Origin of the sequence: Sinomonas mesophila, assembly GCF_001999765.1 — a bacterium.
Taxonomy (GTDB): domain Bacteria; phylum Actinomycetota; class Actinomycetes; order Actinomycetales; family Micrococcaceae; genus Sinomonas; species Sinomonas mesophila.
In genome coordinates, this window is record NZ_KV908326.1 from 55575 (window position 1) to 112451 (window position 56877).

The 56877-nt window shown below is 71.3% G+C and carries 49 protein-coding genes and 1 tRNA gene (2 of these 50 running past the window's edge); 22 read left to right on the plus strand and 28 right to left on the minus strand.

The window, feature by feature from the left end; genetic code table 11:
• On the minus strand, positions 1-1231 hold the 5' portion of the coding sequence (gene purF / locus BV907_RS06685) for an amidophosphoribosyltransferase (protein ID WP_077488956.1). The gene continues 377 nt to the left of window position 1, outside the view; only the first 1231 of its 1608 coding nucleotides appear in the window; the start codon lies at positions 1229-1231; its stop codon lies off the left edge, out of view.
• A 52-nt stretch (positions 1232-1283) separates the two neighbouring features.
• On the minus strand, positions 1284-2297 hold the full coding sequence (locus tag BV907_RS06690; RefSeq protein ID WP_077489097.1) for a LacI family DNA-binding transcriptional regulator: 1014 nt from the start codon (positions 2295-2297) through the stop codon (positions 1284-1286).
• Positions 2298-2457: 160 nt separating this feature from the next.
• On the opposite strand from BV907_RS06690, the gene BV907_RS06695 reads away from it, so the two are divergent.
• Entirely contained in the window at positions 2458-3393 is a 936-nt protein-coding gene (locus tag BV907_RS06695) for a dihydrodipicolinate synthase family protein (protein ID WP_077488957.1), read from the plus strand.
• 116 nt (positions 3394-3509) lie between these two features.
• Complete coding sequence (locus BV907_RS06700; protein ID WP_077488958.1) at positions 3510-4799, plus strand: Nramp family divalent metal transporter; 1290 nt, start codon at positions 3510-3512, stop codon at positions 4797-4799.
• A gap of 27 nt (positions 4800-4826) precedes the next feature.
• On the opposite strand, the gene BV907_RS06705 is transcribed toward BV907_RS06700, so the two are convergent.
• The 5 genes from BV907_RS06705 to uraD all read right to left on the minus strand — a co-directional run bounded on the left by BV907_RS06705 (position 4827) and on the right by uraD (position 8758).
• A complete protein-coding gene (locus BV907_RS06705; protein ID WP_175637398.1) occupies positions 4827-5228 on the minus strand; it encodes a hypothetical protein in 402 nt (133 codons plus the stop codon).
• Positions 5229-5333: 105 nt separating this feature from the next.
• Positions 5334-6836 (minus strand): nucleobase:cation symporter-2 family protein, encoded by a 1503-nt coding sequence (locus BV907_RS06710; protein ID WP_077488959.1) that lies wholly within the window; start codon positions 6834-6836, stop codon positions 5334-5336.
• 134 nt (positions 6837-6970) lie between these two features.
• Positions 6971-7900: a factor-independent urate hydroxylase gene (pucL, locus tag BV907_RS06715; protein ID WP_077488960.1), complete on the minus strand. Its 930-nt coding sequence runs from the start codon at positions 7898-7900 to the stop codon at positions 6971-6973.
• A 7-nt stretch (positions 7901-7907) separates the two neighbouring features.
• The gene (uraH, locus tag BV907_RS06720) at positions 7908-8249 is read right to left on the minus strand and encodes a hydroxyisourate hydrolase (protein ID WP_077488961.1); all 342 of its coding nucleotides are present in this window, start codon (positions 8247-8249) and stop codon (positions 7908-7910) included.
• Positions 8246-8758 (minus strand): 2-oxo-4-hydroxy-4-carboxy-5-ureidoimidazoline decarboxylase, encoded by a 513-nt coding sequence (gene uraD, locus BV907_RS06725; RefSeq protein WP_077488962.1) that lies wholly within the window; start codon positions 8756-8758, stop codon positions 8246-8248. The genes uraH and uraD overlap by 4 nt, the downstream gene beginning before the upstream one ends.
• Before the next feature lie 186 nt (positions 8759-8944).
• Between uraD and BV907_RS06730 the strand changes: the two genes are divergently transcribed.
• On the plus strand, positions 8945-9118 hold the full coding sequence (locus BV907_RS06730) for a hypothetical protein (RefSeq protein ID WP_175637393.1): 174 nt from the start codon (positions 8945-8947) through the stop codon (positions 9116-9118).
• Between the two features lie 405 nt (positions 9119-9523).
• On the opposite strand, the gene bcp is transcribed toward BV907_RS06730, so the two are convergent.
• The 6 genes from bcp to BV907_RS06760 are packed head-to-tail and all read right to left on the minus strand — an operon-like array spanning position 9524 to position 16112.
• Positions 9524-9997, minus strand: a complete 474-nt coding sequence (gene bcp / locus BV907_RS06735) for a thioredoxin-dependent thiol peroxidase (protein WP_245827830.1) — start codon at positions 9995-9997, stop codon at positions 9524-9526.
• 14 nt (positions 9998-10011) lie between these two features.
• Positions 10012-11367, minus strand: a complete 1356-nt coding sequence (gene allB / locus BV907_RS06740) for an allantoinase AllB (RefSeq protein ID WP_077488965.1) — start codon at positions 11365-11367, stop codon at positions 10012-10014.
• Positions 11364-12515, minus strand: coding sequence for a glycerate kinase (locus BV907_RS06745; protein WP_077488966.1), 1152 nt, complete (start codon positions 12513-12515; stop codon positions 11364-11366). The genes allB and BV907_RS06745 overlap by 4 nt, the downstream gene beginning before the upstream one ends.
• 22 nt (positions 12516-12537) lie before the next feature.
• A complete protein-coding gene (gene gcl, locus BV907_RS06750) occupies positions 12538-14328 on the minus strand; it encodes a glyoxylate carboligase (RefSeq protein ID WP_077488967.1) in 1791 nt (596 codons plus the stop codon).
• A gap of 44 nt (positions 14329-14372) precedes the next feature.
• Positions 14373-15314 (minus strand): 2-hydroxy-3-oxopropionate reductase, encoded by a 942-nt coding sequence (locus BV907_RS06755; RefSeq protein WP_281250851.1) that lies wholly within the window; start codon positions 15312-15314, stop codon positions 14373-14375.
• A gap of 3 nt (positions 15315-15317) precedes the next feature.
• Positions 15318-16112 carry a hydroxypyruvate isomerase family protein gene (locus BV907_RS06760; RefSeq protein WP_077488969.1) on the minus strand — a complete coding sequence of 265 codons (795 nt, stop codon included), beginning with the start codon at positions 16110-16112 and terminating at the stop codon, positions 15318-15320.
• 250 nt (positions 16113-16362) lie between these two features.
• Between BV907_RS06760 and BV907_RS06765 the strand changes: the two genes are divergently transcribed.
• From BV907_RS06765 to BV907_RS06785, 5 genes are all read left to right on the plus strand, one after another.
• Entirely contained in the window at positions 16363-16677 is a 315-nt protein-coding gene (locus BV907_RS06765) for a hypothetical protein (protein ID WP_077488970.1), read from the plus strand.
• A 247-nt stretch (positions 16678-16924) separates the two neighbouring features.
• On the plus strand, positions 16925-19939 hold the full coding sequence (locus BV907_RS06770; protein ID WP_245827831.1) for a hybrid sensor histidine kinase/response regulator: 3015 nt from the start codon (positions 16925-16927) through the stop codon (positions 19937-19939).
• The gene (locus BV907_RS06775; RefSeq protein WP_077488971.1) at positions 19936-20844 is read left to right on the plus strand and encodes a GGDEF domain-containing response regulator; all 909 of its coding nucleotides are present in this window, start codon (positions 19936-19938) and stop codon (positions 20842-20844) included. Before BV907_RS06770 ends, BV907_RS06775 begins: the two co-directional genes overlap by 4 nt.
• Positions 20845-20876: 32 nt before the next feature.
• Positions 20877-21455, plus strand: a complete 579-nt coding sequence (locus BV907_RS06780; RefSeq protein ID WP_077488972.1) for a dihydrofolate reductase family protein — start codon at positions 20877-20879, stop codon at positions 21453-21455.
• A 26-nt stretch (positions 21456-21481) separates the two neighbouring features.
• On the plus strand, positions 21482-21790 hold the full coding sequence (locus BV907_RS06785) for an MmcQ/YjbR family DNA-binding protein (protein WP_077488973.1): 309 nt from the start codon (positions 21482-21484) through the stop codon (positions 21788-21790).
• 139 nt (positions 21791-21929) lie between these two features.
• Here the strand turns inward: BV907_RS06785 and BV907_RS06790 are convergent, their stop codons facing one another.
• The 4 genes from BV907_RS06790 to BV907_RS06805 all read right to left on the minus strand — a co-directional run bounded on the left by BV907_RS06790 (position 21930) and on the right by BV907_RS06805 (position 27162).
• Complete coding sequence (locus tag BV907_RS06790) at positions 21930-22739, minus strand: bifunctional allantoicase/(S)-ureidoglycine aminohydrolase (protein WP_077488974.1); 810 nt, start codon at positions 22737-22739, stop codon at positions 21930-21932.
• A gap of 11 nt (positions 22740-22750) precedes the next feature.
• Positions 22751-24112 carry a DUF6986 family protein gene (locus BV907_RS06795; RefSeq protein ID WP_077488975.1) on the minus strand — a complete coding sequence of 454 codons (1362 nt, stop codon included), beginning with the start codon at positions 24110-24112 and terminating at the stop codon, positions 22751-22753.
• Entirely contained in the window at positions 24112-25710 is a 1599-nt protein-coding gene (aceB, locus tag BV907_RS06800; protein ID WP_077488976.1) for a malate synthase A, read from the minus strand. Before aceB ends, BV907_RS06795 begins: the two co-directional genes overlap by 1 nt.
• A gap of 69 nt (positions 25711-25779) precedes the next feature.
• A complete protein-coding gene (locus BV907_RS06805; protein WP_077488977.1) occupies positions 25780-27162 on the minus strand; it encodes an NAD-dependent malic enzyme in 1383 nt (460 codons plus the stop codon).
• 206 nt (positions 27163-27368) lie between these two features.
• Here BV907_RS06805 and BV907_RS06810 point away from each other — a divergent pair, with 206 nt between their 5' ends.
• The 8 genes from BV907_RS06810 (at position 27369) to BV907_RS06840 (ending at position 36433) form a co-directional block, all read left to right on the plus strand.
• Positions 27369-28124 carry an IclR family transcriptional regulator gene (locus BV907_RS06810; RefSeq protein ID WP_077488978.1) on the plus strand — a complete coding sequence of 252 codons (756 nt, stop codon included), beginning with the start codon at positions 27369-27371 and terminating at the stop codon, positions 28122-28124.
• Positions 28125-28151: 27 nt separating this feature from the next.
• Positions 28152-28292 (plus strand): hypothetical protein, encoded by a 141-nt coding sequence (locus tag BV907_RS18780; protein WP_175637399.1) that lies wholly within the window; start codon positions 28152-28154, stop codon positions 28290-28292.
• A 397-nt stretch (positions 28293-28689) separates the two neighbouring features.
• Positions 28690-29217, plus strand: a complete 528-nt coding sequence (locus tag BV907_RS06815) for a nucleoside deaminase (RefSeq protein WP_077488979.1) — start codon at positions 28690-28692, stop codon at positions 29215-29217.
• 11 nt (positions 29218-29228) lie between these two features.
• The gene (locus BV907_RS06820; protein WP_077488980.1) at positions 29229-30833 is read left to right on the plus strand and encodes an NCS2 family permease; all 1605 of its coding nucleotides are present in this window, start codon (positions 29229-29231) and stop codon (positions 30831-30833) included.
• Positions 30834-30986: 153 nt separating this feature from the next.
• A complete protein-coding gene (locus BV907_RS06825) occupies positions 30987-32345 on the plus strand; it encodes an XdhC family protein (protein ID WP_077488981.1) in 1359 nt (452 codons plus the stop codon).
• Positions 32336-33193: an FAD binding domain-containing protein gene (locus tag BV907_RS06830; protein WP_077488982.1), complete on the plus strand. Its 858-nt coding sequence runs from the start codon at positions 32336-32338 to the stop codon at positions 33191-33193. The genes BV907_RS06825 and BV907_RS06830 overlap by 10 nt, the downstream gene beginning before the upstream one ends.
• A 3-nt stretch (positions 33194-33196) precedes the next feature.
• On the plus strand, positions 33197-36010 hold the full coding sequence (locus BV907_RS06835) for a molybdopterin-dependent oxidoreductase (protein ID WP_077488983.1): 2814 nt from the start codon (positions 33197-33199) through the stop codon (positions 36008-36010).
• Positions 36011-36241: 231 nt separating this feature from the next.
• Positions 36242-36433 (plus strand): hypothetical protein, encoded by a 192-nt coding sequence (locus tag BV907_RS06840; protein WP_077488984.1) that lies wholly within the window; start codon positions 36242-36244, stop codon positions 36431-36433.
• Between the two features lie 60 nt (positions 36434-36493).
• Here BV907_RS06840 and BV907_RS06845 read toward each other — a convergent pair whose 3' ends face one another.
• Both BV907_RS06845 and aceE read right to left on the minus strand, forming a co-directional pair.
• On the minus strand, positions 36494-37156 hold the full coding sequence (locus BV907_RS06845; protein ID WP_077488985.1) for a DUF6766 family protein: 663 nt from the start codon (positions 37154-37156) through the stop codon (positions 36494-36496).
• A gap of 201 nt (positions 37157-37357) precedes the next feature.
• On the minus strand, positions 37358-40132 hold the full coding sequence (gene aceE / locus BV907_RS06850; RefSeq protein ID WP_425441612.1) for a pyruvate dehydrogenase (acetyl-transferring), homodimeric type: 2775 nt from the start codon (positions 40130-40132) through the stop codon (positions 37358-37360).
• Positions 40133-40334: 202 nt separating this feature from the next.
• Between aceE and BV907_RS06855 the strand changes: the two genes are divergently transcribed.
• Entirely contained in the window at positions 40335-41150 is an 816-nt protein-coding gene (locus tag BV907_RS06855) for an SDR family oxidoreductase (RefSeq protein WP_077488987.1), read from the plus strand.
• A gap of 344 nt (positions 41151-41494) precedes the next feature.
• Positions 41495-43012, plus strand: coding sequence for a cation:dicarboxylate symporter family transporter (locus tag BV907_RS06860; protein WP_077488988.1), 1518 nt, complete (start codon positions 41495-41497; stop codon positions 43010-43012).
• Between the two features lie 61 nt (positions 43013-43073).
• Here the strand turns inward: BV907_RS06860 and BV907_RS06865 are convergent, their stop codons facing one another.
• Positions 43074-43577: a winged helix-turn-helix transcriptional regulator gene (locus tag BV907_RS06865; RefSeq protein WP_077488989.1), complete on the minus strand. Its 504-nt coding sequence runs from the start codon at positions 43575-43577 to the stop codon at positions 43074-43076.
• Between the two features lie 60 nt (positions 43578-43637).
• Here BV907_RS06865 and BV907_RS06870 point away from each other — a divergent pair, with 60 nt between their 5' ends.
• Complete coding sequence (locus BV907_RS06870; protein ID WP_077488990.1) at positions 43638-44408, plus strand: alpha/beta fold hydrolase; 771 nt, start codon at positions 43638-43640, stop codon at positions 44406-44408.
• Positions 44409-44416: 8 nt separating this feature from the next.
• Here the strand turns inward: BV907_RS06870 and BV907_RS06875 are convergent, their stop codons facing one another.
• Positions 44417-44806 carry a sterol carrier family protein gene (locus BV907_RS06875; protein WP_077488991.1) on the minus strand — a complete coding sequence of 130 codons (390 nt, stop codon included), beginning with the start codon at positions 44804-44806 and terminating at the stop codon, positions 44417-44419.
• Between the two features lie 30 nt (positions 44807-44836).
• Complete coding sequence (locus BV907_RS06880; protein WP_077488992.1) at positions 44837-45847, minus strand: asparaginase; 1011 nt, start codon at positions 45845-45847, stop codon at positions 44837-44839.
• A gap of 82 nt (positions 45848-45929) precedes the next feature.
• Here BV907_RS06880 and purD point away from each other — a divergent pair, with 82 nt between their 5' ends.
• Together purD and BV907_RS06890 are read left to right on the plus strand one after the other, a co-directional pair.
• Positions 45930-47246 (plus strand): phosphoribosylamine--glycine ligase, encoded by a 1317-nt coding sequence (purD, locus tag BV907_RS06885; RefSeq protein ID WP_077489099.1) that lies wholly within the window; start codon positions 45930-45932, stop codon positions 47244-47246.
• On the plus strand, positions 47246-48181 hold the full coding sequence (locus BV907_RS06890; RefSeq protein ID WP_077488993.1) for a phosphoribosylaminoimidazolesuccinocarboxamide synthase: 936 nt from the start codon (positions 47246-47248) through the stop codon (positions 48179-48181). The genes purD and BV907_RS06890 overlap by 1 nt, the downstream gene beginning before the upstream one ends.
• Before the next feature lie 58 nt (positions 48182-48239).
• Here BV907_RS06890 and BV907_RS06895 read toward each other — a convergent pair whose 3' ends face one another.
• Entirely contained in the window at positions 48240-49511 is a 1272-nt protein-coding gene (locus tag BV907_RS06895) for a helix-turn-helix domain-containing protein (RefSeq protein ID WP_077488994.1), read from the minus strand.
• A 130-nt stretch (positions 49512-49641) separates the two neighbouring features.
• Between BV907_RS06895 and BV907_RS06900 the strand changes: the two genes are divergently transcribed.
• Positions 49642-49917, plus strand: coding sequence for a hypothetical protein (locus BV907_RS06900; RefSeq protein ID WP_245827832.1), 276 nt, complete (start codon positions 49642-49644; stop codon positions 49915-49917).
• Positions 49918-50118: 201 nt separating this feature from the next.
• Here BV907_RS06900 and BV907_RS06905 read toward each other — a convergent pair.
• The 5 genes from BV907_RS06905 to BV907_RS06925 all read right to left on the minus strand — a co-directional run.
• A tRNA-Pro gene (locus tag BV907_RS06905) sits at positions 50119-50195 on the minus strand.
• Positions 50196-50479: 284 nt separating this feature from the next.
• Entirely contained in the window at positions 50480-52327 is a 1848-nt protein-coding gene (locus BV907_RS06910; RefSeq protein WP_077488996.1) for an ABC transporter ATP-binding protein, read from the minus strand.
• The gene (locus tag BV907_RS06915; protein ID WP_077488997.1) at positions 52324-54213 is read right to left on the minus strand and encodes an ABC transporter ATP-binding protein; all 1890 of its coding nucleotides are present in this window, start codon (positions 54211-54213) and stop codon (positions 52324-52326) included. The genes BV907_RS06910 and BV907_RS06915 overlap by 4 nt, the downstream gene beginning before the upstream one ends.
• Before the next feature lie 148 nt (positions 54214-54361).
• On the minus strand, positions 54362-55252 hold the full coding sequence (locus tag BV907_RS06920) for a metallophosphoesterase (RefSeq protein WP_245827839.1): 891 nt from the start codon (positions 55250-55252) through the stop codon (positions 54362-54364).
• Positions 55253-55334: 82 nt separating this feature from the next.
• Positions 55335-56877, minus strand: the 3' portion of a protein-coding gene (locus BV907_RS06925) for a transglycosylase domain-containing protein (protein WP_077488998.1). 731 nt of this gene lie beyond the right edge of the window; only the last 1543 of its 2274 coding nucleotides appear in the window; its start codon lies beyond the right edge, outside the window; the stop codon is at positions 55335-55337.

Consider the following 56877-nt stretch of genomic DNA (forward strand, 5'->3'; position numbering starts at 1 on the left):
AGCACGGCCACTTCACGGGCGGCGAGGAGATCTTGACGTGGACCTCGCTCGCCCCGGCCTCGCGCAGCATCCGCACAATGGCGCGCTGCGTGTTGCCGCGCACGATCGAGTCGTCGACGACGACGACGCGCTTGCCGCGGATCACGGACTCGAGCGCGTTGAGCTTGAGCCGGATGCCGAGCTGGCGGAGGGTCTGCGAGGGCTGGATGAAGGTCCGGCCGACGTAGGAGTTCTTGACGAACCCGTGCGCGAACGGGATGCCGGACTCCTCGGCGTAGCCGACGGCGGCCGGGGTGCCGGACTCGGGCACGGGGATGACGATGTCCGCCTCGTGGGTGTTCTCGCGCGCGAGCTGGCGGCCCATCTCGACGCGGGACTCGTAGACCGAACGGCCCGCGATGGCGGCGTCGGGGCGAGCGAGGTAGACGTACTCGAACACACAGCCGGCCGGCGTCGGCTTGCCGAAGTTCTGCGTGCGGACGCCGTTCTCGTCGATCGCGATGAACTCGCCGGGCTCGATCTCGCGGATGAAGCTCGCGCCGACGGTCGCGAGGGCGGACTGCTCGGAGGCGACGACCCAGCCGCGCTCGAGCCGGCCGAGGCACAGCGGCCGGATGCCGAAGGTGTCGCGGGCGGCGTACAGGGTGCCCTCGTCCATGAAGACGAAGCAGAACCCGCCCCGGATCTTCGGCAGGAGCGCCATCGCGGTCTCCTCGAGGGTCATGCCCTTCTCGCCGGCCAGGAGCGCGGTCACGAGGGCCGTGTCCGAGGTGTTGCCCTGCTTCATCTCGCCCGTGAGGTGACCCCCGGTGAGGTCCTCGATCATCGTGCGCAGTTCGGCGGTGTTCGTGAGGTTGCCGTTGTGGGCCAGGGCGACCGTGCCGTTCGCCGTGCCCCCGAGGGTGGGCTGGGCGTTGGCCCAGTGGCTCGCCCCGGTGGTCGAGTACCGGCAGTGGCCGACGGCGATGTGCCCGGTGAGCGTGTTGAGCGTGGACTCGTCGAAGACCTGGGAGACGAGGCCCATGTCCTTGTAGACGTTGATGCGAGTGCCGTCGCTCGTCGCGATGCCCGCGGACTCCTGCCCGCGGTGCTGCAGGGCGTAGAGGCCGTAGTAGGTGAGCTTGGCGACTTCTTCGCCGGGAGCCCAGACGCCGAAGACGCCGCAGGCGTCCTTGGGGCCTTTGTCGATGGGATCTAGATCAAGGGAGAGGAGTCCGTCGCCGCGTACCACTGGTCAATTGTCTCATGGCGCAGGGGCCGTTCTGCCCGCGTGTCGGCGCCCGTCACCGCCCGAGTCCCTCCCGCCGCGGCCCGCTCGAGGCCCGGGGCATGAGCGTGGGCATGGCCTTGCGGATTTCGGGGGAGCGCCCGGGCTCGGTGATGAGGTCGATCGCGGTGCGCGCGATCTGCTCGAGGGGGACATGGACGGAGGTCAGGGGCGTCGCGAGGCGGGCGGCGAGCGGGATGTCGTTGTAGCCCACGACGGCGAGGTCCCGGCCGATGGCGAGGCCCCTCCGCCCCGCGGCCGTCACGACGCCGAGGGCGAGGTTGTCGTTCGCGGCGAAGACCGCCGTCGGGCGCGTCCCGCCCGCGAGGAGCTCCTCGCCCGCGGCCATGCCGTAGTCCATCCCGTAGCTTCCCGCCCGGACCCATTCCGCGGGCAGGTCGACGCCGGCCTCGGCGAGCGCGCGCCGCGCTCCGGCGAGCCGCGCGACCGCGGTCGAGGTGAACGAGGGCCCGGTGACGACGGCGATCTCGCGGTGGCCGAGGTCGAGAAGATGGCGGGCGGCGAGGTAGCCTCCGACCTCGTCGTCGCCGAGGGAGGATGGGCTCACCCCGTCGGTGCGCAGGACGAGGACGTGGGGGACGCCCCGCTCGCGCAGGTGCTTCGGGAGACTGTCGTCGAGCCGGGCCGTCGCGAGGATCAGCCCGTCGACGTTCCGGCCCAGGAGGGTCTCCGCGGCCCGGCGTTCGTCCTCGGGGTCGTCCCCGCTCGTCGCGACCATCGCGAAGTATTCCCGCCCGGCCGCTGCGCGCTCAAGCTCCTCGAAGGTCAGGGCCATGACGGTGTCGCTCAGCCGCGGCACGAGGACCCCCAGCGTGCGGGTCTCACCGCGGCGCAGGCTCGCGGCAAAGGTGTTGCGGCGGTAGCCGAGCTCCTCGGCGACCTTGCGCACGTGCTGGGCCGTCGCTGAGCGGGCGCGGGGATTCCGGTCGTCCAGGGCGCGGCTCGCCGTCGAGAGGCTCACGCCGCTGGCAGCGGCGACGTCGCGCAGGGTCACGGGTGCCTGCTGCATCTCGCCCACGCCTCCTCCTCTCCGGCCGTTCCTGACCACCACTCTAGGTTCTCCCGTCAGCGGCGGGGGCCTTGACAGTGAGCTGCGCCACGCCCCATCCTTGAAAACGTTCCCGCAAACGTTCCCATTCCGGAACCGACTCAACGAAGAGGAAGCTGACATGACCATCGATCTCCGTGGACTCGTCCCCGCGCCCGTGACGCCCTTCACCCGAGACGGGGAGGTCGACGTCGACGCGATCCGCCGCCTCGGCGCGTGGCTCACCAGCGTCGAGGGCGTCAAGGGCCTCGTGGTGCTCGGCCACGCCGGCGAGGGCACGTTCCTGACCCAGGCCGAGCAGGCCCTCGTCATCGAGTCCTTCCGCGACGCGGTCGAGGACCGCCTGCCGATCATCGCCGGCATCACGGGCGAGGGCAACAAGGTCGCCGCCGAGGAGGCCCAGCGGGCCGTCGCCGCCGGCGCCTCCGCGGGCCTCGTCTACCCGTCCCACGGCTGGCTCCGCTTCGGCTACCAGACGGGGGCCCCGCAGATTCGCTACCGGGAGATCTTCGAGGCGAGCGGACTGCCGCTCATCCTCTTCCAGTACCCGGACGCCACGAAGGCTACCTACGACCTCGAGACCCAGCTCGACATCGCGGGCCAGGAGGGGGTCTTCGCGACCAAGAACGGCGTGCGCAACATGAAGCGCTGGGACACCGAGATCCCCGTGCTGCGCGCGGCCTTCCCCGAGCTGCAGATCCTCACGTGCCACGACGAGTACCTGCTCCACACGATGTTCGACGTCGACGGCGCCCTCGTCGGCTACGGCGGCCTCGCCCCCGAGCCGCTCGTCGAGCTCATCGCCGCGGGCAAGGCCAAGGACTATGCGGCGGCCCGTGCGATCCACGACCGCCTGCTCCCCGTGACGAAGAACGTCTACCACCGCGGCTCGCACATGGAGGGCACGGTCGCCCTCAAGGAGGGCCTCGTCACGCGCGGCATCCTCGAGCACGCCACGGTACGCACCCCGCTCCTGCCACTCGCCCCCGGCGCCCACGAGGAGATCGCCCTCGCGCTCGCCTCGGCGAACCTGGGCAGCGTCACCGTTCCCGCCTGATCACCCACGCGCACGACGGCGGGTGCCCGCCCGCCGTCGTGCGCCTCCTCGCACCCCACTCTCCCCACTGGTCAACGACGACCCACAGCGACGACGCTGTAGAAGGAGGTCTCGCCATGAGCGAGAAGACCGTCATCCCGTCCCCGCCCGCCACCCAGGAGGCGACCGTGCAGCCGTCCTCTGGCAGCACCGCAGGAACCCGGCGCAGGGGGGTGCTGGGCTATCTGGCCCTCATGGGCCCCGCCTTCGTGGTCGGGGCCTGGCAGTTCGGCCCCGGCAACCTCACGACGGCGGTCCAGGCCGGGAGCAGGTACGACTACACGCTCCTGTGGGTCATCGCCGTCTCGACCCTGCTCATGATCGTGTTCACCGACATGAGCGTGCGGCTCGGCATCACCGCCCCGGTCTCGCTCATCACGTCGGTCAAGGAGCATTTGGGCCGGTGGGTGGGGGCCGTCGCCGGCGTGGGCGTCTTCGGGATCACGCTCATGTTCTCGGTGGGCAACGCCGTCGGCTCGGGGCTCGGCCTCTCGATGGTCTTCGGCGGGTCCCCGGTGCTCTGGAGCGTCGTGTGCACGGCCGGCGTGGCTTTCGTCCTGGCCTTCCGCAACGTCTACGGCATCGTCGAGCGGGCACTGCTCGTGATCGTGGCCATCATGGCCGTTGCGTTCGTCGCCAGCGCCGTCGTCGCCCAGCCCGACTGGTACCGCGCCCTCGACGGCGCCATCCCGCGACTTCCCGCGGGCAGTGAAATCCTCGTCGTCGCGCTCGTCGGGACGAACTTCTCCATCAATGCCGCGTTCTACACGGCCTACGGCGTCAAGGAGAACCAGCGCACGCGCGCCGACTACCGCGACGTGACGTTGGTCGACACCATTCCCGGCATCGTCGCGCCGGGCATCATGACGGGCCTCGTCATCGCGGTCGCGGCCGCTGTCCTCGGACGCACGGGGGGAGAGGCAGGGACCATCACCGCCCTGGCCTCGGTGTTCGCCCCGCTGGCCGGGCCCGTGGGCTCGACCCTGTTCGCGCTCGGCCTCTCGGGGGCCGCGTTCTCCTCGATGATCGCCAACGCGACGGCCGGCGGGACGATGCTCTCGGACGCGTTCGGCCATGGGGCGAGGGCCGGCTCGCCCGCCGCGCGCATCGTCAGCGGGATCATCCTCGCCTTCGGGCTCGGGATCACCCTGATGTTCCAGTCCTCGCCCGTGGGCCTCATCGTCATCGCGCAGTCGCTCACGGTGCTCATCGCCCCGCTGCTCGGCGTCCTGCTGTTCGTCATGGCGAACCGCGCCTCGCTCATGGGCGAGCTGCGGAACCGCTGGTGGCACAACGTCCTCGCGGTCGTCGGGCTCGTCTCGATCGTCGCCACGAGCGTCCGTCTCGTGACGGTGCTGCTCGGCTGACCCCCGACAGCGGCGAGGGCGCGAGCGTCAGGAGGCGGCGCCGTCGTCCTCGCGGCGAGGGCGCTCGACGTCGCCCGCCTCGCCGCCCGCCTCGCCGGAATCCGGCGCGGCGGGACCGGCGGCCCCGCGGCCGGGGGCGGCGGGCTCGTCGGCGGGCTCGTCTTCTTCGACCTCCTCGACCGTGGCGCGCTGGGCACGGCGAAGGCTGATGCGGTCCAGGACGAGCGCGGTGATCGCCCCGAGCAGCACGCCCGCGGCGGCGAACATCACCATGAAGTAGCCGAAGACGGACTCCTGCGTGTAGTCCTTCGGCGCAGGGGCCGCGAAGGAGACGATGGCCGCCGCGATGATGCCGAGCACGCCTCCGGCCACGATGAACGGCACGTACCGCGGGGCGCGGCGAACGGAGATCTGGCGCTGGGGAGTCATGGAACAAGCCTACAGAGTGCGCAGGACGGCGGATGCCGGGCACCAGAGGGTGCCCGGCATCCGCCGTCGTTCGACGAGGAGGCCAAGAGACCTCAGCTCGGAGCGTCAGTGGCCGTCCGCGCCGCCCTGCGCCTCGACCTTCACCTCGTTGCCGTCCCGGTCCACGATCCTGCCGTCCTCGCAGCGGTCGCCGTCGCGGAGGCAGTCGACGACGGACTGCGGGATGACGCGGTCCGAGGCGGCGGCGAAGACCGAGGGATCGTGCTCGGGCGTTCCGCGCGTGAAGACGTTGAACACGAGGTTCAGCAGGACCGCCATGATCGCCGCGGAGCTGATGCCCGAGTCGAAGATGACCTGGAACCACGTCGGGAACTGGTGGTAGAACTCCTTGTTGATCACGGGGATCATGCCGAACGCGATCGATGCCGCGACGATGATCAGGTTCATGGTGTCCTTGTACTCGACCCTCGCGAGCGTCCGGATGCCCGAGGCCGCGACCGTGCCGAAGAGCACGATGCCGGCGCCGCCCAGGACCGGCGCGGGCACCGCCGCGACGACCCGGCCGAGCACGGGCAGGAGGCCCAGGACGAGCAGGACGACGCCGCCGGCGGCCACGGCGAAGCGGCTCTTGATCCCGGTCACGGCCACGAGGCCGACGTTCTGGGCAAACGCGCTCTGGGTGAAGGAGTTGAACACCGGCGCGACGGCCGAGGAGAGCATGTCCGCGCGCAGGCCGTTCGCGATGCGCTTCGCATCGACCTTCGTGCCGGCGATCTCGCCCACGGCGAGGATGTCCGCCGTCGTCTCCGTGAGGATCACGAGGACGACGATGAGCATCGAGATGACGGCGGCGGGCTCGAAGATGGGCAGGCCGAACGCGAACGGCTGCGGGAACGCGGCGATCGGCCCTGTGCCGACCTTCGAGAAGTCCGCCATGCCGAGCACGGTCGCGACGCCGGTCGCGATGGCCATGGCCAGGAGGATCGACAGGCGCGAGACGACGGCGTTGCCGAGCTTGCTCAGCAGCATGACGATCGCGAGCGTGAGCGCCGCGAGGCCGATGTTCTCGACGCTTCCATGGTTCGGCGCCGCGGCGTTGCCGCCGAGGGCCCAGTTCGCGGCGACCGGGGTGAGCGAGAGCCCGATCGAGGTGATGACGACGCCGGTGACGACCGGCGGAAAGAACCGGATGATCTTTGCGAAGAACGGCGCGATGGCGAGGCCGAGGAGCGAGGCCGCCATGACCGCGCCGAACACGGCCTGCAGGCCCCCGCCGCCGCTCACGATCGCGAGCATCGTCGCGACCGACGCGAACGACGTGCCCTGGACGAGCGGCAGCTGCGAGCCGAACCACCTGACGCCCACGGTCTGCAGGACGGTCGCGAGGCCGCCGATGAACAGGCAGGACGTGATGAGCAGGGCGATCTCCTGCCCGCCCAGCCCGGCGGCCGAGCCGACGATGAGCGGCGGCGCGATGATCCCGCCGTACATCGTCAGGACGTGCTGGAAGCCGTAGGCGAACGCCGTGCCGAGTGGCAGCTTCTCGTCTTCGGGGCGTGCCGCCTCGCTGCCAGTCTCGGCCGGCGCGGGCGCAGGGTGTCGGGACATAGCGGACCTCCTTGTCAGCTGTGGGATTCCGAGAGTGCGCAACGTGGTTCTGGGTGTGCGTCAGCGGCGCACGACGGCGGCGGGTCGCCACCGCCGTCGTGCGCTCGTGGCGCAGGAGTGCGGACCTGGCCGGTTCAGCAGAAGCCGGCGATGCCCTCCCACGCGTTCCCGGCGTCGGAGATCGACTCGCGCTGGAACGCGGCCTCGATGAGGCCGTACGGGCGGTCGGCCGCGTAGAAGACCTCGTTCGGGTTGTCGAGGCCGAACGGCGTGAGGTCGACGACGAAGTGGTGGTTGTTCGGCGCCGAGAAGCGGATCTCGTCGATCTCGGGGCGCGCGTCCAGGACCTTCTGCGCCATCTGGAAGAGCGTCTGCTGCAGGGCGTACGAGTAGCCCTCGGTGAAGCCCTCGAGCAGGAGCGCTTTGACGTCGTCGTACGCCTTGTTGAAGTCCACGGTGCCCGCCGCGATCGCGTCAGTGCTGTAGCGCCAGCGCGCCGTGACGTCGGTGGCCAGGATGCGGTCCGTCGTCTCGGCGAGGGTCGTGAAGCGGTCCTTCGGGTAGCCGACGAAGCCGGACTGGGTGGACTTGAGGACCGTGAGGTCGTTCAGGCCCGAGATGACCTGGATCGTGTCGCTGTCCTTGGTGACGACGGCGTTGCGCACCTCCTGGCCCTTGCGGACGAAGGCGTGGTCGTGCCCCTGGCCCCCGTCGCCACGGGTGGCGATCCGCTCCCACGCGTACTGCTCGGCCTCCCAGCGCCCGCCCGTGACCCACTCGAACTCGCCCGTGAAGTGGTTCGCGAGGCGGATGAGGAACTCCTCGGGGGAGCCGATGCCGTCGCGGGCGAACCCGTAGACGGTGTTCTTCTGCGTGTCGGTGGCCACGACGTGGGCGTTGTCGCCGTCGAAGTGCGCCGCGGCGAAGTCGCCGCGCAGCTGGGACGTGACGTTGAGGTCCGCGATCTCGTGGCGGTCGGTGTCGCGGGTGATCTTGACGACGCGGACCTCGGCCTTGCCGTACTGGTTCGGGCCCAGGACGATCTTGGTGTTCTTCTCAGACATCGTGAAACTAGCTCCCTCGGTACGTGGAATAGGCGAATGGACTGAGCAGGAGGGGCACGTGGTAGTGCTCCTCGCCCTCGTCGACCGTGAAGGTCAGCGATACCTCCGGGAAGAAGGTGTCCGTCCCGATGCCGGCGAAGTAGGCCGCCGTGTCGAACTGGAGGCGGTACACGCCGCTCGCCAGCCGCTCGGGGCCGAGGTCTTTCACCCGCCCGTCAGCATCGGTGGTGCCCGTGCCAATCTGGGACCATGCCTCGCCGTCGCGGGCGTAGAGTTCGACGGCGACACCTGCGGCGGGCTTCCCGGCCGCGGTATCCAGAATGTGGGTGGTCACATGGGAGACGCTCATGCGCTCAGGCTCCTCTCCAGGAGGCTCTGCTCCAAGCGCAGAACCGCGATCTCGCGCAGCTGCTCGGCGACGATCGGCTCCTCCTGCTCGGGCGTGTGCGCGAGGCGCTCGCGGAGCGCGGCGAGCATCTCGCCCGCGCTGCGGCCGGCGGCCCGGATCAGGAAGACATGTCCGAACTTCGTCTCATAGTCGCGGTTGCCCTCGGCCAGTGCCGTGATGGTCTCCTGGTCCTGCTGGTCGACGCCGGCCTGCTCGCTGCGGGACATGCCCGCCTCGGTCGTCGTGCCGGCGGCGCGTTCGCCGATGCGCGGATGGTGCGCGAGGGCGCCCTCGATCTCCTGGTGGGAGAAGGGCTCTGCGGCGGTCCGGGCATGCTTGAGGACGTCCTCGAGCGAGGCGAAGGGGCGCGCTTGGGCGATCTCGTCGACCCAGCGGTCGACGTCCAGACAGGGGCGGAGGAACTTCTTGGCGTCCTCGGCCGGGGCATTGTTGAACTGTTCAAGCGACATGGCTTGACTATTCCTCAATACTCAAATGCTGGCATCCACGGTGACGGCTATGCGGAACGTCGGTTTCTATTGGTTTCGCATCGTGGAACTGTTATTTCAGCATGTGCAAGTATTCTGGCCCACGTCGGGTGTGAGTGTCAACACGTGCGCGCGTTCTGGGATACACGATATTCGCCGAGAGGTGGGGTGTGGAACGCAGAGGTGGGGGTGTGGGACGCCGAGGTGGGGGTGTGGGACGCCGAGGTGGGGGAGTGGGACGCCGAGGTGGGGGAGTGGGACGCCGAGGTGGGGGAGTGGGACGCCGAGGTGGGGGTGTGGGTCGCCGAGGTGGGGGTGTCGGTCGCCGAGGTGGGGGCGTGAGACGCCGAGGTGGGGCATCGTGCCGTTGAGTCGTGGTGAAGCGCGACGGCGGGTGCGGTCGTCCGCGCGCGGCACCACTCGCCGTCGTCCGCCAGCCCTACGTCTGGTGAGCCTCCAGCATGTGCTGCCCGGGACCGCTTCTGCTGAGGGAATTCACTCAGCAGAAGCGGCTCAAGGCAGCAGTAACCACCGATTCAGACGTGAAAGTGGAGCGGTGGCTGTCAGGCGATGCCGCGGCCAGGGAACTCGATGTTGGGTGAGACGACCCCCATTTCGGCGCCCCGAGCCCCCATTTCGGCGGTCTATCCTCCCATCTCGGCGTCCCAAGCCCCCATCTCGGCGTTCTCAGACGCAGGGTGGGCCCCGGACTCTTGTCCGGGGCCCACGCGGGGTTTCAGGTCAGGGTCAGAGGCCCAGCCGCGTGCGGAGTGCGGCGACGTGGCCCTGGGCCTGGACGCCGTACTCGATCGACTCGATCTCGCCCTCCGGGGAGACGATCGCGGTCGAGCGCAGGATGCCCTCGACGACCTCGCCGCCCACGATCTTCTCGCCCCACGCGCCCCACTCCTTGGCGACGGCTGCGCCCTCGTCCGCGAGGAGCGGGAAGGTGAGCGCGAACTCGTCGGCGAACGCGGCGATCGCCTCGGCGCCGTCGGGGGAGATGCCCACGACGCTCACGCTGGCCGCGTTGAGCGCGTCGAGGCTGTCGCGGAAGTCGCACGCCTCGGTCGTGCACCCAGGGGTCGAGGCCTTCGGGTAGAAGTACACGACCACGCGGCGGCCCCGGTAGTCCTCGAGGGACACCTCGCGGCCGGCGGCGTCTGGGAGGGTGAAGCCGGGGGCCTGCTGGCCCGCGGTGAGCTTCGTCGTGACGGTCAAGGTTCCTCCTGGGATCAGGCGGTCCCGCGGCGGATCAGCTGGCCCTGGGGCTCCTCGAAGTCCACCTCGGTGCCGCGCACGAACGTGCGGCGAACCACGCCGGAGAGCGCCTTGCCCTGGTACGGCGTGATGTGGTTCTTGTGGTGCAGTCTGTCAGCATCGACGATGAAAGTCTCATCCGCGGCGAAGACGGCGAAGTCGGCGTCATACCCGGGCGCGAGGGTGCCCTTGCGCTGCAGGCGGGCGAGCTCGGCCGGCTTGCGGCCCATCCACTCGACGACCCGCTCGAGGCTGATCCCGCGGCGGCGGGCCTCGGTCCAGATGATCGACAGGCCCAGCTGGAGCGACGCGACGCCGCCCCAGGCCACGCCGAAGTCGCCGTTCTCGAGGTCCTTGAGGTCCACGGTGCTGGGGGAGTGGTCTGAGACGATGCAGTCGATGATGCCGTCCTCGAGCCCCTTCCACAGCAGCTCGCGGTTGGACGCCTCGCGGATGGGCGGGCAGCACTTGAACGCGGTGGCGCCGTTGGGGATCTCCTCGGCGAGCAGCGTGAGGTAGTGCGGGCACGTCTCGACGGTGAGCCTGACGCCGTCGCGCCTCGCCGAGGCGATCATCGGCAGGGCGTCCGACGACGAGAGGTGCAGGATGTGCGCCCGGGCGCCCGTCCAGCGCGCCCGCTCGATGACCTCGGCGATCGCGACGTTCTCCGCGCCGCGCGGGCGGGAGTGCAGGAAGCTCTCGTAGACATCGCCCTCGGGGTTCGGCGCGCGGTCGATCGCCCGCGAGTCCTCGGCGTGGACGATCATGAGCCCGTCGAACGAGGCGATCTCGGTGAGGTCCTTCTCGAGCTCCTCGACGTCGAGGTGCGGGAACTCGTCCACGCCCGAGTGCAGGAGGAAGCACTTGAAGCCGAACACGCCCTCGTCGTGCAGCGGGCGCAGGTCGCCCGTGTTCCCGGGGATCGCGCCGCCCCAGAAGCCGACGTCGACGAAGGACTGCGTCCGGGCCGCCGCCCGCTTCTGCTCGAGCGCGTCGACGTTGACGGTCGGCGGGATGCTGTTGAGCGGCATGTCGATGATGGTCGTGACGCCGCCGGCCGCCGCGGCCTTCGTGGCGGACGCGAAGCCCTCCCACTCGGTGCGGCCCGGCTCGTTCACGTGCACGTGCGAGTCGACGAGGCCGGGGAGGAGGGTCTCGTCCTCGGCCAGCTCGATGACCTCGCGGCCGGCCAGGCCGTTGCCCAGCGGCTCGAGCGCGACGATGCGCCCGTCCGTGATGCCCACCTCGCGGGGCGCGATGCCCGCCGTGGTCAGGACCCGCTGTCCGCGGATCACCAGGTCGAATTCGCGTGAAGCCTCGCCAGTGCTCATGTCGCCGGCTCCTTCCTTGTCTCACTGTCAACGATAGTTCCGGCCAGATCCGTTCCGATCCGGCGCAGGAGGGTGCGGGCCTCGCGGATGCACGTCGCGACATCGGGCTCGATGTCGGTCAGGGCGTGCACCGAGCGGAAGCCCACCGCGGCGCGGGCCGCGGGGTCCAGCTGGCTGCGGCCGCACACGGCCACGACGGGGACGCCGAGCGCTGCGGCCTCGGCGGCGACGCCCACGGGCGCCTTCCCGGAGAGCGACTGCGCGTCGAGGCTCCCCTCGCCCGTGACGACGAGCGCCGCACCGTCGATCGCCTCGCGCAGGCCGGTGAACTCGACGACGACGTCGATCCCGCGCCGCCGCGCGGCGCCGAGCGCGAGGGCCGCGTAGCCGACGCCGCCGGCCGCGCCGGCCCCGGGGGCGTCCTTCGCCCGGACCGCGGCGGCGCCCATCGCCGCGCCCAGCACCTCGGCGAAGCGGGAGAGGGCCGCGTCGAGCTCGGCGACATCAGACGGCGTCGCCCCCTTCTGCGGGCCGAACACCGCGGCGGCGCCGCGCTCGCCCAGGAGAGGGTTGTCGACGTCGGCCGCCAGCGTCAGGGTGGCCGAGTCGAGCCGCTCGTCGAGGTCGGACAGGTCCGCCTCGGCGATCCGCGCGAGGGCCGCGCCGCCGAGCGGGAGCTCCGTGCCGGCGTCGTCCGTGAAGCGCGCGCCGAGACCCGCGAGCATGCCCGCGCCGCCGTCCGTGCACGCGCTCCCGCCGACGCCGAGGACGATGTCGCGGCAGCCGGCGTCGAGCGCGGCGCGGATGAGCTGGCCCGTGCCGAGGCTCGTGGCGCCCTTCGCGTCGGGGACGCCGCCGGGGAGGACGTCGAGGCCCGAGGCGGCGGCCATCTCGATCACGGCCCGGGTGCCCCTGACGGCGAACTCGGCGGTGAGCGTCCGGCCGGTGGGGCCGGCGACGGCGGCCCGGCGCGGGGAGAACCCCGCGCCGAGCGCCGCGCTCACGGTGCCCTCGCCGCCGTCGGCCACGGGGACCAGGACGAGCTCGGCCTCGGGGAGGACCGCGCGGATGCCGTCCGCGAGCGCCTCGGCGACCTCGGCGGCCGTGAGGGAGCCCTTGAACTTGTCCGGGGCGAGGACGATCTTCATCGGTTCCGCGTCCTTCGGCCGACTAGTCGAGCAGGGCGACGATCGCGGTCGGGGCGTCCTCGCGGCGCGCCGCGAGCTCCTCGAACTCGGTCACGTTGTCCAGCTCGGTGCCCATCGAGATGTTCGTGACGCGCTCGAGGATCGCCTCGACCACGACCGGCACCTTGTACTCCGCCATGAGGGCGCGGGCCTTCTCGAAGGCCGGGCCCAGGTCGTCCGGGTGCTCGACGCGGATCGCCTTGCAGCCCAGGCCCTCGGCCACCTTGACGTGGTCCACGCCGTAGCCGGCGGCGGTGCCGGTACCCGGCTCCGAGTTGATGTTCTCGAACGCGAGCGAGACGTGGTAGTCCATCTCGAAGCCGCGCTGCGACTGGCGGATGAGGCCCAGGTACGAGTTGTTCACGACGACGTGGATGTACGGCAGCTGGAACTGCGCGCCGACGGCCAGCTCTTCGATCATGAACTGGAAGTCGTAGTCCCCCGAGAGCGCCACGACCGTCTCGCCGGGCTTGCCGCGCACGACGCCGAGGGCCGCCGGGCCCGTCCAGCCGAGCGGGCCGGCCTGGCCGGCGTTGATCCATTTGCGCGGGCCGAAGACGTGCAGGAGCTGCGCGCCGGCGATCTGCGACAGGCCGATCGTCGTGACGTAGGTCGTCTCCGGGCCGAAGGCCTTGTTCATCTCCTCGTAGACGCGGAACGGCTTCATGGGCACGTTGTCGTAGTGCGTCTTGCGCTGGAGCCGGCCGCGCTTGTCCTGGGCGGACTCGGCCCAGGCCGTGTAGTCCGGCAGCGAGCCGGCGGCCCGGCGCTCGCGGGCGACCTCGAGGATCGCGTCCAGGAACGCGCCCGCGTCCGAGACGATGCCGAAGTCGGGGGAGAATACGCGGCCGATCTGGGTTGGCTCGATGTCCACGTGCACGAAGGTGCGGCCCTCGGTGTACTTGTCGACCGAGCCCGTGTGGCGGTTGGCCCAGCGGTTGCCGATGCCGATCACGAAGTCGGACTCGAGGAACGTCGCGTTGCCGTACTTGTGCGAGGTCTGCAGGCCGACCATGCCGGCCATGAGGCGGTGGTCGTCCGGGATCGCGCCCCAGCCCATGAGGGTGGGGACCACGGGCACGTTGAGCGTCTCGGCCAGCTCCACGAGCTGGTCCGCGGCGTCGGCGTTGATGATGCCGCCGCCGGCCACGATGAGCGGGCGCTCCGCGGCGGTGAGCATGTCGAGGGCCTTCTCGGCCTGCCTGCGCGTGGCGCGGGGCTTCTCGACCGGGAGCGGCTCGTAGGCGTCGATGTCGAACTCGATCTGGGCCATCTGCACGTCGAACGGCAGGTCCAGGAGCACGGGGCCGGGGCGGCCGGAGCGCATGAGCTGGAAGGCCTTCTGCACGGCGCCCGGGACCTGGCCCGGCTCGAGGATGGTCATGGCCATCTTGGTCAGCGGCTTGGCGATGGACTCGATGTCCACGGCCTGGAAGTCCTCCTTGTGCAGCTTCGCGACGGGCGCCTGGCCCGTGAAGCACAGCATGGGGATGGAGTCCGCCTGGGCCGCGTAGAGGCCCGTGATCATGTCCGTGCCCGCCGGGCCCGAGGTGCCGAGGCACACGCCGATGTTGCCGGCCTTCGCGCGGGAGTAGCCGTCCGCCATGTGCGAGGCGCCCTCCACGTGGCGGGCGAGCGTGTGGCGGATACCGCCGTGGGCCCTCATGGCCGAGTAGAGGGGGTTGATCGCGGCGCCGGGCAGGCCGAAGGCCTCGGTGGCGCCCTCCTTCTCGAGGATCGCCACGATCGCGTCGACAGTGCGCATCTTTGCCATTGCCGGTGCTCCTTTTAAGTGTGGGGTGGGTGGGGCGCTAGGCCCTAGTTCTTGCCGGACAGCCGGTCTTTGCCGGAAAGCTCGGCGGTGAGCTTGAAGAGGCCCGAGTGGTCGAGGCCGCCGTCGCCGCGGGCGACGAGGGCGGCGACGAGCTGGGCGACGGCGGAGCCGAGCGGGACGACGACGCCGGCCTCGCGGGCGGCGGAGGTCACGATGCCGAGGTCCTTGTTGTGCAGGGCCAGCCGGAAGCCGGGATCGAAGTTGCGGTCCAGCATCTTCTGGCCCTTCTGGTCCAGGACCTTCGAGCCGGCGAGGCCGCCGCCGAGGACCTTGAGCGCGGCGTCCGTGTCGACGCCGTAGGCCTCGAGGAACACGATGGCCTCGGACAGGGCCTGGATGTTGACGGCAACGATGAGCTGGTTCGCGGCCTTGACCGTCTGGCCGGAGCCGGAGGGGCCGACATGGACGATGGTCCTGCCGACGGCCTCCAGGACCGGCAGGGCGGCGTCGAAGTCGGCCTTCTCGCCGCCGACCATGATGGACAGGACGCCGTCGATCGCGCCCTGCTCGCCGCCGGAGACGGGGGCATCGAGGGGGCGGAGGCCGGCCTCGCGGGCCTGGGCGGCGAGGCGCGCAGCGACGTCGGGACGGATCGAGGAGGCGTCGATCCACAGGGCGCCCTGGGGGGCGTGGGCGAAGACGCCCGCCTCGCCGGTCACGACGCTCTCGACGTCCGGCGAGTCCGGGACCATCGTGATGACGACCTCGGCGTCCTTGACGGCCTCGGCGATGCTCGCGGCGCCCTTGCCGCCCTCGGCGACGAGCTTGGTGATCTTGTCCTCGCTGCGGTTGTAGCCCGTGACCGTGTGGCCGGCCTTGACGAGGTTGATGGCCATGGGAAGGCCCATGATGCCGAGACCGATGACTGCAACGTTGCTCATGGTGTTCTCCTGCGAAGTCTGTGGAAAGGGGCTGCTGGTGTCCAGGGCTCAGCCGGCGACCGGGCGGATGGCCCAGGCGAACGCCTCGGCCTGCGGGGCCTTGTACTCGAGGCCGATGTAGCCGGAGTAGCCGAGCTCCCGGGAACGGGAGATCCACTCGCCGAGGGGGAGCTGGCCGGAGCCGGGGGCGCCGCGGCCCGGGTTGTCGGCGATCTGGATGTGTCCGAAGTCCTTGGCGTGCTCCTCGATGACGGCCGCGACGTCGTCGCCGTTGACGGCGAGGTGATAGAAGTCGGCGAGCAGCCGGATGTTCTCGGCCCCGGCCTCGCGCACCCGGCCGATGACGTCGATCGCGTCGGCCGCGGTCTTGAGCGGATAGGCAGCGGTGCCGGAGACGGGCTCGAGGAGCACCGTGCCGCCGACCTTCGCCACGCCCCGAGCGGCCGCGACCAGGTTCCTCAGGCCGAGCTCGTCCTGCGCCTCGGGCGTGGAGCCCTCGAGCCGGTTGCCGTAGAGCGCGTTGAAGGCCTTCGTGCCGGTTCGCTCGGCGATGCCCACGACGACGTCGATGTTGTCGGCGAACTCCGCCTCGCGGCCGGTCCAGGACACGAGCCCGCGGTCGCCGCCCGGCATGTCCCCGGCGAAGAAGTTCAGGCCGCTCAGCTGCACGCCCGCCGCCTGGATGGCGACGACGAACGCGTCCACGTCCTTGTCCGCGGGGACGGCCTCGGCGAACGGCCACCAGAACTCGACGGCGTCGAAGCCCGCGGCCTTGGCAGCGGCCGGGCGCTCGAGCAGGGGCAGCTCGGTGAGGAGGATGGAACAGTTCACCGTGTACGTCATCGTCGGTCCCTCTCGTCGATTTCCTGATTCCAAATCGTGGAAGAAAACTTTCTCTTGATGAAAGTGTAGGGGAGTGGTCCGAAGGGGTCAACCCACGCGGGATACCAGAAGCCGGGAATGGCCGGGCCCTGCCCGGCGAGGTCGACGGCGTCGAACGGCTCGGGACGCTCGTTCGCTCGCCGCACCGCCCGGCTCCGGCCCGGGCCCGCCAAGACTGGTTGATCGCCCCGGAACGGGGCAGGATGGGGACATGGCGAGGTACACAGCGATGGAGCATGCATCCAGCCGGGACCCGCACGACTGGGGGCGGGCCATGGCGGTTGCCCTGAACCGGCTGCTCGACGCGGCGCGGGAGGACAGGAACTACGTGGGCCACGAGCACCTGCTCGGCGAGGACCTCACGATGCGGATCGAGGCCGAGGACGACGGCGCGACCGTCCACCTCGCGTGGGAGCCCGTCGTGGCGGACGACGGCGGCGGCGCACCCGGCGCGGGGGAGGTCGCCGATGCCGACGTCGACGTCTCGGTCGAGGAGGCGATCGAGGGCTCAGGCCGAGGCGGCTGAGCCGGCGCGAGCCCGCCGGGCTGTCGTGCCTTGGCGGATCTTGCGGATGCCTTGTCACTTTCTGGGGGCGCCCTTGAAACTGTCGTGACAGAGTGGAGCCCGGACGGGACAGCGGGGAGGCCGGCCCGGTGGCGGCACTGTTGGGGGGAATGACGTGGTTTCAGATACACGCTCGGCGAGCGACGTTCCCGGACCGCGGCTGCGGCCGCGTCAGCCCCGGACCGCTCCCTCGACCCGCCTGCTGTGGGTGCTCCTCGCAGTCGTCATCGCGTTCCCCGCCGCGGTCGCCGTCGGCCTGACGACGGATCCTGGGAGCGACCTCTCGATGGACATCGGCGACTCGGCGGAGCTCGTCGCCGTCCTGGCCGCCCTCGCGGCGTGCATCTACGCCGCCCGACGGCGGCGCGCCGAGAACCGGCGTGCGTGGATCCTCATGTCAGTGACCATGCTCATCTCATCCTCGGCGCTCTCCCTGTGGATGTACTACGGCCAGACGCTCGACCACCAGTACCCCTTTCCGTCGCTCGCCGACATCGGCTTCATCGGCTACTCGATTCCCGCGGCCGCGGCCCTGCTCTCCTTCCGCCGGCCCTCCGCGTCCCCGGTGGCCTTCGCGCGGTCGATGCTCGACGCAGCCGTCATCGCCGTCTCGGTGCTCTTCGTCAGCTGGACCACCGTGCTGGGCAGCGTCTACCGGGACCAGAGCGCTGACACCCTCACGTATCTCACCGGGCTCGGCTTCCCGATCGCCGACGCCGTGATGGTCTCGCTCGTCCTCGTGCTCACGATGCGGTCGGCCCCAGGAGAGCGGCTTCCGTGGTTCTGCCTTTCTGGCGGCCTCTTCGTCCTTGCGATCACGGACAGCATCTACGTCAAGCTGACCCTTGAAGGGGTCACCGGCATCAACGGCTCGCCCCTCGCCGCCGGATGGGTCCTGGCCTACCTTCTCATCGCCTTCGCCGCCGTGGTCCCCGAGACGATCTCGTGGACCCGCGACAGCCGCGCCTTCCGGCTGGCCCTCGAGATGCTCCCGTACGCGCCCGTCGCCGGCGCCATCGTCCTGGCGGGCAGCGGCGCGACCGCCGGGGACCCAGTCCTGCTGATCATCGGGGCCCTGCTGCTCGTCCTCGTCGTGGGCCGCCAGCTGCTCATCGTGCTTGAGAACGTGACCCTGACCAGGGGGCTCGAGGACAAGGTGGAGGAGCGCACCGTCGAGCTGCTCGCCACGCGGGAGGAGGCGCTTGAGTCCACGCGGCTCAAGTCCGAGTTCCTGGCCACGATGAGCCACGAGATCCGCACGCCCATGAACGGCGTCGTCGGGCTCACCGCCCTCCTGCTCGACACGCCCCTCGACGAGCGCCAGCGCAGGTACGCCGAGGGCGTGGGCCGGGCAGGGGAGTCCCTGCTCTCCCTGATCAACGACATCCTCGACTTCTCGAAGCTCGAGGCGGGCAAGGTAGTGCTCGATCTCGCGCCCTTCGATCCGCGCGCCCTGGTCGAGGGGGTGGCCGCCCTCGTCGCGGAGAGCGCGCAAGCCAAGCGGCTCGAGCTCATCGCCTACTGCCACCCCGACGTGCCCGCGCGGCTCGTGGGCGACGCAGGCCGCATCCGGCAGATCCTTCTCAACCTGGCCTCGAACGCCGTCAAGTTCACCCCCCGCGGTGAGGTGGTCCTGCGCATCACGGTGCCCCGGCACTACGGGGAGTCGGCGCAGGTGCGGTTCGAGGTCCGGGACACTGGGATCGGCATCCCGCGGTCGGACCAGGCCAGGATCTTCGACTCCTTCGCCCAGGGCGACGCCTCGACGACCCGCCGCTACGGCGGGACTGGTCTCGGCCTGGCCATCTCGCGCAAGCTCGCGGAGGCGATGGGAGGCGAGATCGGCGTCAGCAGTGAGTCTGGGCAGGGCAGCGAGTTCTGGTTCTCCCTCCCTCTGCCCGTCGCCGAGGCCGCGGAGGAGGCCGCTCCTCCACGCCCAGACCTTCTGGTCGGGCTCAGGGCCCTCGTCGTGGACGACAACGCCACGAACCGCATGCTCCTCGAGACGTACCTCGGGTCATGGGGACTGGCCGTCGAGTCCGTCCCGGATGCCCCGCAGGCCCTCGAGCTAGCGCACGCTGCGGCCGAGGCCGGCCGACCCTTCGACCTCGGGCTCTTGGACCTGTGCATGCCAGGCATGAACGGGCTCGAGCTCGCGAGGGAGATGAGCACCGACAGCCTGCTCGAGGGGACGCGCCTCATCCTCCTGAGCTCCGACAGCGAGGTGGACAGGGCCGAGCTCGGCCACGCGGGGGTGCGCGAGTGGCTCCTCAAGCCGATCCGCGGCTCCCAGCTCTACGACAGCCTCATGCACGTCGTCTCGCCCCCGGCCGCCGCGGCCGCCCCGCAGCCAGCCAGGACGAGCCCCCGGTCCGATCCCGGCGTGCGGCGCAGGGGCCGCGTGCTCGTCGTCGAGGACAACGAGGTCAATCAGCTCGTGGCACGGGACATGGCGACCAAGCTCGGCTACGACGTCGACGTCGTCGCCGACGGCGTGCAGGCCCTCGAAGCCACCGAGCGGACCGCATATTCGGTCGTGCTCATGGATTGCCATATGCCCGTCATGGACGGCTTCGCGGCCACCCGGGCCATCCGGGAGCGCGGCGGGCGGCACGCGTCCCTGCCCATCATCGCCATGACGGCCGGCGCGATGGCCGAGGACCGGGAACGGTGCCTCGCCGTCGGGATGGACGACTTCCTCCCCAAGCCCGTCGACTTCGACAACCTCGAGCACGTGCTCGCCGTCTGGACGGACCGGGCGGCGCGGCACAACCACGAACCTCATGAGGCCCACGAGCCTCATGAGGCCGCCGTGCCGGCGCTGGCCCTGACGGGGGCGGCCGTCGCGGCGGTCCTCGATCCGGACCGGATCGCAGTGCTCCGCAGCCTCGGCCCCGACGATGGGCGCGGCCTGCTCCCCGCCGCCGCCGAGGCGTTCCGCCGCGAGGCCGAGGCGGGACTGCAGGAGCTGCGGGCAGCGGCGGACGACGGCGGGGGCGAGCGCCTTCAGCGCGCCGCGCACCGGCTCAAGGGCTCCGCCGCCAACATCGGCGCGACACAGGCCGCGGCCCTGTGCGCCGAACTCGAGGGAATCGGCCGGTCGGGGGGAGCCCCGGACGGCGCCCTGCTCGACAGGCTCGACGCCGAGCTTGCGGCCGTCGACGCGGCGTTGGAAGACGCGGTGCGGGACAAGGACCACGGGGACCAGGAGGCAGGACCGTGAAGGTGCTCGTCGCCGACGACGACCCCGGCTCGCTGCTCGTGGCCCGGGCCGCCGTCGAGCGCCCCGGCCACGAATGCCTCGTGGCCTCCGACGGGGACTCGGCGTGGGAGATGTTCCAGCGGCACGCGCCCCAGGCGGTCGTGACAGACCTCATGATGCCCGGCATGGACGGTCTCGAGCTGTGCCGCGCCATCCGCGCCCACGGCCGGGACGCCTACACCTACGTCATCGTGCTGACCTCGCTCGACGCCGAGGAAGACGTGCTCGCCGGCCTCCGGGCCGGCGCCGACGACTACGTGGCCAAGCCCCTCGACCCCTTCGTCCTGCACTCGCGCCTCCTCGTCGCCCAGCGCGTCACGAGCCTGCACGCCCAGCTCGCCCGCTACCGCGCGGTCCTCTCCGAGCAGGCCCGGACCGACCCCCTCACGGGCCTGCCGAACCGGCTCAAGCTCACCGAGGACCTCGAAGCGCTGCACGAACGCGCCGAACGCTACGGCCAGACCTACGCCCTGGCGATGTGCGACGTCGACAACTTCAAGGGCTACAACGACACCTACGGGCACCCGGCCGGCGACCGCGTGCTGCAGGAGGTCGCGGCCGCCCTCGCCGGCAGCAGCCGCAGGGCCGACGGCGTGTACCGCTTCGGCGGGGAGGAGTTCCTCCTCGTCCTGCCGAACCAGACGTGGGTGGGGGCCGAGGCCGCGGCCCAGCGCGCCCGCACCGCGGTCGAGGACCTTGCAATCGAGCACTCCGGCGGCCCGGCCGGCGTCGTCACTGTGAGCGCGGGCGTCGCGGCCTTCACCGACGGCCACCGCCCCGACCTCGATACGATGCTCGCGGCGGCGGACAAGGCCCTGTACGCCGCGAAGGCCGGGGGCCGGAACCGCGTGGTCCTGAGCTCTTGAAGGCCCGCCGGTGCGGTGGGACGGTGGAGCGCATGGGACGGCTCATCATCCAGGACTTCGTGACCGTGGACGGCTTCGCCGCCGACACGGGCGGGAACTTTACCTTCTACGAGAAGCTCGAGACCAGGATGGACGAATTCGCGGCCAACCAGCTCGCGTGGGTCGAGGGGCTCGAGGCGATGGTGATTGGCCGCAACACGTACCTGATGTTCGCCGAGTACTGGCCTGGGGCCACGGCGGAGCAGGACGTCCTCGCGCCTGCCCTCAACGCCTTGGACCGGCACGTGTTCTCCTCGACCCTTGAGGCCGCACCCTGGGGCGAGGACGAGCCCGCGGTCCTCGAGCGCGGCGACGCCGTCGAGGCCATCCGGCGGATCAAGGCCGAGGCGGAGCGCGACATCGTGCTCTGGGGGAGCCTGCGCCTCGGGAAGTCGCTCCTGAGGGCCGGGGAGGTCGATGAGGTGCGCCTCGTGGTGCTGCCGGTCGCACTCGGGGAAGGGATCGGCGTCTTCCCGCCGGCCGGGGACGGGGCGCTCCTGCGGCTGGGCTCGGCCCGGACGTACGACGACGGGCTCGTCGAGCTGGTCTATGACGTGCGGCCGGCGGGCTGAGTCGGCTGGCGTTGCGGGACCGGGGAATGGCGACCGAGGAGGACGTCCGCGAGCTGTGCCTCGCGCTGCCCGGAGTCACGGAGGGGCCGAGCTGGGGCCAGCCCGCCTGGTTCGGCAGGACGCTGTTCGCGCGGATCTGGGAGCCGGGGGTCGTGACGCTCAAGACCGAGGAGCGCGAGGCGCTTGCCGGCACCGACCCCGAGACGTTCTGGTGGACGCCGCACCACGAGCGCTCGCCGCTCCTCGTGCTCGTCCGGCTCGAGCGGATCGCCCGCGACGAGCTCGCGGAGATGGTCGGGGAGTCGTACCGGATTGCGGGCGGGCCGGAGCGCTGAGGGCTCGGGGTTAAAGTCCCCCGCCCCCGGCGTTGCGCGACCTCGGGTGGGAGGGCGGGTTTCGACAGGCAGGTGGGTACGACGGCGCCGGGCGGCTCAGTGCCAGGCCGCCCAGCGCCGTCGTGCTGGTGGGCGCCTCTCAGGTGAGGCGGATCTGGCGGTTGACATCCTTGTAGAGGAGGTACCGGAAGGGCCCGGGGCCGCCCGCGTAGCAGGCCTGCGGGCAGAAGGCGCGCAGCCACATGAAGTCGCCCGCCTCGACCTCGACCCAGTCGTCGTTGAGGCGGTAGACGGCCTTACCCTCGAGCACGAAGAGCCCGTGCTCCATGACGTGCGTCTCGGCGAACGGGATCACGCCGCCGGGCTGGAACGTCACGATGTTCACGTGCATGTCGTGCGCGAGATCGTTGGGGTCCACGAAGCGGGTCGTGGCCCAGGCGCCGTTCACGTTCGGCATGGGGGTCGGCTCGACGTCCTTGTCCGAGGTCACGAAGCTCTTGGCCTCGTAGCCCTCGAGCCGCTCGTACGCCTTGCGGATCCACTGGAACGAGGCGATGTCCTGGGAATCGTTGGCCACCGACCAGTCCGCGCCGGCCGCGAGGTACGCGTAGCCGCCCTCCTCGAGGCGATGCGTCTCACCCTCGAGCGTGAGCGTGAGCTCGCCCTTGGTCAGGAACACGACGCCCTCGACGCCGGCCTCCGGCTCGGGCTTCGTGGAGCCGCCGCCGGGGCGCACCTCGACGATGAGCTGGCTGAACGTGGTCGCGAAGCCCGCGATGGGGCGGGCGATGATCCACGAGCGGGTGTTCTCCCAGCCGGGGAGGTTGGACGTGACGATGTCCCGCAGCACGCCCTTGGGGATGACCGTGTATGCCTCCTTGACGATCGCGCGATCGGTCAGGATCTGAGTCTGCGGCGGCAGCCCGCCCTCGGGGTAGAAGTAGCCCATCAGTGCCCTCCTTAGGACGTGTAGGTGTTCGCCGCAAGCGCGGCGGTGTTGTTGATCGGGGCCAGACGCGGGTGCGCGAGGCGGGTGAGCTCGGCCTCGTCCAGGCCGGTGAGGGCGCGGACCTCCTCCGCGGAGGCGGCGCCGCACTGGACGCCGCGGAGCACGAACGCCGCGAGCGCGCGGGCCGTGGCCGGCTCGTCGAGGACGGCGCCGACGGTCTGCTGGACGTAGTTCCGCAGGCGCTCCGTGGCCTTGGAGAGGCCCTCGCGATAGAACGCGTAGGTCGCGATGTACCGCGTGGGCAGCTGGTGCGCGTGCAGGTCCCAGCCCTGGTAGAAGCCGCGCTCGAGGGAGCGGCGCACGAGCCGCGCGTGCAGGGCCCACGCCTCCTCGCGCTGGGCAGCGTCCCCGACCGGGAGGATGTTGGTCGAGCCGTCCGACAGGCGGATGCCCGTCCCGGCCACGGCCAGCTGCATGACCTCCTTGGCGAAGTCCGCGGCCGGGTGCTCCATGGACTGGTGCGCCGCGGCGATCTGGAGCGACGCCGAATAGTCGTACGTGCCGTAGTGCAGGGCCGTGATGCGACCGTCCGCCTTGTGCGGCAGCTGGGCCACGGGGTGGCTCCCGTCCGCCCCGATGATGAGCTGCGGCGTCTCGACCTGGACCTCGAAGCCGAGCCGGCCGGGGCGCAGGCCGAGCGAGGACTCGAGGCGCTCGACGGCGTAGACCATCGCCTCGACCTGCTCGACCGTGCTCACCTTGGGAAGGGTCAGGATCAGGCCCTCCGGAAGCCCGGCCAGGCCCGCCTCGCCGCCGGCCTCGAGCAGCCGGGAGACGAAGAGCTCGAGCGTTCGGAGGCCGCGGCGGCGGGTGGCCTCCTCGAAGCATTTGAACCGGATCCCGGCGAACGGGGGAGCGGTGCCGGCCGCGACCGCGGCGGCGAGCTGCTCCGCCGCCCGCACGGCCTCGGCGTCCTCCGTCGCGTCCGGGTCGCCGCCGGCCTTGGCCGCGCGGCCCGGCGCGAGGTAGCCGTCCTCGAAGTCGATCCGCAGGTCCTCGATCGGCTCGGCGCGCAGCTTGGTCTCGACGCGCGGGGCCACCTCCGCCGCGAGCTCGGGGGAGAGGCCCACGAGCCGGGCGAGCCGCTCGATCCCGCCGGCCTCGTCGGCCGCGGCGAGGGCGGCCTCGCCCCACTCCTTCGCGAGGGACGGGGTGAAGCGGTCCGCCGGGACGTACACGGTGTGGACGGGCTGGCGGGTGCCGGCGTCGCCCGGGTAGCCGTCGGCGAGCAGGCGGTCGGTGTCCCGCAGACGGGAGTCGATCCGCTCGTAGTCGCCGTCGCCGAAGACCGGTGCGGGGAGGGAACCGCTCATCAGCCCACCAGCTCGTAGGCGGGGGTCGTGAGGAAGTCGGTGTAGTCCTCGGAGAGGCAGATGTCCGCGATGAGGCGGCTGGCCGGCTCGTAGTACGCCGCGAACGCCTCGGCGTCGACCTCGCCGCGCAGGCGGTCGGTCTCCTCCTCGAGGATCATCCCGACCAGCTCGCGGGTCACGGTGTTGCCCGTGTCCGTCAGGACGACCTCGTTGTGGATCTGCTGCCAGACCTGGGAGCGGGAGATCTCGGCGGTCGCGGCATCCTCCATGAGGTTGTGGATCGCGACGGCGCCGTTGCCCGAGAGCCACACGGCCGTGTACGCGACGGCGACGTAGAGGTTGAGCCGCAGGCCCGCCTCGGTTGCCTCGCCCGAGGCGGAGGAGACGTCGAGGAGCTGCTCGGCGGTCACGTGCACCTCGGGGCGCTGGCGGTCCACCTGGTTCGGGCGGTCGCCGAGCACCGAGTCGAAGACCTCGCGGCACGTTGGCACGAGGTCCGGGTGCGCGACCCACGAGCCGTCGAAGCCGTCGTTGGCCTCGCGCGTCTTGTCGGCGCGGACCTTCTCGATGGCCGCGGCCGTGATCTCCGGCTCCTTGCGGTTCGGGATGAACGCGGCCATGCCGCCCATCGCAAACGCGCCGCGGGCGTGGCAGGTCTTCACGAGCAGCTCGGTGTAGGCCCGCATGAACGGCGCCGTCATGGCCACCGACGCGCGGTCGGGCAGGGTGAACTGCTCGCCCGCGTCGCGGAAGTACTTGATGATGCTGAAGAGGTAGTCCCAGCGGCCCGCGTTGAGGCCCGAGGCGTGGTCGCGGAGCTCGTAGAGGATCTCGTCCATCTCGAACGCGGCCGGGATGGTCTCGATGAGCACTGTCGCGCGGATCGTGCCCTGCGGGATGCCGAGGTAGTCCTGGGCGAACACGAAGACGTCGTTCCAGAGCCGGGCCTCGAGGTGGCTCTCCATCTTCGGCAGGTAGTAGTACGGGCCCCGGCCCGAGTCGATGAGGATCTTGGCGGTGTGGAAGAAGTGCAGGCCGAAGTCCACGAGCCCGCCGACGGCCGGCTCGCCGTCGATCAGGACGTGGCGCTCCTCCATGTGCCAGCCGCGCGGGCGGGTGACGACGACGGCGAGCGGCGCGTCGGTGCGCAGGCGGTACTCTTTGCCCTCGGGCGAGGTGTAGGAGAGCGTGCCGAGCGCCCCGTCGCGGAGGTTGAGCACGGCGTCCACCACGTTGGCCCAGTGCGGGCTCGCGGCGTCCTCCATGTCGGCGAGCCAGATCTTGGCGCCCGAGTTGAGCGCGTTGATGGCCATCTTGGCCGGGCTCGCCGGCCCGGTCATCTCGACGCGGCGGTCCGCGAGGGCCTCCGGCGCGGGCGCGACCTTCCAGTCCCCGGCGCGGACGTCCGCGGTCTCCGGGAGGAAGTCGAGCCTCCCCGTGCGGGCGGCCTCGGCGCGGCGCTCCTTGCGGGCCGCGAGCCGGGCGTTGCGCTCGCCGGCGAAGCGCCGGTGCAGCTCCTCGACGAAGGCGAGGGCGTCGTCGGTGAGGATCTCCTCCGCGCGCGCCACCGGCGCGGCGTCGGTCACGGTGATGGCCATGCCATCCTCCTTCTCTTCTCCCGGAGGCCGGTTTCCCGTTCCGGACGATCAGTGGGCCTTGGGGGTGACTTAGGCGTTGGCCGCCGCGACGATGGCTGCGGCCACGTCCTGGGCAACGTGGGGATCGAAGACGCTCGGGATGATGAAGCTCGGGTTGAGCTCGTCGTCGCTCACCCGGGCGGCGATGGCACGGGCAGCCGCCACCAGCATCGCAGGGGTGATCTCGGCCACGCCAGCGTCGAGGAGGCCGCGGAAGACGCCCGGGAACGCGAGGACGTTGTTGATCTGGTTCGGGAAGTCGCTGCGGCCCGTCGCGACGACGGCGGCGTGCTCGGCGGCGGCGATCGGGTCCGTCTCCGGGTCGGGGTTGGCCATCGCGAAGACGATCGCGTTCTCGGCCATCGTGGCGACCTGCTCGGGGCCGAACAGGTTCGGGGCGGAGACGCCGATGAAGACGTCCGAGCCCTTGAGCGCCTCGTGGAGCGTGCCCGAGAACGACTCGGGGTTCGTGTTCTCGGCGATCCAGATGCGGTGCGCGTCGGTGAGCTCGAGGCCCTTGTGGATCGCGCCCTTGCGGTCGCACGCGATGATGTTCTTCGCGCCCTGGGCGAGGAGGAGCTGGATGATCGCGTTGCCGGCCGCGCCGACGCCCGAGACGACGATGCGGACGTCCTCGATCTTCTTCTCGACGATCTTGAGCGCATTGACGAGGGCCGCGAGGGTCACGATCGCGGTGCCGTGCTGGTCGTCGTGGAAGACCGGGATGTCGAGCTCCTCGCGGAGGCGGTTCTCGATCTCGAAGCAGCGCGGGGCCGCGATGTCCTCGAGGTTCACTCCGCCGTAGACGGGGGCGAGGGCCTTGACGATCTTGATGATCTCCTCGGTGTCCTGCGTGTCGAGGCACACGGGCCACGCATCGACGTTCGCGAACTGCTTGAAGAGGGCGGCCTTGCCCTCCATGACGGGCAGCGCGGCCGCGGGGCCGATGTTGCCGAGGCCGAGCACGGCGGAGCCGTCGGTGACGACGGCGACCGTGTTGCGCTTGACCGTCAGGCGGCGGGCGTCCTCGGGGTTCTCCGCGATGGCGAGGCACACGCGGGCGACACCGGGGGTGTAGGCGCGCGAGAGGTCGTCGCGGTTGCGCAGGGCCACCTTGGGGACGACCTCGAGCTTGCCGCCGAGGTGCATGAGGAACGTGCGGTCGGAGACCTTGCGCACGTTCACGCCCTCGAGCGCCTCGAGGGCCGCGGCGACGTCGCCGGCGTGCTGCTCGGAGGTCGTGTTGCACGTGATGTCCACGACGAGCTCGTCGTGGTGCGACTCGCTGATGTCCAAGGCGGTCACGGGGGCGCCGGCCGCGGCGACCGCGGCGGCGAGCTCGCTCGTGATGCTGATGCGGCTCGGTGCGCCGACGCGGAGAGTGATGGAGTTGCCGGGGCTGGGACTCGCCATTGAATCGTCCTTACGTCGGGAGGCGTCCGCCTCGAATATTTTCCGTACTACGGATATTATTCTCTACATCTTGGAAATTTCAAGTCCTCCCGTTGCGGCTGCAGCCTGTGCGACGGGGCGGGCCTGCTGTATCGTGGAAACGCCGCAGGTTTCCGGGATGCGGATAAATTTTGCCGGAGAGATCCCGCAGACCCCCAGGAGGGAACATGGCAGAGAAGGCATCGGGCGGCGTCCAGTCCGTCGAGCGGGTCTTCGAGCTCCTCGAGCTCATCACCGACGCGGGCGGGGATGTCACCCTCAGCGAGCTGTCGTCGTCGACCGAGCTCCCCCTCCCGACCATCCACCGGCTCCTGCGCACGCTCGTCGCGCTCGGCTACGTCCGCCAGCTGCCCAACCGCCGCTACGCGCTCGGGCCGCGGCTCATCCGCCTCGGCGAGGGGGCCAACAAGCAGCTCGGCGCGCTCGCGCGGCCGCAGCTCACGCAGCTCGTGACGAAGCTCGGCGAGACGTCCAACATGGCGGTGCTCGACTCGGACATGGTCATCTACGTCGCCCAGGTCCCCTCGCAGCACTCGATGCGCATGTTCACCGAGGTCGGCCGGCGCGCCCACACGCACGACACGGGTGTGGGCAAGGCAATCCTCGCCCAGCTCGACGACGAGGTGGTGCGCGGGATCGTCGAGCGCACGGGCATGCCGACGCCGACCTCGCACAGCATCGGCACCATCGATGACCTGCTCAAGGACCTCGCAAAGATCCGCGAGCGCGGCTACGCGATCGACGAGCAGGAGCAGGAGATCGGCGTGCGCTGCTTCTCCATGGCCGTGCCGAACGCGCCGACGCCCACCGCGATCTCCGTCTCGGGGCCCGTGAGCCGCGTCGACGAGGCCTTCGGCGAGCGGGCCGTGCCCCTCCTGCGCGCCGCGGCAGAGGCCATCTCGGCAGAGCTCAACCGCGCATAACCCCGTCTGCCCACCCGATCCGCCGACATGGGGGTGTGGGACCGCGAGATGGGGGTGTGGGATCGCGAGATGGGGGACTGGGACGCCGAAGTGGGGGTCTGGAACCGCGAAATGGGGGACTGGGACGCCGAGGTGGGGGCTGCTCAAGTACTGATCGTCGGCAACTGAGCGCACGACGACGGGCCTCGCCTCAGCGCGCGATTGCACCTCTTGAGGGGCGACGTCGGTGGCCCGACCCCCATGTCGTCGACCCGGACCCCCATCTCGGCGGCTCAAACCCCCATCTCGGCGGCACGGACCCCCATCTCGGCGGCATGGACCCCCACTTCGGCGCGGTGAGGATTCCGAAAAGCGGAAGAAAGATTCCAAAAAATCCGCCCTTCCTATGGCGCCCGTCACATGACCCCTGCTACGCTCGTGGAGTCACGGCGGGCATCCGGCCCCTCTTCAGGGAGGACCGGGCGCTATCTACCAGGCAACCTCACATCTGAGACAAGGAAGCCTGGTCGGACGCGGTGCGCAGCATGGCCGAGGGTCAGACTTCCCCTAGCGAGGGAGTCCCTCCATGACCACGACCGTTGATCCCAGCGCCACGGCGGCAGCCAGACAGCCCCTCCCGGGCGACGGCGGCCTCCATCTGGCCCGCGCCGTCCAGCTCGCGGCGCAGAACGTCCTCGACCACGGCGGCCCCTTCGGCGCCGTCGTCGTCACCGCGGACGGCCAGATCTTCGACGGCGTCAACCGCGTCACCGCGAGCAACGACCCAACGGCCCACGCCGAAGTCACCGCGATCCGGAACGCCTGCCACGAGCTCGGCACCTTCGACCTCTCCGGCGCCGTCCTCTACTCGAGCTGCGAGCCGTGCCCCATGTGCCTCGCGTCCTCGCTCTGGGCCCGGATCGACCGCGTGTACTTCGCGGCGGACCGGCACGACGCGGCCGACGCCGGCTTCGACGACGCCGTCTTCTACGACTACTTCGACACCCCCGTCGGGCAGCGCAGCATGGCCGTCGTCGCGGCCGAGGCCAGCGGGATCGGCCGCACGGCGCCCTTCGAGCAATGGGCGAGCTTCGCCCAGCGCATCGAGTACTGAGGACGTGCGCCATGAGCATCGTCACCAGCACCACGGCCACTGACGAGCGCGACCCCGACCGCGCCGCAGGCACCAGCACCGGCCAGGGCACGACGGCGGCCCCCGGCTCGGCGTCGACCCCGCCTCCCGCGGGCCGCGCCACGGCGGACGGCGGTCGCCCCGCCCCGGCGGGCGGCCGGCGTCGTCCGCCAGCCCTCCTGGACCGGCTCTTCAGCATCACCGAGCGCGGCACGACCGTGGCCCGCGAGGTCCGCGGCGGCCTCGTCACGTTCTTCACGATGGCGTACATCGTGATCCTCAACCCCCTCATCCTGGGCGGGTTCAGCGCCGACTCGGCCCCGGTCGACGTCGCGGGCGGGTTCCTGCCCGCCGCCCAGGTCGGCGCCGTCACGGGCCTCACGGCCGGCGTCCTGACGATCGTGTTCGGCCTCGTCGCGAACCTGCCGTTCGGGCTCGCCGCGGGCCTGGGCATCAACTCGTTCCTCGCCGTCGCCGTCATCCAGGACGTGACCTGGCCGGAGGCCATGGGCCTCGTCGTCATCAACGGCGTGCTCATCGTCCTGTTCGGCGTCACCGGGGCGCGGACGGCGATCTTCCGGGCCGTGCCGCGCGAGCTCAAGGCCGCGATCACGGTCGGGATCGGCCTGTTCATCGCGTTCATCGGCTTCGTCGACTCGGGCTTCGTCCGCCGCACCCCGGCCGGCCCGCCCGTGCAGCTCGGCCACGACGGCTCCATCACGACCCTGCCCACGCTCGTGTTCGTGATCGGCCTCCTGCTCATGGGCATCCTCGTGGCGCGGAAGGTCCAGGGCGGGCTGCTCATCGGCATCGTCGCGACGACGATCCTCGCCGTGGCGATCGAGGCCGTGTTCCACCTCGGCGCCGCCGGCCCGGATAACCCCGACGGCTGGCACCTCAACACGCCCGTGCTCTCGGGCCAGCTGCTCGCGGCCCCGGACCTGTCCCTCGTGGGCCAGTTCAGCCTCTTCGGCGCGTTCGAGCGCATCGGCGCGCTCGCGGCCGTGACCCTCGTGTTCACGCTCGTCTTCACGAACTTCTTCGATGCGATGGGCACCATGACCGGCCTGGCCAAGAGCGCGGGCCTGGCCAAGAAGGACGGGACGTTCCCGCGGCTCAAGGGCGCGTTCATCATCGAGGGCTTCGGCGCGGTGGCCGGCGGCGGGACGTCGGGCTCGTCGAACACCGTGTACGTCGACTCGGCGGCGGGGATCGGCGAGGGCGCCCGCACTGGCCTGGCCTCGGTCGTGACCGGTGTCCTGTTCCTCGGGGCCATGTTCCTCACGCCGCTGACCTCGGTCGTGCCGCTCGAAGTCGCCTCGTCCGCGCTCGTCGTCGTCGGGACGATGATGGCCGCGCAGATCCGCGAGATCGACTTCCGCAAGTTCTCGGTCGCGCTGCCGGCGTTCCTGACGATCGTCACGATGCCGCTCACGTACTCGATCGCGAACGGGATCGGCGTCGGCTTCGTCACCTGGGCCCTCGTCCGCGCCGCGAGCGGCAAGGCGAAGAAGATCCACCCGCTCCTGTGGGTCGTCGCTGCCGGGTTCGTCGTGTACTTCGTGCGCGGTCCGCTCAGCGCGCTGATCGGGGCCTGACCCCGCCGGGGTCACCCACCTCACCCACCCCCAGCCGCGCCCGCGGGTCCCGGAAGTGACGCTCCGGGGCCTCGCGGGCGCACCATTGACCTAAGCTTTCGCTCCCGGCAACCTGCCGGGTTCCGGCCCTCGGGGGCCGAGGAAGGGGGAGCCATGCTCGAGCTCCTGCCGGCGCTGCCGCAGTGGCAGCCCGCCTCCAGCGGCGCGCCGTGCGCCGTCGCCACCGTCGTCTCCGCCTCGGGCTCCGTCCCGCGGCCCGTGGGCACCTCGATGCTCGTCGCGGCCTCGCCGGACGGTGCGCCGCACGTGCTCGGGAGCCTCTCGGGCGGGTGCGTCGAGGGGGCCGTGGTCGCCGCGGCGCTCGACGCGATGCACGACGGCGCCGCGCGGCTCGAGCGCTTCGGCTACAGCCCCGAGGACGCGTTCGCCGCGGGGCTCACGTGCGGGGGCGAGCTCGAGGTGCACATCGCGCCCCTGCCGTCCGCCGCCCTCGGGGCGCTCGCCGTCCGGGCCGCGCACGACGCCGCCAGCCCGGCGTCCGCTGACACGGCGGCGGGGGCGCCGCTCGCCGTCGTGCGCGTGCTCTCTGCCGGCGCGGGTGCGGGCTCGGGTGCGGACGACGGCGCGGCCGGGCTCGCGTTGCTCGGCGCCGCCGAGTGCTCCGGCCCGGACGCGCTCGCCGAGGCCCTCGGCGTCCTGTTCCCCGGCCGGCCCGGGATCGCCGCGCGGGCCGCCGCGCTCGCGGCGCCCGTCGTCGCGCAGGGAGTGACCGCCGTCGTCGCCCTCGAGCCCGAGGGCGGGTGCGCGGGTCCGGGACCCCATTTCGGCGACACAGACCCCCATGTCGGCGTCACAGACCCCCATCTCGGCGAGACGGAGGCCGGGCCGCTGCGGATCCTCATCGAGTCCCGGCTCCCCGCGCCGCGCATGCTCGTCGTCGGCGCCAACGACTTCGGCGCCGCCCTCATCCCGGCGGCACGCCTCCTCGGCTACCGCGTGACCCTCGTCGACGCCCGGCCGGCCTTCGCGGGCCAGACCCGCTTCGCCCCGGGCGGCCCGTCCGCCCCGGACGAGGTCGCCGTCGCCTGGCCGCACGAGTACCTCGCCGCCGAGGCCGCGGCCGGCCGGCTCGACGCCCGCAGCGCCCTGTGCGTGCTGAGCCACGACCCCAAGTTCGACATCCCGCTGCTCGATGCTGCGCTGGGCCTCGACCTCGCCTACCTCGGGGCCATGGGCTCGCGCCGCAGCCACGAGCAGCGCATCGCCGCGCTCCTGACGGCCGGCCACGGGCCGCTCGACCTGGGCCGGCTGCGCTCGCCGATCGGCCTCGACCTCGGTGCTGCGACGCCCGCCGAGGTCGCGGTCTCGATCCTCGCCGAGCTCGTCTCGTCCCGGCACCCCGGCGCGGGCACCGGGCCCCTGCGTGACCGCGGGGGCAGGATCCACGCGGGATCCCCCGCCACCCAGGCGGCCCCGCGCACAGCAGAGAAGGGACAGCCCTCATGGACCTGAACACGATCGAGGCCTGGGTCCCCACGGCTGATCCGGACGAGTGGCGCCAGGGCGACGCGTGGCTCGCGGGCGGTACCGTCCTCTACTCCTACGGGAGCCAGACCCTGCGCCGCCTGCTCGACCTCACCACCGCGGGCTGGGAGCCCGTGACCCAGGACGACGGCGGGATCACCCTCGCGTCGACCTGCACCGTCGCGCGGGTGTGGGAGCTCGGCGACCCCGCCTCGGCGACGGCCGCGCGGTGGCCGGGCCTCGCCGTCGTGCGCCCGTGCTGCGACGCGTTCGTGGCCTCCTTCAAGATCTGGAACCTCTCGACCGTCGGCGGGAACATCGCCACGTCCCTGCCCGCGGGTCCCATGACGAGCCTCGCCGCGGGCCTCGACGGCGTCGCCACGCTGTGGGGGCCCCACGGGGGCCTGCGCGAGCTGCCCGTCGCCGAGCTCGTCACGGGCGACGGCGCCAACGCCCTCGCCCCGGGGGAGCTCATCCGCTCGATCCGCCTGCCCGCGCACGCTCTCGAGGCCAGGACGGCGTTCCGGCGCCTGTCCCTGAGCAACCTCGGCCGCTCCGGCGTCCTGCTCATCGGGCGGCGGGACCGCGACGGAGGGTTCGTCCTGACCGTGACGGCCTCGACGAAGCGGCCCGTGCAGCTGCGCTTCCCCGCCGGGGCCCTCCCGGATGCCCCCGGCCTCGCGGCTGCGATCGACGCCGCGATCCCCGCCGCCCTCTACCACGACGACATCCACGGCCACCCCGCGTGGCGCCGCGACATGACCTACCGGCTCGCCGAGGAGCTCCGCCGCGAGCTGCTCGACGTCCCGGGCCCGGGATCGCAGGAAGGAGCCTGACACATGGCCATCGAGATCAACGGACGGCCCGCCGAGGCCGCCCCGCGCCCCGGCCAGTGCCTGCGCACCTTCCTGCGCGAGCAGGGCGCCCTCGGCGTCAAGAAGGGCTGCGACGCCGGCGACTGCGGCGCGTGCACCGTGCACGTGGACGGCTCCCCGGTGCACTCGTGCCTGTACCCGGCTGTGCGGGCCGAGGGCCACGAGGTCACGACGATCGAGGGTCTCGCCGCGACGTGCGCGCACCCCTCGGGCGAAGGGGACACCGGTGGACTGCACCCCATGCAGCAGCAGTTCGTGGACGCCCAGGGCTTCCAGTGCGGCTTCTGCACCGCGGGCATGGTCATGACGGCCGCGACGTTCGACGCCGGCCAGCTGGCCGACCTGCCGCGGAACCTCAAGGGCAACCTGTGCCGGTGCACGGGGTACGCCGCGATCGAGGCCGCGGTCACGGGCACGGGCCGGGGCGGTCCCGCCGGCGGGCGGCTCGGCGACGATGTCCCCTCGCCCGCGGCGCAGGGGATCGTGACGGGGGCCGAGCGCTACACCCTCGACGTCACCGACGCCGAGGTCCCCGGCTGGCCGGGCGCGATCCTGCACGCCAAGCTTGTCCGCTCGCCGCACGCGCACGCGCGGATCCGCTCGATCGACACCTCGGCGGCGCTCGCGGTCCCCGGCGTCGTGGCCGTCTTCACGCACGAGGACGCCCCGGACCTGCTCTACTCGACCGCCCAGCACGAACTCGTGACCGACGACCCGGACGACATGCGCCTCTTCGACACCGTCGCACGGTTCATCGGCCAGCGCGTCGCCGCCGTCGTGGCCGAGACCGTGGCCGCGGCCGAGGCGGGGGGGCGTGCCGTCGTCGTCGACTACGAGGTGCTGCCTGCCGTCCTGACGCCCGAGGCCGCCCTCGCCCCGGGCGCGCCGCTCGTGCACGGCGACAAGGATCCGGTGGCGACGCGAATCTCCGAGCCGTCCCGCAACACGGCCGCGCAGCTGCACTCCGAGGTCGGCGACGTCGAGGCCGGGCTCGCCGCCGCGGACGCGGTGTACGAGGACACGTTCCGCACGCACCGCGTCCAGCACGTGGCCCTCGAGACGCACTGCTCGATCGCGTGGACCGACCCGGCGGACGGCGGCCGGCTCGTGGTCCGCTCCTCGACCCAGGTGCCGTTCCTCGCCCAGCGCTCCCTGGCCAGGATCTTCGGGCTCCCGCTCGAGGCCGTGCGCGTCGTGACGGGGCGCGTGGGCGGCGGCTTCGGCGGCAAGCAGGAGATCCTCACGGAGGACGTCGTCGCGCTCGCCGCGCTGCGCCTCGGCCAGCCCGTGCAGCTCGAGTTCACCCGCTCGGAGCAGTTCCACGGCTCGACGACGCGCCACCCCTTCGAGATCCGCGTCCGGGCCGGGGCCCGGCGGGACGGGACGCTCACGGCGCTCGCGCTAGACGTCGTCACGGAGACGGGCGCCTACGGGAACCACGGCCCGGGCGTCATGTTCCACGGGTGCAACGAGTCCGTCTCGGTGTACCGGTGCGCGAACAAGAAGATCGACGCCCGTGCCGTCTACACCCACACCGTGCCCTCGGGCGCGTTCCGCGGCTATGGCCTGAGCCAGATGATCTTCGCGGTCGAGTCCGCCGTGGACGAGCTCGCCCGGCAGATCGGCATGGACCCGGTCCAGTTCCGACGCCGCAACATGGTCCGCAAGGGCGATCCGATGATCGCGTCGCACCCCGTGCCCGAGGTGGACGTCCTCTACGGCAGCTACGGGCTCGACGAGTGCGTCGCCCTCGTGACCAAGGCGCTGCGCCGCGGGCGCGAGCGGGCGCGGGAGTTCCCTGGCGGGCCGCTCGGGACGGGGGAGCTCGGCCCCGAGTGGCTCGTGGGCGAGGGGACGGCGCTGTCCATGATCGACACGGTCCCGCCCCGCGGGCACCATGCGCACTCGCGGATCGCGCTCCTGCCCGACGGGCGGGTCTCGCTCGACGTCGGCACGGCCGAGTTCGGCAACGGCACGAGCACCGTGCACGTCCAGCTCGCGGCGACGGCCCTCGCCGGCTTCGGGATCGGGGCCTCGGACGTCGTGCTGCGCAACGCGGACACGGCGCTCACGGATCACGACACCGGGGCCTTCGGCTCGACGGGGACCGTCGTGGCCGGCAAGGCCACGCTCGCCGCGGCCGAGGAGCTCGCCCGGCGGATCGGTGCCTTCGCGGCCGAGGCGTACCCGGGGCAGGACCCGGCCGGGGTCCCCCTCGCCGAGCTGGCCGCAGAGGCCGCGCGCCGCGGCGCCGGGCTCGAGGCGGAGGGCAGGTGGGGCGGGACGCCGCGCTCGGTCGCGTTCAACGTCCACGGCTTCCGGGTCGCGGTGCACCGGGGGACGGGCGAGCTGCAGATCCTGCAGAGCGTCCAGGCCGCGGACGCCGGCGTCGTCGTCAACCCGCGCCAGTGCCGGGGTCAGGTCGAGGGCGGGATCGCCCAGGCCCTCGGCGCCGCGCTCTGGGAGGAGGTGCGGATCGACGAGACGGGCAGGGTCGCGACCGACATCCTGAGGCAGTACCACGTCCCGACCTTCGCGGACGTGCCCCGCTCCGAGGTGTACTTCGCGCACACCTCGGACGAGCTCGGGCCCCTCGGGGCGAAGTCCATGAGCGAGAGCCCCTTCAACCCCGTGGCCCCCGCGCTCGCAAACGCGGTCCGGGCCGCGACCGGCCTGCGCTTCACCGAGCTGCCGATCACGCGGGACCGGATCTACCTCGCGCTCAAGGAGGCCGGGCTCGCCGAGTCGCTCCCGACGGGACGCACCGTCACCGCCTGAGCAGAGTCTCGGGTACGTATCTCGACGCCAAAACGGCGTTTCAGGTACACCGACGCCGCGACCGCGTCAGGCTGTTCATCGTCCTAGCCCTCGTCCGCCCGGGAGGGAACCGCACTGCTCCCAGTGGCGTCGATCTCTTGACTCTGCTTCTGGTATCCCGATATAATTTCATATATCAAGAAAACTTTTTCAGAATACGGAATTCTTCGGGCTATCCGAAAGGGGAGAGACATGTCCTTCGACACGACCGCCGCACGGGGAGCCTCCGTCCTCCCCGGAACGCCTGCCGAGCGTTACATCCCGAAGGTCACGAACGTCGACCCGGACCTCTCGGTGCGGCCCGACCGCCACGAGCGCGAACTCCCGACGCGCGTCACGTGGGCGGCGCGCGTCCCGGTGATCAACTGGTTCATCCCCCGCTGACCTGGGGCTGCACGCATCGATGTCATTAAGGGGGCCTCGGGCACTCGGACGGCCGCGCCGTCAGGCACCCGTGAAGTAGTGCGGCTCGGCGACGGGCTTCGACTCCGCCGAACGCCGCTCGCGCAGGAACACCGAGGCCCCCACGATCACGCCCACGGCAAGGAACTCGCTCTGCCAGTTCTGGAACGACTCGAACCAGAACCGGCTCGTCCCGAGGTACTCCCAGACCGTCACGGCTGGCTGCCCGTGGGCTGTCTGCTCCTCGCTGTAGGTCTCGGCGCCGCCGATCGCGTGCAGGATGAAAGAGAGCGTGAAGAGGACGAGGAACAGCGTCGAGAGCGAGTGCTCGTAGACAGCCAGGACCCAACCGCCCCTCCTCACGGGCCAGGGCGTGTCCGGATTGACCTCGGCCGTGCGGGGATCCTGGTCCTGCTTCGCCTCCTTGCCGAGGGGCTTCGACTCCGACGAACCGCGCTGGTACAGATACGCCGTGAGTACGACATACATGCCCACCTGCAGGAACTCCGACTCCCAGTTCTCGAAGACGGCCTCGATGAAGGCACCCGTGCCGACATAGCCCCACAGGCTCTCGACCGCCTGGCCGTGGGCCACCTGCTCCTCGTTGTACTGGTGCCAGCCGCTCACCGCCATGGCACTCAGGAACACGAGGAACAGGGCCAGATTCGCCAGCAGGAGCCCGTTGTTCTTCAGGAACCTCTTCACTGCCGCATCCTCCTCGACGTCGCACCCCGATAGTGGGCATTTCTGCCTCTCTTCTACCCGGGAAGGTGCCGCCTCAAAGAAGGCGGCGGCCCTCCCGTTGCGCGAGGAGGGCCGCCATGGCCGCCGCTGTGGATCGGCGGCCTGGCCCCGCGCGTCGTCCGTCCAGGCCCATCGGGACGGCGCGCGGGGCAGTCTGTGGGGCTAGCTGTCACCGCCTGCGCTGCCGGTCGTGCCGGCAGTGACGTCGAGCAGCCGGTACCGCTCGATCGCCTCGCGCGGGGCGCCGGCCGGGACCTCTCCACGGCGGGCGAGCTCGGCGAGCGTGCGCACGACGACGGAGTGAGAGTCGATCTTGAAGAACCGGCGAGCGGCGGCGCGCGTGTCCGAGAAGCCGAAGCCATCGGCGCCGAGCACCGCGTAGTCGCCGGGGACGAACTGCCGGATCTGGTCCGGCACGGACTTCATGTAGTCCGAGACCGCGACGACGGGACCGGACGTGCCCGCGAGCTGCTGGGTCACGAACGGGACGGGAGCCTCGAGCTCGGGGTGCAGGAAGGCCTGCTCCTCCGCGGCGAGGCCCTCGCGGCGCAGCTCGGTCCACGAGGTCACGCTCCACACGTCCGCCGCGACGCCCCAGTCCTCGGCGAGGATCCGGCGTGCCTCGACCGCCCACGGCACCGCGACGCCCGAGGCGAGCAGCTGCGCGCGGGGGGCTTCAGCGGAAAGGCGCGCGACGGCGTCGTCCGCCTCGCTGCCGCTCGCGCCGGGCAGCCGGTACATGCCCTTGAGCAGCGCCTCGACGTCGAGCCCCTCGGGCTCCGCGGGCTGGACGATCGGCTCGTTGTACACCGTGAGGTAGTACATGACGTTGGGGTCGGGATGCGTGCCGCCGTACATGCGCTCGAGTCCCGCGCGCATGATGTGCCCGATCTCGTACCCGTACGCCGGGTCCCACGTGATGACGGCCGGGTTCGTCGAGGCCAGGATCGGGGAGTGGCCGTCGGCGTGCTGGAGGCCCTCGCCCGTGAGGGTCGTCCGGCCGGCGGTCGCGCCGATGACGAAGCCGCGCGTCATCTGGTCGGCGGCGGCCCAGAAGGAATCGCCCGTGCGCTGGAAGCCGAACATCGAGTAGAAGACGTAGATCGGCACGAGCGGCTCGCCGTGCGTCGCATAGGACGTCCCGGCCGCCGTGAACGCGGCCACGGCCCCGGCCTCGTTGATGCCGGGGTGGATGAGCTGGCCCGCGGGGGACTCCTTGTAGGCGAGCACGAGGTCGCGGTCCACGGAGAGGTAGTTCTGGCCCGTCGGGTTGTAGATCTTCGCCGTCGGGAAGAACGCGTCCATGCCGAAGGTCCGGCTCTCGTCCGGGACGATCGGGACCACGCGCCGGCCGAACTCCTTGTCCCGCATGAGGTCCTTGAGCAGGCGCACGAAGGCCATCGTCGTGGCCGCCTGCTGCTTGCCCGAGCCCCGGGCGGCGACGGCGTACGCGGACGACGGCGGCAGCGTCACCTCGGCGTGCCGGCTGCGGCGCTCGGGGACCGCGCCGCCCAGGGCCGCCCGGCGGCCGAGGAGGTAGCGGATCTCCGGGGCGTCCATGCCCGGGTGGTAGTACGGCGGGCGGTACGGGTCTGCCTCGAGCTGCTCGTCCGTGACCGGGATCCGCAGGTAGTCGCGGAAGTCCTTGAGGTCCTGGAGCGTGAGCTTCTTCATCTGGTGGGTCGCGTTGCGGCCCTCGAAGTGGGAGCCGAGGCCGTAGCCCTTGACCGTCTTGGCCAGGATGACCGTGGGCTTGCCCTGGAACTCGCTCGCGGCCTTGTAGGCGGCGTAGACCTTCTGGTAGTCGTGGCCGCCGCGCTTGAGGTTCCAGATCTGCTCGTCGCTCAGGTCGGCGACGAGCTCCTTCGTCTCAGGCGTCCGGCCGAAGAAGTGCTCGCGCACGAAGGCGCCGTCCTCGGCCTTGAAGGTCTGGTAGTCGCCGTCCGGCGTCTCGTTCATGAGCCGCACGAGGTGCCCCTCGCGGTCGCGTGCCAGGAGCGAGTCCCACTCGCGGCCCCAGACCACCTTCACGACGTTCCAGCCGGCGCCGCGGAAGAACGCCTCGAGCTCCTGCAGGACCTTGCCGTTGCCGCGCACCGGCCCGTCGAGGCGCTGGAGGTTGCAGTTGACCACGAACGTGAGGTTGTCGAGCCCCTCGTTGGCAGCGAGCTGCAGGAGGCCGCGGCTCTCGGGCTCGTCCATCTCGCCGTCGCCGAGGAACGCCCAGACGCGCTGGTCCGAGGTGTCCTTGAGGCCCCGGTTCGCGAGGTAGCGGTTGGACTGTGCCTGGTAGATCGCGTTCATGGGGCCGATGCCCATCGATACCGTGGGGAACTCCCAGAAGGAGGGCATGAGCCGCGGGTGTGGGTAGGACGAGAGCGCGTGGCCCTCGCGGGACTTCTCCTGCCGGAACCCGTCGAGGTCCTCCTCGCTTAGCCGGCCCTCCATGAACGCCCGCGCATACATGCCGGGGGAGGCGTGGCCCTGGAAGAAGACCTGGTCGCCGCCGCCCGGGTGGTCCTTGCCGCGGAAGAAGTGGTTGAAGCCGACCTCGTAGAGGGTTGCCGCGCCCGCGTAGGTCGAGATGTGCCCGCCGACGCCGATCCCCGGGCGCTGGGCGCGGTGCACGAGCACGGCAGCGTTCCAGCGCATCCACGCGCGGTAGCGGCGCTCGATCTCCTCGTCGCCCGGGTACTCGGGCTCCTGGTCGGCGGGGATCGTGTTGACATAGTCCGTCGTGTGGACCATCGGGACGCCCACGCTCTGGGCTCCGGCCCGCGCCAGGATGCTCCTGACCATGAACTGCGCGCGCTCCGTGCCGCGCTCGGCCACGAGCGAGTCGAAGGACTCGATCCACTCCGCCGTCTCTTCCGGATCGCGGTCCAGCGGTGCGCCGGGGCCGCCGAGGATGTGCTGGGTATGCTCGCCAGTCAACACGTCCAACCTCATTTCTGCGCGAGGGGTGCGCGCACTCGTCCGCGGAACCTCGTTATCCCGGGGATGATGTCTGCAGCCGCTCCACTGTTTCGTATAGTGGAAACGAAATATTGCAATGTGGATTAAGAGTCGCGTGTCGGGGTGATGCGCGTCAAGTTGGTGTCGCCCGCCCGCGTGGGGCGGGCGCGGGAAGGAGCGGGAGATGGCGAACGCCGAGAACACCACCGAGAACGAGGAGAACGTCACGCGGACGACGGCGGAGCCCGGCTCCCAGCCGAGGGTCGCCGTCGTGACGGGGGCCGGATCGGGGATCGGCCGGGCCGTGGCGCGCAGGCTCTTGGCCGAGGGCTGGAGCGTCGTCCTCGCCGGGCGCCGGGCCGAGCTCCTCCATGAGACGGGCGAGAGCTTCGACTCCCGCGCGCTCGCGGTGCCTGCCGACGTCACGGTGCCCGCCGACGTCGAGCGCGTCTTCGCCCAGGCGGTGGACGCCTTCGGGCGGGTCGACGTCCTGTTCAACAACGCGGGCATGTTCGGCCCCGCCGGGAACGTCGGCGAGATCGCGCCGGCCGACTGGGACGCGACGGTCGCGGTCAACCTCACGGGGAGCTTCCTGTGCGCCGCGGCGGCGTTCCGCACCATGGCCGCGCAGAGCCCGCGGGGCGGGCGGATCATCAACAACGGCTCCATCTCGGCGCATGCGCCGCGGCCCCAGTCCGCGGCCTACACGGCCACCAAGCACGCCATCTCGGGGCTGACCAAGAGCATCGAGCTCGACGGGCGGGAGTTCGGGATCACGTGCGGTCAGATCGACATCGGCAACACGCGCACGGAGATCATGGACACCCTCGGCGTCGGTGAGGGCGCCCTCCAGGCGGACGGCACGCGCCGCGTCGAGCCGACTTTCCCCGTCGAGGAGGCGGCGCGCGCCGTCGTCCTCATGGCCTCGCTCCCGCCCGAGGCGACCGTCGGCTCGCTCCTCATCACGGCCTCGGGCATGCCCTTCGTGGGGCGGGGCTAGCGGTTGAGCGGGCCCCGCCGCCAGACCGTTTCGGGTACGGATCTCGACGCGGAAGTGGGGTTTCGGGTACACGGACGGCTTCCATCGCTGTACCCGGAATCCCTATATGGCGACGAGATCCGTACCCGAAACGGGGGTGCAGTGTTAGGCCCGCGCCAGCCGCCCGACGTCGCCTTCGCCTTCCAGACGAGAAGAGGGCTCACCCAAGGGTGCCCAGCGGTATACCAAATATTCCGTAACACGGAAATAAAATTCCCCCTTGCGGAATAACAGGTCCAGTCCTACGGTGGAAGCACAGCCCCTCAAGGGTGAGGGGCACCACACTTGGCAAGGATTGGTTTCCCATGAAGCTCCATGATCCGGCGGCGCTGAAGGCGAGTTCGGCGCCCGCGAAGAAGAAGCGGCTGTGGCAGTCGCTCTTCTTCCAGATTCTGATCGCCGTAGTGGCGGGCATCACGATCGGCCACCTCTGGCCGGATCTCGGTGCCGACCTCAAGCCTCTGGGCGACGGGTTCATCCGCCTCATCAAGATGATCATCGCCCCGCTCATCTTCCTCGTGATCGTCACGGGCATCTCCGCGGTCGGCGACGTCAAGGCCGTGGGCCGCGTGGGCGTCAAGGCCCTCATCTACTTCTCCGCCGCGACGCTCTTCGCGCTCGTCTTCGGGCTCGTCGTCGCCAACATCGTCCAGCCGGGCGCGACCCTGAACATCGACCCGGCGACGCTCTCGCAGAGCGACCTGGACGCCAAGACCGGCAACGGCGCCCCCAAGGATGCCGCGACCTTCATCCTCGAGGTCATCCCCGTGAGCGTCATCGATGCCTTCGCGGGCAACCACCTGCTCCAGGTCCTGTGCTTCTCGGTCTTCTTCGGCGCTGCCGTTGTGGTCATCGGCAAGGACCGCTGCGCCCCCGTGCTGTCCTTCTTCGAGGTCATCCTCGAGCTGGTCTTCAAGATCATGGCCTGGATCATGCGCGTGGCCCCGATCGGCGCGTTCGGCGCGATGGCCTTCATCATCGGCCAGTACGGGCTCGAGACGCTCGGGACCTTTGCCCTGCTCATCGCCGCCTGCTACGGCGCAGCCATCGTCTTCATCGGCCTGCTCTTCGTGGTGGCGTGGTCCTTCGCCCGCGTGCCGCTGTGGCAGTTCCTCAAGTACACCCGCGAGGAGTTCCTCCTCGCCCTCGGCACCGCCTCGACCGAGTCGGTCATGCCGCGCATCATGGGCAAGCTCGCCAACGCCGGCTGCTCCCGCGCCACGACCGGCCTCGTCATCCCCACCGGCTACTCGTTCAACCTCGACGGCGCCGCGATCTACCTCTCGATCTCCCTGCTGTTCCTCGCCCAAGCCTTCGGGCACCAGCTCGACCTCGGCCAGCAGCTCGCGGCCCTCGGCGTCCTGCTCCTGACCTCCAAGGGCATGGCCGGCGTCCCCGGGTCGTCCTTCCTCGCCCTGTCGGCCACCGCCGGCGCGCTCGGGCTGTTCCCCGTCGCGGGGGTCGCCCTGCTCCTGGGCGCCGACCGCCTCATGGACTCGATGCGCGTCGTCGTGAACCTCCTCGGCAACTGCGTCGCGACCTTCGTCGTCGCCAAGTGGGAGGGCCAGTTCGACCGCACCGCCATGAAGCGCGCCTTCGACGGCGAGCTCACCAACGAGGACTCCGCGATCCTGCTCGGCCGCGAGGATGAGTTCGCCCGCCAGGAGGAGGAGCGCGCCAAGCGCGGCGAGGCCCCGTCGCCGAAGTGGAGCGGTGGCCCGTACGAGGAGGACATCCCGGAATTCCAGATGTCCCAGCACGGGTCCGGCCGCGCGGGTGAAAGCCCACTAGTCGAGCCCGCCGCAGCGGACCAGCCGCGTTAGAGCAGCGGCAGGACCTCTCCCAGGTCCGTCCTCGTCCCCGAGGCGCTGAGCTTGCCCGAGCTCAGCGCCTCGGTGCGTGGAACTGCGCGACGAGGCGTTCGACGGCGGCCCGGTCGCCGGAAAGCTCGAGGCTGCCGAGCGGGCGGTCCTGAAAGAGGATCTCGGCCCAGAGGTGCAGGTCGAGCTGCACCAGTGGGGCCAGAGGGCCGGCAGAGGCCATGGTCCGCATCGACTGGAGGGCCGCGTCCGGCGTAAGCCGACCGCCAGGGCTCTTGGTCGGCGACGAGACCGCCCACCGCCCGATCGCGTCGAGCGCCGGGGCGGCCTCCCGGGCCCAGTCAGTGCATTCATACCCGGCAGCGCGCCCGGGGAGTTCGGTCCTGGCCACAAGGCCAACTGCCTCAAGCTCGCGGAGCCGTGACGTGAGCATAGCCGGTGTGATGCCCCGGACCGAGGCCTCCAGCTCTGCGAACCGCTTGGGGGCGAGCATGAGCTCGCGCAGGATCGGGTAGTTCCACCGGTCGCCCAGGAGCTCGAGGCCGTGGGCCGTGGCGCAGGCGTCCAACTATCTCTAGCATGGTCGAGCCGGCATCGTCCCCGTCCTTCAACGAACAGGAGCTCCCCGATGCCCACTGTGTCCTCGGCCGACGGAACGCCCATCTCCTACAGTGCGGAAGGATCCGGGCCGCCCCTCATCATGGTCCACTGCGTCGGCGTCTCCCGTCGCACCGACCCCATCGCATCCCTTCCCCCCGCGCTCGCCGAACACTTCACCGTCTACTCCTACGACCGCCGCGGCAAGGGAGAGTCGGGGAACACGCAGCCCTACGCCGTCGAGCGCGAATTCGAGGATCTCGCCGCCGTGATCGAGGTCGCCCGTGGCGAGACACAGGCTGAGGCCGCGGTCTTCGGCTTCTCGTCCGGCGCCACGCTCGCTCTCATGGCGGCGCGCGCTGGCCTGCCGATCAGCAGGCTCGCGCTGCTCGAGCCTCCCTTCATGTCCGCGCACGACGGCGGCGCGCTCGCCGCCGAGTTCGAGCGCATCCTCGCCGACGACGGCCCGGCCGCAGCAAACCGCTGGTACTCGCGCGACATCGTCGGCGTGCCAGAGGAGATCCTCGAGGGGTTCGCCCTGACCGAGGACAATCTGGCGGACGCTCCGGCGATCGTCCACGAGCTGCGCTTCCTCCCCGGCAACGGCCCCGACACGTTCGCCGAAGTCCGCCAGCCCACGCTCCTCGTGGTCAGCGACCAGACTGCGCCTGTCATGTATGACTTTGCCGAAGCCCTCGTGGCCTCGATGCGGAACGTCACCTATCGGAAGCTGCCGGGCCAGTGGCACGGCATCCCCGACAGCACGATGACGGACGCGCTCCGCGAGTTCGCCGGCCTCTAGCCGCCGGTTCACACGAGCGGGAGCAGCCCGCCCAGATCCGTCCTGGTGCCCGAGGCGCTGAGCTTGCCCGAGCTCAACGCCTCGGCCCATGCCAGGGAGCCGGTCGCGAGCGCGAGCCACGTCGCGGCGTCCGTCTCCACGACGTTGGGCGGGGTGCCGCGCGTGTGCCGCGGCCCCTCGACGCACTGCGCGACCCCGAACGGCGGCACGCGCACCTCGACCGAGTTCCCCGGGGCCCGCTCGGCGAGCTCCTCGAGTGCGTAGCGCACTGCTGTAGCGAGCGTCTGGCGGGCGACGGCGGGCGTCGCCTCACCTGCCGCGCCCGCCGAGCGCTCGGCGAGCCAGGCGGCGACGGCGGCGCGGCCGGCGTCGTGGGCGATCTTGCGGCGGGCAGCCATGTGTTCCTCCGTGTCCTGCAGTCCCTGCAGCTAGTCCAGCAGGGCCGAGACGGCGGTCCCCAGCCGGATCCGGCCGACCTGCCGGCCCCCGCCGAGCACGGGCTCGACGACCCGTTCGAGCACCCGAGCGACGTCGGGGATGTCGACGGCGTCGGCAGCGGCAAGCATCGTGAGGCCCACGAGCGTCGTGGCCCGGACGTTGCCGTCGAGGACCTTGACGGCCACCGTGGCGCCCTGCGGCGTCGCGAGGACGAGGAGCCCCTCGGCGCCGATCTTGGCGATGATGCCCAGTTCCTCCATGACCACCGTGTTCTCGCGGTCGCGGCCCTGCACGGCCCACGGGTAGTCGAGCATCGAGGTCGCGACGGTGGCGGCACGCGCGTTCGCCGCGTCGTCCCCGGGCGCCTTCGCGAGCCGTGAGTAGGCGCGGGCGAGGCCCGCGAGCGAGACGGCCGCGACGGGCGCCCCGCAGCCGTCGATGCCGAGGTGCGCGGTGGACTCCTCGGCGTACTCCTCGACCGTGGCCCGCACGCGCTGCTGCATCGCGTGGTTGGGCTCGAGGTAGCTGCGGCGGTCCCAGCCGTTCTCGACGCAGGCCCAGAGGAACGCCGCGTGCTTGCCCGAGCAGTTGAACGCGAGCTTGCGCCGGCCCTGGCCCGAGCGGACGAGCCACGCACGGGCGTTCTCGTCGGCGGGCCAGTCCGCGGGACACAGGAGGTCCTCCTCGCGCAGGCCGGCCGCGGAGAGCATGCCCTCGACGACGTCCATGTGGTCGAGGGAACCCGTGTGCGACGCGCAGGCGAGCGCGACCTGCGCCCCGCGCAGCGGCACGCCCGCCTGCATCGAGGCGAGGGCCTGGAACGGCTTGAGTGTCGAGCGGGCGAGGACCGGCGTCCTGATGTCCCCGAGCTCGGTCACGACCGTGCCGTCCCCGGCGAGCACGACGGCGGAGCCCACGTGCCGCGACTCGATGAAGCCGCTGCGCTCGATCACGGCGAGCTCGACGGCGTCGTCCGCCGAGAAGGTTGCGTGGGGGGCCATGCGAGAAGTCTAAGTCGGAGCCTGCCGCCAGCGGCCGAGCATGGAGTGCGGCGCGCGGGGCATGGCGGATACCCTTGGGGGCGTGAAGGTTCTCGTGATCGGCCCGGGTGGCCGCGAACACGCCATTGTCCGCTCCCTCCTGGCCGATCCCGCGGTGTCCGAGGTCCACGCCGCGCCCGGCAACGCCGGCATCGCCCAGGTGGTCCCGACCCACGCGATCGACGCCAACAGCCCCGAGGCCGTCACGGCGCTCGCGCAGAAGCTCGGCGTCGACCTCGTCGTGGTGGGCCCCGAGGCCCCGCTCGCCGCGGGCGTCTCCGACGCCGTCCGCGAGGCCGGGATCCCCGTGTTCGGCCCGAGCAGGGCCGCGGCCCAGCTCGAGGCGTCCAAGGCGTTCGCCAAGCAGGTCATGGCCGAGGCCGGCGTCCCGACCGCGATGGCCCGCGTCGCCGGGACGGCCGAGGAGGCCGCGGACGCCCTCGACGCCTTCGGCGCCCCCTATGTGGTCAAGGACGACGGCCTCGCGGCGGGCAAGGGCGTCGTCGTCACGTCGGACCGCGACGCCGCGCTCGCGCACGCGCAGGCGTGCTTCGATGCGGGCGGGACCGTGGTCATCGAGGAGTTCCTCGACGGCCCCGAGGTCTCCCTCTTCGTCCTCTCCGACGGCAGGAACGTCGTCCCGCTCGCCCCGGCGCAGGACTTCAAGCGCATCTTCGACAACGACGAGGGCCCCAACACGGGCGGCATGGGCGCGTACACCCCGCTCGAATGGGCGCCCGAGACGCTCGTGGCGGAGGTCGTGGAGCGCGTGGCCCAGCCGACCATCGACGAGATGGCCAAGCGCGGCACGCCCTTCGTCGGCGTCCTCTACTGCGGCCTCGCCCTCACGTCCCGCGGGACGCGGGTCATCGAGTTCAACGCCCGCTTCGGCGACCCCGAGACCCAGGCGGTCCTAGCCCGGCTCCGGACGCCGCTCGGCTCGCTCCTGCTCGCCGCCTCGACCGGTGGGCTCGACCGTGTGGAGAAGCTGCGCTGGACGCCCGAGACGGCTGTCGCCGTCGTCCTCGCCTCCGAGCACTACCCGGACACGCCCCGCACGGGCGACCGGATCCGGGGGCTCAAGAAGGCCGCAGCGGTCGAGGGCGTCCACGTCCTGCACGCGGGCACGAAGCTCGGCGAGGACGGCAAGGTCGTCTCGGCGGGCGGCCGCGTCCTCGCGGTCGTGGCGCTCGGCGAGGACCTCACCCAGGCGCGGGAGCGCGCCTACGAGGGGATGGGGGAGATCGGGCTCGACGGCGGGCAGTACCGCCGGGACATCGCCGCCAAGGCCGCGCGCGGCGACGTGCGCGTGCCCGCCCCCTCCGGCCGGCGCGCCGCCCGCGTGGCGGGAGCCGAGTGATGGCCGGCATGGATGTGTCGAAGGGCTTCGCGGCCCAGGCGCCCGAGCTGCCGGGCTGGAAGCATGTCTACTCGGGCAAGGTCCGGGACCTGTACGAGCCGGCTGAGGGGCCCGGCGGCGCCCCGTTCGAGGATGCCGTGCTCGTCGTCGCGAGCGACAGGATCAGCGCCTACGACCACGTGCTGGCCAGCACGATCCCCGACAAGGGGCGCATCCTCACGCAGCTGAGCCTATGGTGGTTCGAGCAGCTCGACGTCCCGAACCACGTCCTCGCCGCAGGCGTGGCCGAGGGCGTCCCCGCCGAGGTCGAGGGACGCGCCATGGTGTGCCGCCAGCTCGAGATGTACCCGGTCGAGTGCATCGCGCGCGGATACCTCACCGGGTCCGGCCTCGCCGAGTACCGCGAATCCGGGACGGTCTGCGGCATCCCGCTGCAGGATGGCCTCGTGGACGGCTCACGGCTGCGGGAGCCGATCTTCACGCCCTCGGCCAAGGCGGGGATCGGGGAGCACGACGAGAACATCACCTACGAGGACGTCACCGGCATGGTGGGCGACGACGCCGCGGCCCGGCTGCGCGACCTCACTCTGGAGATCTACGGTCGGGCCGAGGCGATCGCGCGCGAGCGCGGGATCATCCTCGCGGACACGAAGGTCGAATTCGGGCTCGACCCCATCACGGGCCTCATCACCCTGGGCGACGAGGTGCTGACCCCGGACTCGTCCAGGTTCTGGGATGCGGCCACGTGGGAGCCCGGGGCTGCGCAGCCGTCCTTCGACAAGCAGTACGTCCGCGACTGGCTCATCTCGCCGGCGTCCGGCTGGGACAGGTCCTCAGGCGAGGAGCCGCCCGCGCTGCCCGCCGACGTCGTCGAGCGCACCCGCGCGCGTTACGTCGAGGCGTACGAGAGGCTCACGGGCCGCACGTTCGCCTGACGGCTCACGCCGCACCGCGGGGTCCGGTGGTCGAGTGCAGTCGACCCTGGGCCCCGCATCACTCCCCGCCGAGCGGGTCCGGACGTTCCGCCCGCTGGGCGGCGAGCCGGATCTCGAGGATCGCGTCCATGGTCTGCTGGACCTTCTCCGAGGCGCCCGCGTAGCCGAACTGCTCGCGGGCGTCCTTGAGCATCTCGAGGGCCTCGTCGTTGCTTCCGAGCGCCTTGAAGGCCCGGCCGAGGAGGAGCGCGACCTCGCCGGCCGTGTGCCGGCCGAGCACCGCCTTCTCGTTGTGGATCGTGCGGAGGAGCTCTATGGCGGGGCGGATCTCGCCGTTGAGGTAGAGCCAGCGGGCCCTGATGAAGCGGACCTCGAGCTGTTCGGTGCGAGAGCCGCCCACGATGCTCAGGGCGAGCTCGGCCCGCTCGATCGCTGCGAGGGTGGCGGGCTCGATGATGCCGCCCGAGAGGCGCACGGCGGCGGAGGCCTTGTTGAACCGCGCCCACAGCTCGATGTCGTTCGCGGGGGAGAGGAGCTGTGCCGCCCGCTCGTGGTGCTTGACGCCCTCCTCATAGTCGGCGCGCATGAATGCGACGTTGCCGATGACCCATTCGATCTCGCCCGCGAGCTGGCCCATCGCCTCCTCGTCGACGAGCGTCTCGAGGATGCGGCATTGGTCCCACGCCTCGTCGAGCTTGCCACTTTCGGCGAGCGCCCCGATGAGCGCGCGGAGCGCGCCGATGTAGATCGTCGAACCCGCCGGCAGCTGGGCGCCCATGCGAACGGCCTCGCGGGCGTGCTCGATTGCGGTGCTCAGCTGGCCGAGGCCGTGGCACACAGCGGCGAGCATCTGGCGCGCCCGGACGGCCAGCCCCGAGGACTCCGCCACGATGGGGTGTTCGAGGAGGTGCTGGACGATGCGCTGGCACTCGGCGAGTTCGCCCTGTTTCATGAGGCATTCGGCCTGCATGTAGGTCATATTCCACCACGCACTGTTGTTCTTGCCGTCGAGCGCGAACTGCGCTGCGGTCGCCGCATGGGTGGCCGCCTGCGCATAGTCCCGGAGATCCCAGGCCTGGCGTGCGTAGAGCCCGGCGAGGACATACTCGGCGTCATTGGCGCTCACGGGCTGGCTCCAGGCCTCGAGGGCCTTCGGCGCAAGCTGGAGCCGGCGGGCGAGTTCCTGGATGACCTCCGCCGTGGGCTCCCGGCGGCCGGTCTCGAGCAGCGAGATGTAGCTCGGGGAATACAGGTCCTTGCCGAGCTCGGCCTGGGTGAGGCCACGCTCAAGGCGCTCAGCCCTCAGCTTCTCGCCGAATCCACTCCCCACAGCGACCTCCTCGCCCGCACGCCTGCCGGAATGACCTGCGTTTACCATATGCGTCAAACCGCTGCGCGAACCCCAGATACAGCGGGGAGCTGCCCGCTTGACAGCCCGTGTGGAAAATATTTTACTTGGGATGTCAATCACGACAAAGCACGCTCTGCCCGAAACATCGCACCCGTTCTGGAAAATCGCATCCAGAACACAAAAAAAGGACAAGATCATGCTGAAGAAACTCATCGCTTCCATTGCCCTGGGCGGATCCATCGCTCTGTCGGGTGTTGCTGTGGCCCCGACGGCGATCGGCAACTGGCCGGACCCCATGACGGCCCCAACGGCGATCGGCAACTGGCCGGACCCGATGTCGGAGCCGGTGGACGAGCCGACGGCCAAGCCCTCCAAGAAAGGCTGATGGCGCCCTCGACTGAGGCGCCCACCTCGCGGAGTGGCAGGCAGGGCTAGGAGGCTGGCCAGACTGCAACCGCGACTGTGCCCCGGGAGCGATCCCGGGGCACAGCTATCTCTGCTCCCCGTGGCAGACCCTGCACTGGCGGCTGCTGGACGCCGGGGACGGCGAAGGCCCCGCCGCCCAAGGGGCTGCGGGGCCTTCGTGTGGTCGGGATGACAGGATTTGAACCTGCGACCTCTTCGTCCCGAACGAAGCGCGCTACCAAGCTGCGCTACATCCCGATCCGCGCCTCGGCTCTCCCCGAAGCAACTCATCCAGACTACCCGATTCTGGCCGCAGGACGAAATCGAAACCGCCCACCCCGGGCGTCCTCCTGGAGGGAGTTGCGGGGTCACATCCCAAGGATGCGAGGTCACGTCTCTGGGATGCGAGGTCACGTCTCTGGAATGCGAGGTCATCGTCCTGACAATGTCTCTGGGTCGCAGGCAAGTGACCCCGCATTGTTGGGAGGTGACCCCGGATCGTTGGGAGATGACCCTGCATTGTTGGGAGGTGACCCCGGGTTTCAGACGAGCGAGTCGCGCCATGCCGCCTGGAGTGCCGCGAACCTCCCTCCGCGCGCGAGGAGCTCCTCGGGTGAGCCGTCCTCGACGACGCGGCCGGCCTCCATGACGAGCACCCTGTCGGCGATCTCGACCGACGAGAGCCGGTGGGCGATGATGACCGCGGTCCGCCGTGACCCGTCGTTCCCCGCCCTTCGGCTCAAAAGTCGCGAGAGCCCCGCCTGCACGAGCCGCTCCGAGGGAACGTCGAGGGAGCTCGTGGCCTCGTCCAGGATGAGCACCGCCGGATCGGCGAGCACCGCGCGGGCGAAGGAGATCAGCTGCCGCTGGCCGGCCGAGACCCGCCCGCCCCGCTTGGTGACATCCGTGTCGTAGCCCTCGGTGAGGGCGGAGATGAACTCGTGCGCGCCGACGGCCTTCGCCGCGGCCTCGATGTCCGCGCGGGAGGCGCCGGCGCGGCCGAGCGCGATGTTGTCCGCGACGCTCCCGGAGAACAGGAACGCCTCCTGGGTGACCATGACGACGGCGCGCCGCAGGTCGTGCGTCGAGAGCCGCCGCAGGTCGACGCCGTCGAGCGTCACCGCGCCCGCCGAGGGGTCGTAGAACCGGGCCACGAGCTTGGCGAGCGACGACTTCCCCGCGCCCGTCGCCCCGACGAGCGCCACCGTCTGGCCCGCCGGGATGGCGAGCGAGAACTCAGGCAGGACCTCGGGGCCCTCGCCGTAGGAGAAGGCGACCGACGCGAACGCGACCGCGCCGCGCGCGCGGGGCAGCGGCACGGGGTCGCGCGGAGGCTGGACCGAGGGCACCTCCTCGAGGAGGCCCGAAACCTTCTCGAGCGCCGCCTGCGCGCTCTGGAACGAGTTGTAGAACATTGCCATCTGCTCGAGCGGGGCGAAGAACCGCTTCGTCGAGAGCACGACGGCGAGCAGCACCCCGACCGCGAGCGTCCCCTCGAGCACACGGACGCCCGCGGCGAGGAGCACCGCCGCGACCGAGACGTTCCCGATGAGCGCGAGCCCGGGCTGGAACACGCCGTGGAGCTGGATGGAGCGCAGGGTCGCCGCAGCGAAGTCGTCCGCGAGCCGGCCGTACTCAGCGCTGTTGTCCCGCTCCCGGCGGAAGGCCTTGACGGCGCGGATGCCGGTCATGGTCTCGACGAAGTGCACGATGAGCCTCGCCGAGACGACGCGCGAGGCCCGGTAGGCCCGCTGGGACCGGATCTGGTACCAGCGGGCGAGGACGGCCATCGGCACGGCGGCCGCGAGCATGATGAGCCCCGAGCGCCAGTCGAGGAAGAACACCGCCGCGGCCGTGAAGCCCATGAACATGAGCCCGGACGCGAGCGCGCCCACGCCTGTGTCGAGGAGCTCGCGCAGGGCCTCGAGGTCCGACGTCTGGCGGCTGATGATCCGCCCCGAGGTGTAGTGCTCGTGGAAGTCCAGGCTCAGGCGCTGGGTGTGCCGGAACACGCGCACGCGCAGGTCCAGGAGCATGGCTTGGCTCAGCGCCGCCGTCGAGGTCACGTAGCCGGCGGTGAGCAGCGCCGTCGTGAGCGCGGCAGCGAGATAGCCCCCGCCGGCGAGCCACATGACGCCCGGGTCGCCCGCGGCGAGCGCGGGCAGCGCGCGGTCGATCCCGAAGGCGATGAGCGCCGGGCCGGCGGCGCGCGTGGCCTGCGAGACGATGACCATCGCGAGCGTCGCTGCGAGCCGGCCACGGACCGGGCCCATGAGTTCGCCCAGGAGCCGCAGCGACCTGCGGCGCACAGCGCGGCTCGCCTCGCGCGAGAGGTCGAGGGAGTCCTCGCCGGCCGTCCCGAAGGCGGCTCGCGTGGTCGACGTGCTCATCGCGCCTCCTCGAGGTCGCCGGGCTCGGTGTCGAGGTTGCGGGGACCCTCCGGCAGGCTCGCGATGACCCAGCGGTAGTGCGCGCTGCGGGCCAGCAGCTCGGCATGCGTCCCGACGTCCTCGATGACGCCGCCGGCGAGCAGCGCGACGCGGTCCGCGAGGGCCACGGTCGAGGGCCGGTGGGCGACGACGAGCGCCGTCGTCTCGGTGAGGGCCTCGCGCAGGCGGGCTGTGACGCGCTCCTCCGTCGCGACGTCGAGGGCCGAGAGCGGGTCGTCGAGCACGAGGACGGCGGGCCGGGCCGCGATGGCGCGGGCCAGGGCGATGCGCTGCCGCTGGCCGCCAGAGAGGCTCAGGCCCTCCTCGCCGATCCGGGTGTCGAGCCCGGCCGGGAGAGAGTAGGCGAACTGGGCCTGCGCGATGTCGAGCGCTTCCGCGAGCAGCGCCTCCGCCTCGGGCCCCTCGCGCACCGCGGCCCCGAGGAGTACGTTGTCCCGCACCGACGACGAGAAGAGGGTCGTGTCCTCGAAGGCGACCGCGACAAGGCGGCGCAGCTCGGCCAGCGGCAGGCGCCGCACGTCCACGCCGTCGATCTCGACCGAGCCGGCCTCGACGTCGTAGAGCCGCGGCGCCAGCTGCAGGAGCGTGCTCTTCCCCGATCCCGTCGCCCCGACGAGTGCCATGGTCTCGCCCGGGCGCACCTCGAGCGTCACGCCGGCGAGCACGGCGGCTGGCGCCGCGTCCCCACCGGGGCGGGCGGCGCCACCGTCCGCGCCGTCGCCTGCGCGCCGCGCGTACCCGAAGACGACATCACGGAACGTGAGCGCGCCGCGCGTGGCGGCGGGGTGCTCGGGGTCTGCGGGATCGGTTATGGTGTCGGCGGCGTCCATGACCTCGAAGTGCCGGTCCACGGCCGTCTTGGCCGTGAGCGCCATGCCGACGAGCATTCCGCTCGATTCGACGGGCTGCGCGACGGCGGCCGCGGTGGCGAAGAAGGCCGCGAGCGAGCCGATGCTCAGCTGCCCCGTCGCGGTGAGCCAGATTCCGGTGACGAGGCCGACGCCGAGGGCGAGCTCGGGCAGGAGCGTCACGACGAGGCTGAACACGGCCTGGTGGCGGGCCTTGGCGACCTCGGTCTCGCGCAGCCGGTCCGCCTGCTCGGCGAAGCTCTCCAGCGCCTCCCGGCCCCGGCCGAAGGCCTTGAGCACGCGGATGCCGTGGACGGACTCCTCGACCGTCGTGGCGAGGTCCCCCGCGAGGTCCTGGCTGCGCCGGGTTGCGAGGGAGAAGTTCCGCCGGAAGACCGCTCCGTAGACCATGATCGGCAGCGCCGCGGCCAGGAAGATGAGCGCGAGCTGCCACGAGAGCGTGAACAGGAGCACGGCCCCGATGGCCACCGTGCTCACCGACACGACGAGGAAGATCGCGCCGAACGCGAGCCAGCGCCGCAGGAAGCCGAGGTCAGCCACCGAGCGCGAGAGCAGCTGGCCCGAGCCCCAGCGGTCGTGGAAGGCCACGGGGAGGTCCTGGAGGTGCCCATACATCGCGACGCGCATCTGCCGCTCGAGCCTGACGCTCGGCTCGATCACGAAGAGCCGGCGCAGCACCATCATGCCGGCCTCAAGCACGCCGAGGAGGAGGACGACGCCGGCGGCTCCCCACACAGCCGACGGCTGTGTGCCGTTCGCGACGAGCTGGTCGATGACCGCGCGCAGGACCTGCGGGATGGCGAGGGCCAGGGCCGAGGTGGCCAAGCCCGCGGCGAGGCCCGCGACGAGGCGCGGGAGGATGGGCCGCACGGCCGGGCCGAGCCGCGAGATGCTGCGGAAGAACGGCGTCTGCGGCGCGGGTCCGGAGGTGGCGTGTGCAGGGGCGCGCTGTGGCATGCCGGGGACTCACCCGCCTCGGGGTCGTGAGGTGTGTTGGCTGAGGACACCACCCTACGCCCGAAAACCGGTTTCCGGCGCGAGCGCTCACATCCCGGACGGCGCGCACTCGCGGAGACTGGGTCCTGCCGGGCCCGGGTCCGCTGGCTCAGGCCCCGAGGAGCGTGAGCAGCACCGCCTCGGGGCGGCACGCGATGCGCACCGGCGCGAAGCGCGACGTTCCGATCCCCCCCGAGACGTTGAGGGGGACGGTGCGCCCGGAATTCTCCCAGTCGGTCAGGCCCTTGGCCCGCCATGTCGGGAGGTCGCAGTTGGACACGAGCGCCCCATAGCCCGGGATGCAGAGCTGCCCGCCGTGGGTGTGGCCCGCGAGGATGAGCTGCGCGCCCGCGTCGGCGAAGTGGTCGAGCACCCTCTGGTAGGGCGCGTGGATGACGGCGACCTTGAGGTGGGGCTTCTCGTCGTGGCCCGACGCGCCGCGCGGCCACTCGGCGTAGCGCTCGCGGCCCAGATGGGGATCATCCACGCCGGAGAAATCAAGGCGCACCCCGTTGAGCGGCACCGACTGGGACCGGTTGGTCAGGTTGATCCAGCCGGCCTCGCCGAAGCCCGCGAAGAGGGCCGGCCAGTCGAGGGCGATCTTCCTCGGCAGCGGCGTGCGCGACGAGGGGCCCACGAGATAGCTCGCGGGGTTCCGCAGGGTCGGGGCGTAGTAGTCGTTCGAGCCCGGGACGAACACGCCGGGGAAGCGCAGGAGCGGACGGAGCGCGGTGAGGAGCGGCGGCACGGCCCCGGTGTGGCTCAGGTTGTCGCCCGTGTTGACCACGAGGTCCGGCTCGAGGTCGGCGAGCCCAGCGAGCCAGCGGGCCTTGGCGGCCTGGCCCGGGACGAAGTGGATGTCGCTCAGGTGCAGGACGCGCAGGGGCCGCGAGCCGGCGGGCAGGACACGCAGCGTCTCCTCGCGGAGCGTGAACTGGTCCTTCTCCCACCACCCGTATGCCGCGGCCGCGAGTCCCGCGCTCAGTCCCATCCCGGCCAGGAGAGCGGTGCGCCGCGCCCCGGTGCCGAGCGCGGCCGAGACGCGGGCCGCCGTCGTGCGTCCCCCGGTCGCCGCCACGCCGCTAGCCGTTGCCGTTGCCGTTGCCGCGGCCGGGACTCGTGGCCGCGGGCTGGCTCGGCGCCTGGGAGGGCTGCGGCGTCGGGGTCTGGCCCGACGGCGAGGGGCTGGCGGGCGCCGTGTTCTGGGGCTGGGCTCCCTGGGTCATGGACTGCGGCGGGGCCTCGAACGGGTCAACCCTGTAGAGGCGCGCGACTTGGGCCATGTAGTCGGCCCACTGCGGGCCGGCGATGAGGGCGCCGTCGACGACCTTGTAGAACTTGCCGTTGATGTTCACGTTGCGGCCCAGGCGAGCTCCCGGGTCCTGGAGGGCCTCGCCGAAGAACGACGCCGTGACGAGGCCCGTCGTGTAGCCCAGGAGCCAGGTCTGGCTGTTGAAGTTGTTCGTGCCGGTCTTGGCGGCCGCCGGCACGCCGGGCTTGAGCTGGTAGCCCGAGCCGCGCACCAGCACGTCCTGGAGCGTGAAGTTGACGCCCTTGGCGACATCCGGCTTGATGACGTTCTGCTGGCAGCTCGGAGCCTGGCCGCCGATCTTCTGGCCCTTGATGTCCGTGACCTCGGTGACCGCCATCGGGCTGCAGTAGGTGCCGTTGCTCGCGAAGACCGCGAACGCGCTGGCCATCGACATCGGGGAGACGTTGTACGGGCCGAGGAGGCTGGAGAGCGTAGACATGTCCAGCTTGTCCTTGCCCTCGCCGTTGTGCAGCTGGACGGCGTCGACGATGCGCTGGATGTCGCAGAAGTCGTTCAGCCCGGCTGCCGTGGCGTAGGTCGCCGTGTTGATCGAGTTGTAGAGGCCGTAGTTGATCGGCATCGCCCGGTAGTAGCCCTCGTCGTTGTTCTGCAGCGTCGGGGCGGCGCCGAGGCCCTCCTCCCCGCTGTTGAATGCGCCGGTGACGCGGTTGCACGTGGTCCTCCACGCGTAGTTGAGCGGGTAGACGCGCCGGGAGGCGTCGATGGTCTGGGTCGCGGACTTGCCCTCGGTGAGCCATGCGGCGAACGTGAACGGCTTCATCGTCGAGCCGGGCTGGAAGCCGCCCGCGCCGCCGAGCTCGTTGCCGTTGGAGTCCTTGCGGTCGACGTTGAAGTTGTACGTCGTCGTGAAGTTCGAGCCCTGGCCCGGGAGCATCCGCGAGTTCTGTGCCATGGCGAGGACCTTGCCCGTGCCCGGCTCGATCGTCAGGAGCGAGCCGCCCCACTTGTCCGGGTTCTCGCCGGCCGTCGCGTCCACGCGGGCCTGGGCCGGGCCCTGGAGGCGCGGGTCGAGGGTCGTCTTGATCGTCAGGCCGCCGCGGAAGACCTTCTTCTCGCGCTCGTCCGCCGTGGGCCCGTAGGCCGGGTCGTTGAGGATCGTGTGCAGCACGTAGTCGCAGAAGTACTGGGCCTGCTGGGCGTAGGCGCAGCCCTGCTTCGGCGGGCTGAGCTTGAGCTCGATCGGGGTCGCGATCGCCTCATCGTGCTGCTGCTGGTTGATCTTGCCGTGCATCAGCATCGCGTCGATGACGAGGTTGCGGCGCGCGAGCGCGTTGTCCGGGTTGATCTCCGGG

Bases quoted from the DNA above. Each gene is read 5' to 3' on its own strand.
- BV907_RS06690 (WP_077489097.1), bottom strand. From the start codon at position 2,297: ATGCAGCAGGCACCCGTGACCCTGCGCGACGTCGCCGCTGCCAGCGGC.
- BV907_RS06695 (WP_077488957.1), top strand. From the start codon at position 2,458: ATGACCATCGATCTCCGTGGACTCGTCCCCGCGCCCGTGACGCCCTTC.
- BV907_RS06700 (WP_077488958.1), top strand. From the start codon at position 3,510: ATGAGCGAGAAGACCGTCATCCCGTCCCCGCCCGCCACCCAGGAGGCG.
- BV907_RS06705 (WP_175637398.1), bottom strand. From the start codon at position 5,228: ATGACTCCCCAGCGCCAGATCTCCGTTCGCCGCGCCCCGCGGTACGTG.
- BV907_RS06710 (WP_077488959.1), bottom strand. From the start codon at position 6,836: ATGTCCCGACACCCTGCGCCCGCGCCGGCCGAGACTGGCAGCGAGGCG.
- pucL (WP_077488960.1), bottom strand. From the start codon at position 7,900: ATGTCTGAGAAGAACACCAAGATCGTCCTGGGCCCGAACCAGTACGGC.
- uraH (WP_077488961.1), bottom strand. From the start codon at position 8,249: ATGAGCGTCTCCCATGTGACCACCCACATTCTGGATACCGCGGCCGGG.
- uraD (WP_077488962.1), bottom strand. From the start codon at position 8,758: ATGTCGCTTGAACAGTTCAACAATGCCCCGGCCGAGGACGCCAAGAAG.
- allB (WP_077488965.1), bottom strand. From the start codon at position 11,367: ATGAGCACTGGCGAGGCTTCACGCGAATTCGACCTGGTGATCCGCGGA.
- BV907_RS06745 (WP_077488966.1), bottom strand. From the start codon at position 12,515: ATGAAGATCGTCCTCGCCCCGGACAAGTTCAAGGGCTCCCTCACGGCC.
- gcl (WP_077488967.1), bottom strand. From the start codon at position 14,328: ATGGCAAAGATGCGCACTGTCGACGCGATCGTGGCGATCCTCGAGAAG.
- BV907_RS06760 (WP_077488969.1), bottom strand. From the start codon at position 16,112: ATGACGTACACGGTGAACTGTTCCATCCTCCTCACCGAGCTGCCCCTG.
- BV907_RS06765 (WP_077488970.1), top strand. From the start codon at position 16,363: ATGGCGAGGTACACAGCGATGGAGCATGCATCCAGCCGGGACCCGCAC.
- BV907_RS06780 (WP_077488972.1), top strand. From the start codon at position 20,877: ATGGGACGGCTCATCATCCAGGACTTCGTGACCGTGGACGGCTTCGCC.
- BV907_RS06785 (WP_077488973.1), top strand. From the start codon at position 21,482: ATGGCGACCGAGGAGGACGTCCGCGAGCTGTGCCTCGCGCTGCCCGGA.
- BV907_RS06790 (WP_077488974.1), bottom strand. From the start codon at position 22,739: ATGGGCTACTTCTACCCCGAGGGCGGGCTGCCGCCGCAGACTCAGATC.
- BV907_RS06795 (WP_077488975.1), bottom strand. From the start codon at position 24,112: ATGAGCGGTTCCCTCCCCGCACCGGTCTTCGGCGACGGCGACTACGAG.
- aceB (WP_077488976.1), bottom strand. From the start codon at position 25,710: ATGGCCATCACCGTGACCGACGCCGCGCCGGTGGCGCGCGCGGAGGAG.
- BV907_RS06805 (WP_077488977.1), bottom strand. From the start codon at position 27,162: ATGGCGAGTCCCAGCCCCGGCAACTCCATCACTCTCCGCGTCGGCGCA.
- BV907_RS06810 (WP_077488978.1), top strand. From the start codon at position 27,369: ATGGCAGAGAAGGCATCGGGCGGCGTCCAGTCCGTCGAGCGGGTCTTC.
- BV907_RS18780 (WP_175637399.1), top strand. From the start codon at position 28,152: ATGGGGGTGTGGGACCGCGAGATGGGGGTGTGGGATCGCGAGATGGGG.
- BV907_RS06815 (WP_077488979.1), top strand. From the start codon at position 28,690: ATGACCACGACCGTTGATCCCAGCGCCACGGCGGCAGCCAGACAGCCC.
- BV907_RS06820 (WP_077488980.1), top strand. From the start codon at position 29,229: ATGAGCATCGTCACCAGCACCACGGCCACTGACGAGCGCGACCCCGAC.
- BV907_RS06825 (WP_077488981.1), top strand. From the start codon at position 30,987: ATGCTCGAGCTCCTGCCGGCGCTGCCGCAGTGGCAGCCCGCCTCCAGC.
- BV907_RS06830 (WP_077488982.1), top strand. From the start codon at position 32,336: ATGGACCTGAACACGATCGAGGCCTGGGTCCCCACGGCTGATCCGGAC.
- BV907_RS06835 (WP_077488983.1), top strand. From the start codon at position 33,197: ATGGCCATCGAGATCAACGGACGGCCCGCCGAGGCCGCCCCGCGCCCC.
- BV907_RS06840 (WP_077488984.1), top strand. From the start codon at position 36,242: ATGTCCTTCGACACGACCGCCGCACGGGGAGCCTCCGTCCTCCCCGGA.
- BV907_RS06855 (WP_077488987.1), top strand. From the start codon at position 40,335: ATGGCGAACGCCGAGAACACCACCGAGAACGAGGAGAACGTCACGCGG.
- BV907_RS06860 (WP_077488988.1), top strand. From the start codon at position 41,495: ATGAAGCTCCATGATCCGGCGGCGCTGAAGGCGAGTTCGGCGCCCGCG.
- BV907_RS06870 (WP_077488990.1), top strand. From the start codon at position 43,638: ATGCCCACTGTGTCCTCGGCCGACGGAACGCCCATCTCCTACAGTGCG.
- BV907_RS06875 (WP_077488991.1), bottom strand. From the start codon at position 44,806: ATGGCTGCCCGCCGCAAGATCGCCCACGACGCCGGCCGCGCCGCCGTC.
- BV907_RS06880 (WP_077488992.1), bottom strand. From the start codon at position 45,847: ATGGCCCCCCACGCAACCTTCTCGGCGGACGACGCCGTCGAGCTCGCC.
- BV907_RS06890 (WP_077488993.1), top strand. From the start codon at position 47,246: ATGGCCGGCATGGATGTGTCGAAGGGCTTCGCGGCCCAGGCGCCCGAG.
- BV907_RS06900 (WP_245827832.1), top strand. From the start codon at position 49,642: ATGTCAATCACGACAAAGCACGCTCTGCCCGAAACATCGCACCCGTTC.
- BV907_RS06910 (WP_077488996.1), bottom strand. From the start codon at position 52,327: ATGAGCACGTCGACCACGCGAGCCGCCTTCGGGACGGCCGGCGAGGAC.
- BV907_RS06915 (WP_077488997.1), bottom strand. From the start codon at position 54,213: ATGCCACAGCGCGCCCCTGCACACGCCACCTCCGGACCCGCGCCGCAG.